Consider the following 56,605-nt stretch of genomic DNA (forward strand, 5'->3'; position numbering starts at 1 on the left):
TGTAGCCCCGACCGGATTCGAACCGGCGCTACCGCCTTGAGAGGGCGGCGTCCTGGGCCACTAGACGACGGGGCCAGAACTTTTCCGTTCACCACCCTCGCGGGCGGTACGAATGTAGTCTAGCGGCACCGTACCCGGGCACGAGCGCGGGGTGCGGGCTTGCCCGCAGGCCCGGCAGAGGACACAAAACAGCCCGCCTCACCAGGTGAGACGGGCTGTACACAATGTAGCCCCGACCGGATTCGAACCGGCGCTACCGCCTTGAGAGGGCGGCGTCCTGGGCCACTAGACGACGGGGCCAGAACTAGCTTTTGCTCCCCCACCTTAGCGGCGGAGGAGCTGCACTCTACCGAAGACCACTCTCCGCCCCCGGAGGGGCGGAGTCGAACTCCGTCAGAATCCAGCGTCTGGAAATTCTCGCGAACTCCAGCAGCGCTGGGGTACCAGGACTCGAACCTAGACTAACTGAACCAGAATCAGTCGGGCTGCCAATTACCCCATACCCCATTGGCCCCTTGCGGCGCCGGGAGTGAACTTTACCCTCCCGGTGCCGACAGGCCAAATCCGATCCCCCCGAACCACCCATGAGCTGCGGAAACAGGGGCATCAGACGGATCAGGCGACGGGAACCACCGGGTTGGTGAGCTCGCCGATGCCGTCGATCCGCACGGTGACCGTATCCCCCTCGACGAGCGGGCTAACCCCGGCCGGAGTGCCGGTGAGAACGACGTCGCCGGGCAGCAGGGTCATCACGTGCGAGATGTACGACACCAGGCCCGGCACGTCGAAGACCATGTCCTTCGTCCGGCCGAGTTGGCGTACCTCCATCTCCTCCGGGTTGCGACCCACCTCGCACCGGATCTCCAGGTCGGAGACGTCCAGCCCGGTGGTGATCCACGGGCCGATCGGGCAGAACGAGTCGAAGCCCTTGGCCCGGGTCCACTGCCCGTCCGAACGTTGGAGGTCCCGAGCGGTGACGTCGTTGGCGCAGGTGTAGCCGAAGATGGCACGCTCGGCGGCGGCCCGGTCGGCGCGACGGGCACCCGGCGCCCCGATCACGACCGCCAACTCGGCCTCGTGCTCGACCTGCTTGGAGAAGATCGGCAGGCGGATGGCGTCCCGGGGGCCGATCACCGAGGTGGACGGCTTGAGGAAGAGCAGCGGCTCCTTGGGCACGTCGTTGCCGAGCTCGGCGGCGTGGTCGGCGTAGTTACGACCGACGCAGACGACCTTGCTGGGCAGGATCGGCGAGAGTAGCCGAACGTCGGAAAGGGCCCACCGGGCCCCACTGAAGGAGAGTTTGCCGAACGGGTGGCCCTCGATCTCGGCGATGGTCAGGCCCTGCGGCCCGGCCTCCGGTTCGCCTTCGACGGCACCGAACGACATTCCCTTGGCATGGGCGAAACGAGCGATACGCACCCGGCCAATCTAGCCCCGCTGGCGCCCCAACCGGCCAGGACCGGCGCTTGGGTGTGCTCAACCCGTCAGCGCGCGGGCACCCTACCGGAGCTGGAGGTGACCGGGGCGGGCTTCCGGACTTCGTACCCGCACGGAGGCGGCTCGCCCCTAGCGTCGGCTCCGGAGGTTCGTTCGTATGCCTGCATCGACACGACACCACAGAGCCCTCGCAGTGTTCGTGCACTGCCTCGGCATCCTCGCCGCCGTGCCGGCCCTGCCGACCGCGGCTCCGGAGGCGACGGCCGCGCCACGGCCAGCAGCGGCCACGCCACGACCAACGACCGCCGCACCACCACCAGCAGCCGCCACACCGGCACCGATGGCCAGCCGGTCACCGGTGGCGATGGTCGCGCGGGTGACCGAGCCCACCCCGCCGTCGGCGCCACCGGCACTGGCGCCACCCACCCGGGCCCCGGCGTCGGCGCCCCCGCAACAGGTCACCGTGGCGGTCGCGACGGAGAGCAGCCCGGCACCGAGGTACCGGATCCAGGTGCGCAACGTCAGCAACTCGCCGCTGGAGACCACCGTGCGTCAGGAACTGCCGCCCGGCTCGTCGACGACAGCGATCAGCGGTGGTGGCCGGTCCACGCCGGCCGGCGGATCGACCACCGAGGTGACCTGGCGGTTGCGGCTGCCCGCGCACAGCACGACCACGCTGGGCACCGCGCTCGCCGCGACCGCGCCGGGCCGGCCGTTGACCGCGCCGACCTGTGCCTTCACCAGTGACGGCACTCGGCCGTACGACTGCGCCACGGCCACCTGGCAGGCGGCAGCCGCACCGGCGGCCGAGGTGACCGAGGCACCGCCGTGGCGCCGCTACCCGGTGCTGCTCGCCGGACTGGCGGTCCTGCTGCTGATCAGTGCCGCCCTGGTGTGGGTGTGGCGACGTCGGCGCGGGCGTCGGGTGACGGCCGCCGCGCTGTCCACCGGCGGCGGCGCCGGGGGTGACCGCGGGACGGTCTACCCGCGACCGGCAGCCCCGAGCCCGGTGCGCCGTCGGCGTACCCCGCCGGTCTGGATGTTGGTGGGTGCCGCCGTCGTGGTGCTGGCCGGCGTGGTCGGCACCGCGGGTTGGACGGCGACCCGGCAGGTCTCGGCGATCGACACGCAGAAGCAGCCCACCAGCGGCGCGTGGAGGGGCACCGGGGTCAACGGGTCGCTGGGCGTGCCGCTGCGCGAGTCGGCGTTCGAGTTCACCGTGTACCGGATGACCTGCGGCGCGCCCGGCACCGCCGGGAAGGCCGCCGGCGGTGGCGCCGCACCGGTCAACGGTCGACGCTGCGAGGCCACCGTGGGTGTGCGCAACGTCACCGGTGACCACCAGCCCTGGCACAGCGAGCTGCAGCGGGCGTACCTGCCCGGCGGGCGTTGGGTGAGCACCGACGAGTCGGCCACCCGGACGGCGAACCTGGGTCGGGACGTCTTCGCCGACCCGATGGCGGCGGGTACCCGGATGGTGCTCCCGCTGGTCTTCACCGTCGACGGGCGGGACCCGCCCCAGCAGTTGGAGCTGCGCAGCGGGGTGTTCTCCGCCGGCGTGCGGGTGCAGATGCCCTGACCGGTGTTTCGGGCGGCGGTCGTACCCTGGGGTGCGTGACCGCCGCCCTCGCCCCCGCCGTGCTCGACGTGGCGCAGTGGCAGGCCCGCCGGCGGGCCCACGAGGAGCGGGTGGACGTCTGGCTGACGCCACACCTGGCCCGGCGGCGACGCGGTGAGCGGCATCCGGTGGCCGACTTCCTGTTCACCTACTACTCGCACCGCCCGGCCCAGCTGCGTCGCTGGCATCCCGGGCCCGGGGTCGAGCTGCGCGACGCCGATCCGGCCGACTTCGGCCGCGACTACCGCGCCAGCACCGCCGGGGTCACCCTCGACACCGATGGGGTACGCGCGCGGCGCGCCGAGTCGATCGCCTGGATCCGTTCCCTGTTGACGGCGACGCGTGGACGGGCGCCGCACTTCGGCTGCTTCGGGATGCACGAGTGGGCGATGGTCTACCGGCAGACCCGGGAGGAGTTGCGGCACAACGCCTGGCCGCTACGGCTCAGCGCGGAGCGCACCGCCGGGGTCGTCGAGGAGCGGGGCGTGCGGTGCAGCCACTTCGACGCGTTCCGGTTCTTCACACCGCCGGCCCGCCCGTTGAACCTGCTCACCCCGACCCGGGAGACGCAGCACGCGCACGAGCAGCCGGGCTGCCTGCACGCCAACATGGATCTGTACAAGTGGGCGTACAAGCTGTCGCCGTTGGTCTCCTCGGAGCTGGTGGCCGACGCGTTCGACCTGGCCCGGGACATCCGCACGCTGGACATGCGAGCCAGCCCGTACGACCTGGCGGCACTCGGCTACCCGCCGGTGCGGGTGGAGACTCCGGACGGCCGGGCGGAGTACGCGGCGGCGCAGCGCGGGTTCGCCGACCGGGCCGCGGTGCTGCGCGACCGGCTGCTCGCCGCCGTCCCCGCCTAGGGCCTAGTCGTCGTCTGCGCGGCGGTCGCGTTTGCGCTGGGACTGGCGCTTCTTCTCGGCCAGCCGGCGTTCCTTGGCCCCGCGGGACGGGCGGGTCGCTCGGCGGGTCGGAGGTGGTGGCGCGGCGGCCTCCCGCAGCAGGGCGGTCATCCGTGCCCGGGCCGCCTCCCGGTTGGCCAACTGGGCCCGGTGCTCGCTGGCGGCGATCGTCAGCACCCCGTCGACGAGGCGGTTGGCCAGTCGAGCCAACGCCCGCGACCGCAGCCACTCGGGCACGGCCGGCGAATTGGCCAGGTCGTAGCTCAGCTCGACGCGGGAGTCCGCGGTGTTCACACCCTGCCCGCCCGGCCCCGACGAACGGGAGAAACGCTCCCGCAGCTCTCCGGCGGGGACGACCCACCGGTCGGTCACCCGCAGTCCGTCGTCCACGCCCCGAGGCTAACCCGCGACGACCCGCCTCGGGCTATCGGTGCGGAGGCTCACTCTGGGTCGGTGACTGGCTGGGCGCCGGCCCGGCGGTCTCCTCGTCGGAGCCGACCGCCGCGTACGCCACCGCGCCGAAGAGCAGCAACCCGATCACCGCGGCCTTCACGGTGACCCCACGGATCAGCGACCAGGCGCCTCGGCGGGCGCCTGGCACCGACTTCTTGACGGTCTGGTAATCGTTCCACCCGCGTCGTGCCCGGGCGTACGCCGACCCCACTGCACATCCGATGACCAGGCCCACCAGCAGGAGGACCGTAAGAAGAGGACGCTCCACCTCCGCCAGTATCCATACCGAGCGTAATATTTCCATGGCCCGATGCCGTCTGGCCGGATATCTGACAGTGGCAGCCCTCCACGAGGGCGTTCAGGCAGCTCAGCCGCCCTTGCCGATGATCGTGTCGGCGGTCTGCTGCACCTGGTCGATCGGTATGGCAAAGCCGATGCCGATCGATCCGCTCCCGTCGATCGTGGCGATGGCGGTGTTCACCCCGACCACCTCCCCGCGCGCGTTGACGAGTGGTCCACCGGAGTTGCCGGGGTTGATGGACGCGTCGGTCTGCACCGCGCTGTGCCGGTTGTTGCCGAGCCGCACCTCGCGGTCCAGCGCGCTGACGATGCCGGCGGTGACCGTCCCCGCCAGACCGAGTGGCGAACCCACCGCGAGCACCGGCTCACCGACCCGGGTCGCGCCCGGCTTGGACAGGGGCAGCGGGGTGAGACCGGCCGACGCCGGCACCTTCAGCACCGCGAGGTCGCTGCGTGGCTCCCGTCCGACCACCTCGGCGGCGAACCGGCGGCCGTCGGGCAGTTCCACGGTCACCGGCCCGCCACCGCCCTTGGCGAGGATGTGGTCGTTGGTGATCAGGTGCTGCTGGTCGTCCACGGCGAAGCCGGAGCCGGTCGCTGACCCACCGGTCGAACCGCCGGCCAGCACCGACACCACCCCGGGTACGGTCCGCTCGGCCGCGGTGACCAACTCGGCCGGCACCGGGGCGGCGGACGCCGCGGCCGGACCCCCGGCCCCGTCCCGGCCGGCCACCACGCCACCGGCGATGGCGCCGGAGACGGCGGAGAGCGCCACCACGGCCAGCGCGGCGAGCAGCCGTCGGGGCCGCCGCTCGCCCGGGTCGCGCTCGGGCGCGTCCCACCACCCGCGCCCGTCCGGGTCTAGTTCCGGCGAGATGAACCAGGGACCGCGCGGTTCGCCCAGTCCGGTCTGCACTGCCATCCGTACTCCTCACGGTCGACGTCGGTTGTGCGCGGCGGTCAGGGCAGCCGGGAGAACCAGCGCATCGAGCCGGCGGCGGCACCCATCGCGAACACCAGTCCGAGGCCGATGAACCGGGCCGAGACGTCCTGCCGCTCGGTGCGGTAGCCGACCGAGCTGCCGATGTCGTCGTAGACGGCGCGCAGCTCGTCGGTGGTGCTGGCCTCGTGGAACATGCCGCCGGTCTCCTCGGCGACCGCCTTGAGGGTCTGCCCGTCCACCGGCACCTGGATGGGCCGGCCACCTCGGTCGACGAACCCGGACGGTGTGCCGAACGAGATCGAGTGCACCGGCACCTCCGCCTTCACCGCTTCCGCCGCCGCCTCCATGGGGTCCATCCCGGAGGTGTTGGCGCCGTCGGAGAGCAGGATGATCCGGGCCGGTGGGGTTTCCTTCGCGGCTTCGCTGTCCAGGCTCTTGACCGCGCCGAGTGAGGTGTTGATGGCCTCACCAATCGCGGTGCCCTGCACGCCGGTGATCCCCTCGGCGAGCCGACCGATCCCCTCGTCGAGGGCGTCCCGGTCGGTGCCCGGGGGCACCAGCACTGCGGCGCTGCCGGCGAACGCGACGAGACCCACGTTGAACTCGTCGGGCAGGCCCTCGACGAAGCGCCGGGCAGCCTCCTTGGCCGCGGCCAGCCGGTCCGGTTCGACGTCGGTGGCGAGCATCGACGTGGAGACGTCCACCGCCACCATCACCGTGGCCCGTTCCCGGGGCACCCGGACCTCGGCGCTCGGGCGGGCGAAGCCGACCACGAGCAGCGCCAGCATGGCCAGGAAGAGCCCGGCCGGTACGTGTCGACGCCAGGCCGGCCGCTGCGGCGCCACCCGGTCCAGCAGCCGCAGGTTGGTGAAGCGCACCGCGTACCGGCTGCGTCGCCGCTGTAGCACCAGGTACGCGACGACAAGGGCGAGCACGCCGAGCAACAGCCAGAGTCGCAGCGGCGACTGCCAGATCACGAGGCACCTCCCCGGGGCTGGCCGGCCGGCGCGGCGGCCAGCCGACGCTGGGCGTGCACGTGCCGGACGATGTCCGCGCTCCAGTCCCCGTCGGTGCGCAGCGGCAGGTGGGTGGCCCCACTGCGGCGCAACGCCTGGTGGACCTGTTCGCGCTGGGCGGCGGCGGCCTCGGCGTACCGCTCGCGCAGCCCACGGTCCGATGTGCACACCTCGCGGTGCCGGCCGGTCTCCGGGTCGACGAGCGTGATCAGGCCGACGTCCGGTAGTTCCAGCTCACGCGGGTCGGTCACCTCGATCGCCAACACCTGGTGCCGGACGGCCAGCCGGCGCATGGTCCGCTCCCAGGGCGCTGCCTGGCGGGGATCGTCGGGCAGACCGTCGAGGAAGTCGGAGACCACCACGACCAGCCCACGCCGGTTGGCGATCCGGTGCAGCGCGTCGAGCCCGTCCGCCAGATCAGGCGGCCGGGCCGTCGGCCCGCGCCCCGGCCGGTGGTCCGGCGCGGTGGCACGCGGGGCCGCGAGCAGGGCGCGCAGCAGAGCAAGCAGATGGGTACGTCCGCTGCGAGCCGGGAAGCGGCGTACCCCGTCGGTGCGCAGCACCTGGGCGCCGAGGCGGTTGCCGACGCCCGCGGTCAGGAAACCGACAGCCGCTACGGCGGCCACCGCCAGTTCCCGTTTGTCCAGCTCGGCGGTGCCGAACTCCATGCTGGCGCTGCCGTCGACGAGCAACCAGGTGGTCAGTTCCCGGTCGGCGTCGACCTGCCGGACGTGCGGCACGCCGGTCCGGGCGGTCACCGCCCAGTCCATCCGCCGGACCTCGTCCTCGCCCGGCCGGTACTCGCGGCTGCCGGACGGTTCGCTGCCCGGGCCGGGCAGCAGGCCGCGGTACTGGCCGTGCAGCAGACCGTTCAGTCGGCGCGTGACGGTCAACTCCAGGCGGCGCAGGCGTTGGTCCGGGGCCAGCTCGGCCAGGCCGGGGTCGGCTGGAGTGCTGGCCGACGCGACGTTCGCGCGTCTCATGCCGCCGCCAGATCCGGTGTCTGCTGCGGGTGTCCGGTGGCCAGCCGGGGCGGCGGCACCGCCTCGACGAGCCGTCGCACCACACTCTCGGCCGACACCCCGTCGGCCACCGCGTCGAAGGAGAGCACCAGCCGGTGGGCGAGGACGTCGACGGCCAGCTCACGGATGTCCTCGGGCAGCACGTACTCCCGTCCCCGCAACAGGGCCTGTGCCCGGGCGGCCGCGACCAGGCCCAGGGTGGCCCGCGGGCTGGCCCCGTACGCCAACAGCGGTGCGATCTCCGGCAACCCGAACCGGCCCGGATCGCGGGTGGCGAGGATCAGCCGCACCACGTACTCGGCCAACGCGTGGTGCACGAAGACCCGCTCGGCGTGAATCTGGAGGTCCCGCAGCCGTTGCGCGTCGAGCACCCGGCGCGGGGTCGGCCGGTCGGTGCTCATCCGATAGAGGATGGCCAGCTCGTCGGCGTCGCTGGGGTAGTCGACCACCACCTTCATCAGGAACCGGTCACGCTGCGCCTCCGGGAGCTGGTAGACCCCCTCGGACTCGATCGGGTTCTGGGTGGCCAGCACCAGGAACGGCTCCGGGACCGGCCAGCTGCGCCCGCCGATCGAGACCTGCCGTTCGGCCATCGCCTCCAGCAGCGCCGACTGGACCTTGGCCGGAGCCCGGTTGATCTCGTCGGCCAGCACCAGGTTGGCCATGATCGGGCCCAACTCGATGTCGAAGGTCTCCTTGGACGCCCGGTAGATCCGGGTGCCGACGATGTCGGAGGGCACCAGGTCCGGGGTGAACTGGATCCGGGAGAAGGTGCCGCCGACCACTGTCGCGAGGGTCTGCGCGGCCAGTGTCTTGGCCACGCCGGGTACCCCCTCCAGGAGGCAGTGTCCGTTGGCGACCAGGGCGGTGAGCAGGCGTTCGACGAGGCGATCCTGCCCGACGATCACGCGTTTGACCTCGAAGAGGGTCTGTTCCAGCTCGATGCCGGTCGGCTCCGGATCGACCGGGCTGGGCATGCTGGCCAGGGTGTCCGAGATGTCCGTCACGGTGCTTGCTTCCCTGGCACACGCTCGGCAAACGTGGGATTGTGCGGCCCGGACCGGCCCGAAGTGACCGGAATGGGGATGAGCCGCGCGGAAGGGTGACGATCGGCGCGAGGTGCCGGGGAACGGCCGATCGACTCGGTTTTTCCGGAAATCGGGGTGTCCGCCTACCCGGGACACCGCGACTTCCCGGAAGTCGAGTTGATCAGGCCCGAGCGCGGCGGCGAGTCGCCCAATGCAGCCGGGCTGGACGGCGGGGCCAGGGCCGGACGGCAAGCCGAGCGGTGGGCGCGAGTGAGCAGCGCGCGGCCCCCGCGCACAGGAGCGCGGGGGCCGGGCGTCGATTCGGTCAGGGCGTGTGGGTGAGCAGGGTGAAGCCCCGGTCGGTCGGCACTCCCGCCGAGTTGCGGGTCTCGATGTAGACCGCGTTGGGCGTGCTCAGTCGCGGGGCTACCCCGATCTCACCAGCCGGCGGGATGCAGCAGGCGTCGTGTCGGGAGATGGTGGCCAGGAAGGCGCCCGCCGACACGTTGTAGCCGAACTGCACCTCGTACTGGCCGGGGCCGTACTTGATCACCGTGCCGGTGCCGCGCGCCTTGGTGCCGTTGGCGTTGACGACTGTGAACCAGGTGGCGGCGGCCATCGTGGTGACCCCGCCGGCCTTCAGCGCGGCCTTCGCCGAGCGTGCGGACTCGGCGGTGACCGGCGGCTGGCTGCTCGTGCCCCGGTCCACCGGCTTGGCGGCGGCCTGCGGCGCCTTCGCCGACGGCTGGGCGATAGCGATGCCCCCGCCCGCGAGACTGAGCGCCAGGACAGCGAACGTGACCGCTGCCACCTTACGTCGGAAGGATGTGCTCATGACAGGTCCCCCTTGTGTGACCGTGCGAATTCGGCCGACCCGCGGGGCGGGACGGATGACTGCCAACAAATAGGCAGACGACGACAGTTGGGTCGGGGAAAGTCGACTCACTCACACCCGAGAGATTGATTTCTCAGCAATCTACATCCCGCCTGAGCTGGGGTTACTACTCAGAGTTGCGTCGTTTAAGCCAGATGGAACGTAGCACCGGAAAAAGCCGCCAGTCAATAGTTGATCTCGCTTTTCCGGGTTGTCAATCAGCCGTCAGATAATTGTGAAATGTGAGTGCGTCACCATTCATGAAATGGCTCGCCCGGCCCGGCTACGATCATCACCGTGATCGTCGACGCACCACCCGCGCACCGAAACGTCCGGCTCGGCACGGTGCTCTGCTGGCTTGCCGTCGTACCCACCGCCCTGTGGGCGGCCGTCCGGCTACTCGGCCTGGACCGGGGGCCGTTGGTGCAGGCGCTCGCCTTCACGCCGTACGTCGCGGGCGTCAGCGTGCTGGTCCTGGCCCTCACGCTTGCCCTACGGCGCTGGTGGCCGGCGGCGCTCGCGGCCCTGGCGGCGGTGGCGTTGCTCGGCGCCGTCGCACCTCGGGCGCTGGCCGAGTCGCAGCCGACGGCGGCCGGGCCGACCGTGCGGCTGCTCACCGCCAACCTGCTCGCCGGTGGCGCCGACGCGCGGACGCTTGTGGAACTGGTCCGGCGACACGAGGTGGACGTGCTCGTCGTGCAAGAGTTCACACCGGACGCGCAGGCCGCTCTGGATCAACTCGGCCTCGCCCCACTGCTGCCGCACCGGCAGCTCAACCCGGAGGTGGGCACCACCGGCTCCGGGCTCTACTCGCGGTGGCCGATCAACGACGTCGGCGTCCGGCGCAACCTCGACGGTTGGGGCTTCACCCAGGCGTACGCGACGGTGTCCGTCCCCGGCGGGCCCCCGGTCCGCGTCGAGTCGGCCCACCCCTCGGCGCCGTACGCGCTGGACCAGGTGGGCGCCTGGCGTGCCGACCTGACCGCCCAACCACCGGCCACCCCGGATGGCGCCCTGCGGATCCTCGCCGGCGACTTCAACGCGACCCTCGACCACGGTCCGCTGCGGGCCCTGCTGCGCACCGGTTACGTCGACGCCGCCGACGCCGCCGGGCAGGGCTTGACCGGCACCTGGGGTCCGTACGACGGTGACCTCATCCCACCGGTCACCATCGACCACGTCCTGGTCGACCACCGCATAGCGGTCCGCTCGGTAAAGGTGCTGAACCTCCCCAACACCGACCACCGCCCCGTCCAAGCCACCCTCACCCTCCCCCTCCCCTAACCCCGCCCCCGCCCCCCGCTCCCCGCCCGCCGCCCCGGGTCGATCATGGAGTTGTGGTGGGCGCTTTGGGCACCGAAGCCCGGTACGTACACCACCACAACTCCATGATCGACGCGGACGGGGGGTGGACGGGGGTGGGGTGGGGGTTAGACGGGGGTGGGGGCTAGGCCGTAGGTGAGGGCGTCTACCAGGGCGTGCCAGCTGGCTTCTACGACGTTGGGGTGGACGCCTACCGTGGTCCAGTCCCGGCCGCTGCTGTCGGAGGTTTCCAGCAGGACCCGGGTGACCGCGCCGGTGCCGTGGCTGCCCTCCAGGATGCGCACCTTGTAGTCGGCCAGATCGAAGTCGCGCAGCTGCGGGTAGTGCCGCGCCAGCCCCACCCGCAGCGCCTCGTCGAGCGCGTTGACGGGGCCGTTGCCCTCGGCGGTGGCGATCACCCGCTCACCGCGAACCCGGATCTTGACGGTCGCCTCGGAGACCACCGCGCCGTCCTCGCGGTGCTCGACCATCACCCGGTACGACTCCAGGCTGAACGGTCGGGCCGGGCTGCCCTCCGGCAGCTCGGAGCGGACCAGCAACTCGAAGGAGGCGTCGGCCGCCTCGAAGGACCAGCCTCCCGCCTCCAGCTCCTTGACCCGCTTGGTGACCCGGGTCAGGGCGTCCGGGCTGCCGGCCAGGTCCAGGCCGAGCTCGCGACTCTTGAGCTCGACGCTGGCCCGACCGGCCATCTCGGTGACCAGGATCCGCATGTCGTTGCCCACCACCGACGGGTCCACGTGGTTGTAGAGCAACGGGTCGACCTTGATCGCGCTCGCGTGCAACCCCGCCTTGTGGGCGAAGGCAGCGGCCCCGGCGTACGCCTGGTGGGTGTCGGGGGCGATGTTGGCGATCTCGGCGATGGCGTGCGAGACCCGCACCATCTGCGCCAGGCAGCCCTCCGGTAGGACGGGCATGCCGAGCTTGAGTTGGAGGTTGGCGACGACGGCGAAGATGTCGGCGTTGCCTGGGCGTTCGCCGTACCCGTTGGCGGTGCCCTGCACGTGGCGGACTCCGGCCTCCACGGCGGCGATCGTGTTGGCCACCGCGCAGGCGGTGTCGTTCTGGGCGTGGATACCGAGCAGCTCGCCGTCGATCCCCAGCTTGTCGGTCAGGTCGAGGATCACGGCGGTCACCTGGGACGGCAGCATGCCGCCGTTGGTGTCGCAGAGCACCATCCGCTCGGCGCCGGCGGCGAGCGCGGTCTGCACCACCGCCGCGCTGTACGCGGGGTCGTGCCGGTAGCCGTCGAAGAAGTGTTCGCCGTCGACGAAGACCCGTCGGCCCTCGCGGACGAGGTGGCTGACGGTGTCGTGGATCATCGCGAGGTTCTCCGCGCCGGTGGTGCGCAACGCGCGCTCGACGTGCCGGGTGTGGGCCTTGGCGACCAGGGCCACCGCCGGGGTCTGCGCGTCCAGCAGGGCGCGTACCTGGGGGTCGTCCGCGACCGGAACACCGGCCTTGCGGGTGGCGCCGAACGCGACGAGTACGGCGTGCCGCAGGTCGAGCTCGGTGCGGGCGCGGCGGAAGAACTCGGTGTCCTTGGGTACCGCGCCCGGCCAGCCGCCCTCGATGAAGCCGACGCCGAACTCGTCGAGCAGCCGGGCCACGGCCAGCTTGTCGACCACCGAGTAGGTGAGCCCCTCGCGCTGGGCGCCGTCGCGCAACGTGGTGTCGAAGACCTGGAACGTCATCAGGATCCTTTCTCGGAGCAACAAAAAGACCTCCCGCGGATGCGGGAGGTCTGCGCGCTCGGCAGAGGGGAGGGCCGGCGCGCTAGGTCGCAATAATCAGGACGGTGCTGGTCACGCACGTCACTCTGCCACCCCTCCCCCGAATATGGGAGGAGCAATCCACATAGCGGGATGGTGACTGAGGGTTCGTTCACCCCGAACCGCTGCTCGTGATCGGCTTCACAAGCCCAGCAGGCCACTCACCGGCGGGAACGACCATGCGGAAGCATCGGGAACGGATCCGATGATGGCCACCGCGCCGTCTGCAAGGAGGACCTGTGCTCACCGTCAGTGACCGCTTACCTGAGCACGGACTCTTCGCCTGCGTATCGCTGGGCGCCACCAACGCGTCCAAGACGATCAGCCACACGTCCCACGAGGGCACGTGGCGTGTGGTCTTCGTCGGGCCGACGGACTTCGTGTCCATCAGCCCGACGGAGATCGCCGGGGTCTGACCATGGGTCTGAACGCGATCGAGGCGGCCCTGCCCGAGTACGCCGCGGACATCAGGCTCAACCTGGGCGCCACCATCGGCACCTCGGCGTTGACCCCGGCGCAGGCCTGGGGCACCGCCTTGGCCTGTGCGGTGACCGCCCGTAACCCGGTGGTGCTGCGGGAGATCGCGGCCGACGCGCTCGGGCACCTCGGGCCGGAGGGTGTCGAGGCGGCCAAGGGCGCCGCGGCGATCATGGCGATGAACAACATCTACTACCGGGCCAAGCACCTCATCGGCGACGAGCGGTACGCCGCGATGCCAGCCCGACTGCGCATGCGGATCATCGCGCGGCCGGGGGTGGACAAGGGCGACTTCGAGCTCTGGTGTTTCGCCGTGTCGGCCATCGCCGGCTGCGGGGTGTGCCTGGAGTTGCACGACAAGAAGCTGCGTGCCAGCGGTTTCACCCGGGAGCAGCTGCACGAGGCCCTGCGGATCTCCGCCGTGGTGCACGCCGCGGCGGTCACCCTGGACGCCGAGGCCGCGCTGGCCTGAGCCTCTCGCCGTTTCCGGTCCCCGACAGCCGGGTAGCTCCTGCGGAGACATGAGGTGATCGGTGACAGTCAGGAGTGAACGGCATGGACAGGATCGATCCGCACGCCACCCACGCCGGACCGGACCCGCTGCGCGGCGGCGACCAGGGCTCGGTGCCCGGCGGCGCGCCGGCCGGCTCGTTCGACCCCTGGCGCTACCGCGACCAGGCCGGCGTGGCCGACGCCGACCTGGTCGGCTACAAGGTCGAGGCCACCGACGGTGGAATCGGCAAGATCGACAGCGCCAGCCACGAGGTGGACGGCAGCTACCTGGTCGTGGACACCGGGCCATGGATCTTCGGTAAGAAGGTGATGCTGCCGGCCGGCACCGTCAACCAGGTCGACCACGACCAGCGCACCGTCTCCGTCGACCGGACCCGGGACCAGATCAAGGCCGCCCCGGAGTACGACGAGACCACCCACAGCGACCCGAGCTACCGGGATCAGCTGGGTGGCTACTACGACGAGACGTACGGAGCGCTCCCGCCCGGCACCGCACGCTGACCTTTCGACCCGACGGCCGGTGGGGGCACTGCCCCACCGGCCGTTACCGTGTGAACGTGGACGCCACCGAGGACAACCCCCCGCTCTCGCTCCCCGCCACCTTCAACTTCCGCGACGTCGGTGGCTACCTCGGCCACGACGACCGGTCCGTACGCCGGGGCCGCCTCTACCGCTCCGACTCGCTGCACCGCCTCACCGAGCAGGACCGGGACGCGTTCGCCGCGATCGGGATCCGTACCGTCATCGACCTGCGCCGCCCCACCGAGGTGGAGCGGAACGGCCGGGTGCCGGCGTACCAGGGGCTGACCTACCGACACATCCACCCGGAGCACGAGGACTGGGCGGCTACCCCGCACGAGGAGGGCGCGAGCCTGGCCCGGTACCTCGCGGACCGGTACGCCGACCTGGCCCAGACCGGCACCGCCGGGCTGGCGGAGGCGGTCGGGCTGATCGCCGACTCCGCCAACGCCCCGGTGGTGGTGCACTGCGTTGCCGGGAAGGACCGCACCGGCATCGTCTGCGCGCTGACCCTCGCCGTGCTCGGCGTCGACGACGCGGACATCACCGCGGACTACGCGTTGAGCAGTGCGGCGTCGGCCCGGTACAGCGCCTGGCTGGCCTCCGTCACGCCGGGCGGTGTGGACGTGCCGGCGCCGTTCCTGAGCTCACCCGCCGAGGCGATGCAGATCTTCCTGAACGAGCTACGCGAGGGGCACGGCTCGGTCGATGCGTACCTGCGCCACGCCGGGGTGACCGACGAGCAGCTCGCGGCGCTCCGCGACCACCTGCTCGACGAGCCCACCACGGCGAAGCCAAACGACGCGTAGCCCACCGGCGCGTAGGTCGACTGTGCCGGCCCGTCCGGGTGGACGGGCCGGCACCGCGACGGAGGTCAGAAGACCCGCTGCACCCAGCCGTGCGGGTCGGCCGCGTTGCCACGCTGGATGTCGACCAACTGCTGACGCAGGGCCATGGTGACCCGGCCGGGCTCGCCACCACCGACCAGGAACTCGCCGTCCGGGAAGCGGACCCCACCGATCGGGGTGATCACCGCGGCGGTGCCGCAGGCGAACACCTCCCGGAGGTGACCGCTGGCGGCGTCGGCCTGCCAGTCGGCGAAGCTGACCGGCCGCTCCTCGACCCGGTGGCCGGCCGCGCCGGCCAGCGTGAGGATGGCGTCGCGGGTGATGCCCGGCAGGATCGTGCCGGTCAACGGTGGGGTGACCACCGTGCCGTCGTCGTAGACGAAGAAGACGTTCATGCCGCCCAGTTCGTCGACGAACCGACGCTCCACCGCGTCCAGGAAGACGACCTGGTCACAGCCGGCCTCGATGGCCTCCGCCTGGGCCGCCAACGACGTGGCGTAGTTACCCCCGCACTTGGCCGCGCCGGTGCCACCGGGCGCGGCCCGGGTGTAGTCCGGAGAGACCCAGACGGTGACCGGCTTCACGCCACCTGTGAAGTACGCCCCGACCGGTGAGGCGATCACCAGGTAGAGGTATTCGTTGGCCGGACGGACGCCGAGGAAGACCTCGCTGGCGAACATGAACGGCCGCAGGTAGAGGCTGCCGTCCTCGCCGGTGGGGATCCACTCCCGGTCGATCTCGATGAGCTTGTGCAGCGAGTCGACGAACGCCTCCGGCGGCAGCACCGGCATCGCCATCCGCTGCGCGGAGGCGCCGAAGCGGGCCGCGTTGGCATCCGGCCGGAACATCGTCACGCCGCCGTCGGCCGTCCGGTACGCCTTCAACCCCTCGAAGATCTCCTGCGCGTAGTGCAGCACCGCGCTGGCCGGGTCCATCGGGATCGGGCCACGGGCCTCCACCCGGGCGTCGTACCAGCCCTTGCCGTCGGCGTAACGGACGGTGACCATGTGGTCGGTGAAGACGCGGCCGAAACCCGGGTTGGCCAGCAGGGCGGCCCGGTCGGCGGCGGATACCGGCGCGGGATTCGGACGGATCTCGAAGTCGAGCTTGTCACCACCGCTCATCGCGCTGACCTCCCTGCGGAACTACGGCGTGCGGGACCGCACACCGACATGGCTGTGCCAGAAACTTACCCCGAACGGTCGTTCAGACCGTAGCGCCGGTCGAGCGGGGCAGACTGCCCAGGGCAGACCGACGCCGGGCCGGTCGCCCCTCGGGCCGGGACGGTCAGGCTACGGCGTGGGCGGCGAGCCGGTCGCCGACCTCTTCGGTACGCAGCGTCACACCCGGGACCCGGCTGGCCAGCTCGACGGCGACCGCCGCGTTGACCCGGGCGGCGGACTCGCTGTGCCCGAGCTGCTCCAGCAGCAACGCGGCGGAGAGCACCGCGGCGACCGGGTCGGCGATGCCCTGCCCGGCGATGTCCGGGGCCGAGCCGTGCACCGGCTCGAACATCGAGGGGTAGGCCCCTTCGGGGTTGATGCAGCCGCTGGCGGCCAGCCCGATGCCGCCGGTGACGGCTGCGGCGATGTCGGTGAGGATGTCGCCGAAGAGGTTGTCGGTGACCACCACGTCGTAGCGCTGTGGCTGGGTGACCAGGAACATGGCCGCCGCGTCGACGTGCTGGTACTCGGTGGAGATGTCCGGGTGCTCGGCGGCGACCGCGTCGAACGTGCGGGCCCAGAGCGAGCCGGCGTGGGTGAGCACGTTGGTCTTGTGCACGAGGGTGACCTTGCGCCGCTCCCGGCGGCCGGCGCGGGCGAACGCGTCGCGGATCACCCGCTCCACGCCGTGCCGGGTGTTCAGGCTCTCCTCGGTGGCGACCTCGGCCGGGGTGTCGCGGTGCAGGGAACCACCGGCGCCGGCGTAGAGCCCCTCGGTGCCCTCGCGCACCACCACGAGGTCGACCTCGCCCGGCTTCACGTTGCCCAGCGGGCCGGCGACCCCGGGCCAGAGCCGGGACGGGCGCAGGTTGACGTACTGGTCGAAGGCGAAGCGGAGCTTGAGCAGCAGCCCCCGCTCCAGCACGCCCGGCGGAACCGTCGGGTCACCGACCGCACCGAGCAGGATCGCGTCGTGCCCGGCCAGCTCGGCCAGCACCGAGTCGGGCAGCACCTCTCCGGTACGGTGCCAGCGGGCGGCACCGAGGTCGTATTCGGTGGCCTGCACGTTTGGCAACACCGCGTCGAGGACCTTGCGGGCCTGCGCGACCACCTCGGGCCCGATGCCGTCTCCGGCCACCACCGCGATCCGCGCCACGACCGCACTCCTCTGCTCAACGGTTCCGTTCGGGCAACGGTACGTCGCCGTCCCGCCTCCCGGTACGGCGTGTCCACCATTTGGGAGCTGGGAATGCACAGCACCCTCTCAGCTGGGACTCATGGGGCGGTCATCTCCGCTGCATACCGTAGTGCTCAGTGGGTCGCGGGGGCCCGCTGACCAACGGAGTCGCGGTGACGCGGCACCACGCGCGAGGGGGCAGATGCGATGCGCATCGACGAGCAGCCACGGACCCGCTGGCCGGACCCGTCCGCGTTCCGCAACCGCCGGCCGGACCTTCGACTCGGCAGCCGCCGGCACCGGATCGACCCGGCCGCCGCCACCGAGGGCCGGATCGCGGTACAGCACACCGTACGCACCGCGACCGCCGAGTACACCCTGCTGCTCAACGCCCCCGAGTGGCTCGGCCGCCGGGGCGTGGGCGAGGCGCTGCGGGACAGCGTCGCCGAGCTGCGTGCCATCGACCTCACCTACGGTCCCAACCGACCGGAGAGCCTGGTCTCCCGGCTGCGTCGGGGCGAGATCAGCCCGGAATCGTACCCTCCGCTCGCCGATCTGGTGGACCGCTGCGCGGCGATGCGCGCGGCCACCGACGGGTGGTTCGACGCGTGGGCGGTGCCCGGCGGCTTCGACCCGGGCGGGCTGCTCGGCGGTTGGGCGGTGGAACGCGCCGCCGAGCGGCTGCGCGCCGCCGGCATCCACGACTACGCCGTACTCGTCGGCGCCGACCTCGTCGTCCGGGGCCGCGCGCCACACGGTGGGCCCTGGCGGGTCGCGGTGCACCACCCGACCGCACCCGAGCGCGCGCCGCTGGTGCTGGAGATGACCGCCGGCGCGGTCGGCACCTCCGGGGTGACCGGGCGGCAGGGGCACGTGGTGGACCCGCACACCGGTGAGCCGGCCGACCACCTCGTCGCCGCCACCGTGGTGGGCCCCGACCTGACGATCGCCGACGCCTACGCCACCGCGCTCTACGCCGCCGGCACGACCGGCCTGGCGTGGTTCCGGGGCAACTCCGACTATCGCGCGCTCTTCGCACACCGTCGCTGAGCTGGTCGGGCCCGCGATCGGCCCTCACGGTCTCGGCAACGACCGTGAGGGCCGGTCAGCGACGAGTGCGCGTGGCTCGCACAACCGAGGGGTGCGGACCGGTCGGGCCGGACGTCGACCGCGCCACCCGAAGACGGGCCGGCGCCTCGAACTCGGCCAGTGACCGCAGTGCGTACGCTAGCGAATCGACGCAACTCGACGCAAGAGTCTCCACACCGGACCATCGTGACCGGAGACCGCGGTAATCGATGGTTGACCGGCGGCGAGGCAGTTTCGACATGGTGAACGGCGGATGGCACGCTATCCGCCGTGAGTTTCGATCTGAGCGTGTGGGCCCTGGAGGACGGGGCGACGCCCGAGGACGTGCGGACAGCGGTTGACGGTTGCCGGCAGGGGCGGCACGTGGACCGCTACCCCGACCCGCGGGTGGTCAGCTTCTACCGGGCGATCACCGCCTCCTATCCGGACCGTCACCCCGGCCCGAACAGCCCGTGGGCGGTGGCGCCGCTGCACGCGGCCCACGACCACGTCGAGCTGAACCTGCACCCGACCTGCCCGGACCAGGTGCTGCTCGACATCGAGCGGCTGGCCGGCGAGCACGGGTTGATGCTGTTCGACCCGCAGGACGGCTCGGTCTACCCGCCCCCGGCGCGGCTGCCCGGCTGACCCGACCGGCGGCACGGACGGGAAACGACGGGGGGCCCGGCGAATCGCCAGGCCCCCCACGGTGCTTGTCGTCTACTACTCGTCGCGCAGGTCGGCGGCGCTGGCCGCCGTGGCGCCGATCGACTCGGCGGCCGAGGTGAGCAGGTCGGCGCCGAGCGCCTGGTCGACGGTGAGCGTCATCAGCGTCTCGCCGCCCGCCTCCCGACGAGCCACCTGCATGGCGGCGATGTTGATGCCCGACTCGCCGAGCAGGGTGCCGACGGTGCCGACCACACCGGGTCGGTCGGCGTAACGCAGGAAGAGCAGGATGCCCTCCGCGCCGATCTCCACGTCGAAGCCGTCCACCTCGGTCAGCTTCAGGACGTCCCGAGCGCCCGAGTGGGTGACCGTGCCGGACACGCTTACCGTCCGGCCGTCCGGCAGCGCGCCGCGCACCGTGACCAGGGTCGGCTGCTCGGCCGTCTCGGCCAGGGTGGCCAGGGTGACCTCGACGCCACGCTCGGCGGCCAGGTGCGGGGCGTTGACGTAGGTGACCTGCTCCTCGACCACGGAGCTGAACAGGCCCTTGGTGGCGGCGAGCTTGAGCACCGACACGTCGTGGCTGACGATCTCACCGCGGACCTCGACCGTGACGCTGGCGGCGACCCCGCCGGCGACCGCGGTGAACGCCCGGCCGAGCTTCTCCGCCAGCGGCAGCAGCGGCCGAACGTCCTCGGCGACCACACCGCCGGCCTGCACGTTTACCGCGTCCGGAACGAACTCGCCCTGCAACGCCAGCTTGACGCTCTTGGCCACGGCGAGACCGGCCTTGTCCTGTGCCTCGTGGGTGGAGGCGCCCAGGTGCGGGGTGGCCACCACGTTGTCGAAGGCGAACAGCGGCGACGAGGTGCACGGCTCCTTGCTGTACACGTCGACGCCGGCGCCGGCGACCCGGCCCTCGGCGATCGCGTCCGCGAGCGCCTGCTCGTCGACCAGCCCACCGCGGGCGGCGTTGACGATGCGAACGCCGGGCTTGACGATCGCCAACTCCTTCTCACCGATCAGGCCCACCGTCTCCGGCGTCTTCGGCAGGTGGATGGAGATGAAGTCGCTCTCCCGCAGCAGCTCCTCCAGGCCGACCAGGCGAACGCCGAGCTGCGCCGCGCGGGCCGGCTGGATGTACGGGTCGTACGCGATCAGCCGGGTGCCGAATGCGGCGATGCGCTGTGCGAAGAGCACCCCGATACGACCGAGCCCGACCACGCCGACGGTCTTGCCCTGCACCTCGACGCCTGTGTACTTCGACCGCTTCCACTCCCCCGCCTTGAGCGCCGAACTGGCGCTCGCGGTGTTGCGGGCGACGGCGAGCAGCAGCGCGACGGCCTGCTCGGCGGCGGAGACGATGTTGGAGGTGGGCGCGTTGACGACCATGACGCCCCGCGCGGTGGCGGCCGGCACCTCGACGTTGTCCAGCCCGACACCCGCCCGGGCGACCACCTTGAGTCGCGGCGCGGCGGCGACCGCTTCGGCGTCGATCTGGGTCGCGCTGCGCACGATGACGGCGTCGGCCTCGGAGAGCGCCGAGAGCAGGGCCGGACGGTCGGTGCCGTCGACGTGACGGACGTCGAAGTCGTGGGCGAGCACCTCGATGGCGGCGGGGGCGAGTTCTTCGGCGATCAGTACGACAGGATTCATCGGTCCTCGTAGAGGTCGTGTTTGCGATCGGCCCGGGCGGCCGGGCGCCGCACTGCGCCCTGCGCTGATCCGTGCCGTGGCCGTCAGGTGCCGGCTGCTGCACCTACAGGCGATCGTAGGGGCCCCGCTCGTCGGCGTGTTCCGGTCTTCGGGGTGAGTGCCCTCACACGCCCGGTCGAGCGACGGACATCGGCCGTTCACCGGACCGACACGGTTGCTCGCGCCCACTACAACCGGAGGCACACCCCTGCGGGAGGGATCCGCCGTTGTTGCTCGCCGTACGCGTCACGCTGCTCCGACAGCTGAGCCGCATCGATCTCCCGCGGTTCGGTCCGCGGCTGGCCGAGGTGTTGGTCACCCGGTCCCAACAGGTGAAAATCCGACGCAGCTTCGTGTCCCGGCGCACCGCAGCCGCGGACGAGGCGGTCGCGCTCTATCGGCGGCTGGTTCAGGAGCGGCCGGGCCGGCACGAGGTGGGGCTCGCGCGGGCGCTCGTCGCGCAGGGTTCGGTCCCCGACGACCGCACCGTCGAATCCGCGCTCGCACAGGGCAGGGAGGCGATCGGGTACGTCGAGAACGCGACCGAGCGGGACGGCCTCGTCGTCCTGGCCGCAGCTCAGCTGATGATGGCCAGCCAGCTCCACGCCGACGCTCCCCACGACGCGCTGCCACTTGCCGAGCAGGCCCGAAAGACCTGGCTTCGGTGCGCGCCGCTCGGTGCCCGTGAGCGGACGGCGCTGGCCCGGTCCCTCATCGTGCTGGGTCACTGCCGGGCGGTGCTGGGCGAGCCGGCCGAGGCGCTCGCTGTTCGGGAGGAGGCGGTCGAGTTGTTCCGGCGGCTTCCCGCCCGGACACGGCTGAAGTATCTTCCCGCCCGACTCGATGCGGTGACCGGGCTCGTGGACTCCCTCGCCGCCCATCGTCGGTGGGCCGAAGCGCTGGCATTGAGCACGGGCGCCCGCGGGGATCTGACCTTCGCGAGCCGTTTCGAGCCACTGCGGTTCCGACCCGCGCTCGGCACTCTCCTGTTCGTGATCGCCAGGTGCCATGCCGGGCTCGGCGAGTCGGAGACAGCCGTGACGGCGGCCGAGGAGGCGGTCGGGCACTACCGCTGGCTGGCCGAGCACGACCCCGCTCGATACCAGCGTCGGTTGGTCGTCGCGCTGCGCACGTTCGCCGGCATTCTCAAGGACCTCGGCCGGTACGAGAAGGCCGCCTGGGCGGTCGGTGAGGCCGAGGCGATCGAAGGCCGCTGACGCGGCAGCAGCCGGCGACCCGCGCTGGGGAGAGCGCGGGATCGCCGGCCGCTGGTGGACCGTTCTTTGTCGAACAGGTCAGGCGGTCTCGGTGATCGGGCGGTCGACCCAGCTCATCATGCCGCGCAGCTTCTTGCCGGTCTCTTCGATCGGGTGCGCCGCACCCTCGGCCTGCCACTTGGTGAAGTTGGGCCGGCCGGCCTCGTCCTCGGCGACCCACTCGCGGGCGAACTCGCCGGACTGGATCTCACCCAGGATCTTGCGCATCTCGTCCTTGACGCGGGAGTCGATGATGCGCGAACCGCGGGAGAGGTCGCCGTACTCGGCAGTGTCGGAGATGCTGTAGCGCATCTTCGCGATGCCGCCCTCGTACATCAGGTCGACGATCAGCTTCAGCTCGTGCAGGCACTCGAAGTAGGCGATCTCCGGGGCGTAGCCGGCCTCGGTGAGCACCTCGAACCCGGTCTGCACAAGCGCCGAGGCACCGCCGCAGAGCACCGCCTGCTCGCCGAAGAGGTCGGTCTCGGTCTCCTCGGTGAAGGTGGTCTTGATCGCGCCGGCCCGGGTGCCGCCGATCCCCTTGGCGTACGCGAGGGCGAGCGCGAGCGCGTTGCCGCTGGCGTCCTGCTCGACGGCGACGAGGCAGGGCACGCCCTTGCCGTCGCTGTACTGCCGGCGGACCAGGTGGCCGGGGCCCTTGGGCGCGACCATCGCCACGTCCACCTCGGCCGGCGGCTTGATGAGGCCGTACCGGATGTTGAAGCCGTGGCCGAAGAAGATCGCCTTGCCCGGGGCGAGGTGCGGGGCGATCGACTCCGCGTAGATCCCGCGCTGGGCGGTGTCCGGTGCGAGCACCATGATCACATCGGCCTCGGCGGCGGCCTGCGCCGGCGTGACCACCCGCAGGCCCTGCTCCTCAGCCTTGGGACGGCTCTTCGAGCCCTCCGGCAGACCGATCACCACGTCGACGCCGGAGTCACGCAGCGACAGCGCGTGGGCGTGGCCCTGGCTGCCGTAACCGATCACCGCGACCTTCTTGGCCTGGATCAGGCCGAGGTCGGCATCGTCGTCGTAGTACACCTCAACGCTCATGAGAACTTCCCTTTCGTACGACGGCCGGAGCGGCCCGTCGTGGTCTGTGCGGATGGATTCCGGTGCGGCCCGCCGGGGCCGACCGGCGGCGGGTCAGGCGGCTCGCAGTGCGGGGCCGGCGGTGATCGAACGCGAGCCGCGCCCGATGGCCACCAGCCCGGACTGGACCATTTCCTTGATGCCGAAGGACTCGAGGTCACGCAGGAGCGCGTCGAGCTTGTCCGGGGTGCCGGTGGCCTCGATGGTCAGCGTGTCAGGTGCGACGTCGACCACCCGGGCGCGGAACAGGTTGACGGTCTCCAGCACCTGCGACCGCGCGGACCGGTCGGCGCGAACCTTCACCAGCAGCAGCTCGCGGGCAACCGAGACCTGCGGGTCCAGCTCAACGATCTTGAGCACGTTGACCAGCTTGTTCAGCTGCTTGGTGACCTGCTCCAGCGGGGACGACTCCGCGTTGACAACGATGGTGATCCGGGAGACGTCCGGGTTCTCGGTCTCGCCGACGGCGAGACTGTCGATGTTGAACCCGCGCCGGGAGAACAGGCCGGAGACCCGGGCGAGCACGCCGGGCTTGTTCTCCACCAGCACGGACAGGGTGTGCATGGTCATGCCACGCCCTCGCTTCGCTCGGTCATGGCATGGCCATGCGCATCACTGAGCTTGATGATTCGTTCGCTTCGCTCACTCATTAAATGTCATCCTCGTCGAAGACCGGGCGGACGCCACGGGCGAACATGATCTCGTCGTTGCTGGTGCCGGCGGCGACCATCGGCCAGACCATCGCGTCCTTGCCGACCACGAAGTCGATCACCACGGGCGCGTCGTTGATCTCCATTGCGGCGGCGATGGTCTTGTCCACGTCATCCGCGCTCTCGCACCGCAGCCCGACGCAGCCCAGCGCCTCGGCGAGCTTCACGAAGTCGGGGATGCGGTGCTTGTGGGTGCCGAGCTCGGTGTTGGAGTAGCGCTCGTTGTAGAAGAGCGTCTGCCACTGTCGAACCATGCCGAGATTGCCGTTGTTGATGACGGCGATCTTGACCGGGATGCCCTCCAACGCGCAGGTGGCCAGCTCCTGGTTGGTCATCTGGAAGCAGCCGTCACCGTCCACCGCCCAGACCACCGTGTCCGGCTTGCCGACCTTGGCGCCCATCGCCGCCGGCACCGCGTAACCCATCGTGCCGAGGCCGCCGGAATTCAACCAGGTGTACGGCTTCTCGTAGGAGATGAACTGCGACGCCCACATCTGGTGCTGGCCCACCCCGGCCACGAAGATCGCGTCGGGGCCGACGATCTCGCCCAGCCGCTTGATCACGTACTGCGGGGACAGGGTTCCGTCGACCGCCTCGTCGTAGCCCAGCGGGTAACGGTCGCGCAGGTCGTTCAGCTGCGTCCACCAGTCGCCGAGGTCGGTGGTGTGCCCCGCCGACCGCTCGGCGGTGACCGCGACGATCAGCTCGTCGATGACGTGCTTGGCGTCGCCGACGATCGGCACGTCCACGTGGCGGTTCTTGCCGATCTCCGCGGGGTCGATGTCCGCGTGCACAATCGCCGCGTCCGGGGCGAACGAGTCCAGTTTGCCGGTGACCCGGTCATCGAAACGTGCGCCCAGCGCGATGATCAGGTCCGCCTTCTGCAGGCCGTAGACCGCGGCGACCGTGCCGTGCATGCCGGGCATCCCCAGGTGCTGCTGATGCGAGTCGGGGAACGCCCCGAGCGCCATCAACGTGGTGACGACCGGGATGCCGGTCAGCTCGGCCAGCCGGCGCAGCCCGTCGGCGGCACCGGCCTTGAGCACCCCGCCGCCGACGTAGAGCACCGGCCGTCGGGCTGCGGCCATCAGCCGCGCCGCCTCCCGGATCTGCTTGCCGTGCGGGTGCAGGGTGGGTCGGTAGCCGGGCAGGTCCAGTGTGGGCGGCCAGGCGAAGGTGGTCGGGGCCTGGAGCACGTCCTTGGGGATGTCGACGAGCACCGGGCCGGGTCGTCCGCTGCTGGCCAGGTGGAACGCCTCGGCCAGCACCCGGGGGATCTCCTCGGCGGTCTGCACGAGGAAGTTGTGCTTGGTGATCGGCAGGGTGATGCCCTGGATGTCGGCCTCCTGGAAGCCGTCGGTGCCGATCAACGGGCTGGCCACCTGCCCGGTGATCGCCACCATCGCCACCGAGTCCATGTACGCGTCGGCGATCGGGGTGACCAGGTTCGTCGCGCCCGGGCCGGAGGTCGCGATGCAGACACCGACCTTGCCGGTGGCCTGTGCGTAGCCGGTCGCCGCGTGCCCCGCGCCCTGCTCGTGCCGCACCAGGATGTGCCGGACCGTCGAGTCGTAGAGCGGGTCGTACGCCGGCAGGATCGCGCCGCCCGGAATGCCGAAGACGACGTCGACGTCGAGCGCCTCGAGGGACCGCACGAGCGAGCTGGCACCGGAGATCTGGGTCGCGGCGGCGGGCCGTACCGCCGGGGCGGCCGGGGTGGCCGTGCGCGTGGCGGCCTGGTCGACGTCGACGCTCGGGTCGGCGGCCGCGCGGGCCCGGCGGGCGGTGTGGGCGAGGGTCTCGGGCGTGGGTCTCGTCATGGCGGTTCTGGCCTTCGGCTGGAGTGGCTGGTGGCTAGTCAAGCGATGCGACGCGGGCGCGGCCCGCCTCGCCAGGTTCCGACGGCAATAAAAACGGCCCTCGTGCAGATGCACGGGGCCAGCGCACTCTCGGTGAGGGAGAGTGCGCTCAGGTAAGTACTCGCAGCGACCGGTACGACGACATGCGGCTAAGCCTGACGCATCTCACGCGATGAGTCAACTGATCCCACATGTTGGTTAACGGAGGATGGCGCGTCGCCCGACGACGCGCTATCGGCAGGCGGGGTGAGCTGCCCGGACCCGCCCGCGGTGCGACGTGGCGCGGGCACCGGAGCGGGACGCGCGCCCGGGGACGTGGCCGCCTCCAGCATCGCCTCCAGGTGCTCGGCCGGCACCCCCCAGCCGAAGAGCGCGCCCTGACCGAACCGGCAACCGGCGGCCACCACCGCGGCCAACTCGGTCGGGGTGGTCACCCCCTCGGCGATCACCTCCAGCCCCAACTGGTGGCCCAGTCGCATGACGATGTCGACCATCGGGGCGAACGCCGGGCCGTCCTGGCCGACCGGGCGGACCGGCTCGTGCTCGGCGACCAGACTGTGGTCGATCTTGAGGATGTCGATCGGCAGCCGGCGCAGCTGCCCCAACGACGAGTAGCCGGCGCCGAAGTCGTCGAGCGCGATCCGGACACCTGTCAACCGCAGCGCGGTGAGCCGCCGGATCAGCTCGTCCAGGTCGGTGGCGACCGCGTGCTCGGTGACCTCCAACACCAGCCGCTGCGGCGGCACGTGGTGGGCGCGCAGCGCCTCGGCGACCTGGACCACGTACGCCGGGGCGTGCAGCTCGCGCGGAGAGACGTTTACCGACACCCAGACGTCGTGCCCGTCCGCCAGCCATCGGGAGAGCTGGTAGCAGGCCTGGTGCAGCACCCAGGCGCCGAGTGGGGCGATCATGCCGCACTCCTCGGCCAGGGGGATGAACTCGTCCGGACGGACGTTGCCCAGCTCGGGATGGTGCCAGCGGAGCAGCGCCTCGGCGCCGACCGGCCGCACCGACGGCAGCGACGCCACCGGCTGGAACGCCAACCGCAGCTCGTCGCGGTCGATGGCCCCGCGCAGCTCGTGCTCCACGGTCGTACGGCGGCGCAGCAGCTGGTCGTACTCGGCGTCGTACCGCTCGATCCGGTTCTTGCCCCGCTGCTTGGCGTAACGCAGCGCCAGGTCGGCGTGCCGCAGCAGCAACTCCACGTCCGGCTCGTCCGCCCAGTCGGCCACCCCGATGCTCACCGACAGGAAGACCGGCCCCTCCGGCTGGTCGTACGGCCGGTTCAGCACCCCGAGGAGCCGCTCGGCGACCCGGTCCGCCTCGACCGGCCGGCCCTGCATGAGGACGGCGAACTCGTCGCCACCCAGCCGGGCGGCCACGTCACCGGGGCGCAGGTTGCCGCGCAACCGCCGGCCCACCTCGGCCAGCACGGCGTCACCCACGTCGTGGCCCCGCATGTCGTTGACGTTCTTGAAGCCGTCCAGGTCGAGGCCGAGCAGGACACACGGATTACGGTCGGCCGCGTTGCGGTGCAGCGCCCGGAGCAGCCCGCGCCGGTTGGCCAACGACGTCAGCGGATCGGTGTGCGCCAGCTCACGGAAGTGCGCCTCCCGCTCGGCCAGACGGCCCGCGTACCCCCGGACGTCGCGAAGGGTGAGGTACTGCCGTGCCACCAGGGCGAAGCCCTCCACACTGCCGGCCACGATGCCCGCCGCGGTGAACCGGCCGTCCTGGGCGAGGTGGTACATCGCCGAGGCGGCCATCGCCAGCATCGGGGCGATGGCGTACTCGCCGTCGCTGCCGACCAGGTCCAGGTCGACCTGCCCCGGCCGGTCGGCCCGGTACACCGTGAGCGCGACGGTCAGCAGGCCGACGGCGAGAATCGCCGCGCCGGTCAGCGCCATGGTCGGCCCGGCCTGGCACAGCCCGGCACTGAGGCCCAGCCCGCCGCAGGTCACCGCGCTGATACCGGCCCCGAGCGCGGCGAGCCGTCGACGAGGCGCGGCGGCCCGGAAGAAGACGATCACGACGAGCCCGGCGCCGAGCGCGGCGCTCACCGTGGCCACCAGGATCGCCGGGCAGGCCATCGGGGTGGCGGCACCGAGCAACCGGGTGGGCTCGGAGAAGAGCACCCAACCGACGAACCACAGCGCCGCGGCCATGACCAACCCGTCCAGGGCGAGCCGGGCCGTTCCCGCAGCGGTGGCGGCCACCCCGGGCAACCGGAGCAGACCGGCGGCGAAGGCCAGGCCGCTCACCGCCGTGCCGATCGCCACCACTGTCGCCCAACCGGTGCGCTGCCCCTGCTCGTGAGCCCAGTGGTCATTCGCGCTGAGCGCGGCCACCACGCCGATCAGGAGGCTGAGCAGAGCACCCCCGGCAGCCGCCGCGAGCAGCACGTGTGCCGGTCGACGCGGCCCCGTCCGCCGCCGGGCGACAACGGTCAGCAGCACGGCGGCCACCGCGGCGACGAGCCCGCTGAGCGCCGCGACAGCGACCAGGCCCGGTGGAAGATGCACGCCCCCAAGAGTGCCGGATGGGCGCACGCCGTGGGGGGTTGAGTGTGCATCTGTTGGGACACGGCAGATACCCGGGTGGACCGGCGCGCCGACGGTGTCATGCTGGTACGCATGCCTGAGCTGCGGTCGAGGACTTCCACACACGGTCGGACGATGGCCGGCGCCCGGGCCCTCTGGCGGGCCACCGGGATGACCGACGACGATTTCGGCAAGCCGATCGTCGCCATCGCCAACAGTTTCACCCAGTTCGTGCCTGGTCACGTACACCTCAAGGACATGGGTGGCCTGGTCGCCGACGCGGTCGCCGAGGCCGGTGGGGTGGGCCGGGAGTTCAACACCATCGCGGTCGACGACGGCATCGCGATGGGTCACGGCGGCATGCTCTACTCGCTGCCCAGCCGTGAGCTGATCGCCGACGCGGTCGAATACATGGTCAACGCGCACTGCGCGGACGCCCTGATCTGCATCTCCAACTGCGACAAGATCACGCCCGGGATGCTGCTGGCCGCGTTGCGGCTCAACATCCCGACCGTCTTCGTCTCCGGCGGCCCGATGGAGGCCGGCAAGACGATGGCGATCGAGGGCGTCGTGCACAGCAAGATCGACCTGATCGACGCGATGATCGCCTCCTCGAACGAGGCGGTCACCGACGAGCAGCTCGGTGAGATCGAGCGCTCCGCCTGCCCGACCTGCGGCTCCTGCTCCGGCATGTTCACCGCCAACTCGATGAACTGCCTCACCGAGGCGATCGGCCTCGCGCTGCCCGGCAACGGTTCGACGCTGGCCACCCACGCCGCCCGCCGGTCGCTCTTCGTCGAGGCCGGCCGGACCGTCGTGGAGATCTCCAAGCGGTGGTACGACGGCGACGACGACTCGGTGCTGCCGCGTACCGTCGCCTCCAAGGCCGCCTTCGAGAACGCCGTCGCCCTGGACGTGGCGATGGGCGGCTCCACCAACACGGTGCTGCACCTGCTCGCCGCCGCCCGCGAGGCCGAGATGGACTTCGGCGTCGCCGACATCGACGCGATCTCCCGTCGGGTGCCGTGCCTGGCCAAGGTCGCGCCGAACTCGCCGAACTACCACATGGAGGACGTGCACCGGGCCGGCGGCATCCCGGCGATCCTCGGTGAACTGGACCGGGCCGGGCAGCTCAACCGGGACGTGCACGCCGTGCACTCCCCCTCGCTGGCGCAGTGGCTGACCGACTGGGACGTGCGCGGCGGTTCCCCCACCCCGACGGCGGTGGAACTGTTCCACGCCGCCCCCGGTGGGGTGCGTACCGTCGAGCCGTTCTCCACCACCAACCGGTGGTCGTCGCTGGACACCGACGCGGCCGGCGGCTGCATCCGGGACGGCGAGCACGCCTACTCCGCCGACGGTGGGCTGGCCATCCTGCACGGCAACCTGGCCCCCGAGGGCAGCGTGGTGAAGACCGCCGGTGTGCCGGACGACTGCCTGACCTTCCGCGGCCCGGCGAAGGTCTACGAGTCGCAGGACGACGCCGTGACCGCGATCCTCGCCAAGCAGGTGGTCGCCGGGGACGTCGTGGTGATCCGGTACGAGGGGCCCAAGGGCGGCCCCGGCATGCAGGAGATGCTCTACCCCACCTCGTTCCTCAAGGGACGTGGGCTGGGCCGCTCCTGCGCGCTGCTCACCGACGGCCGTTTCTCCGGCGGCACCTCCGGGCTCTCCATCGGGCACGTCTCCCCCGAGGCGGCGTCCGGCGGGATGATCGCCCTGGTCCGCGACGGCGACGAGGTCGTCATCGACATCCCGAACCGGTCGATCGAGCTGAACGTGCCCGCCGAGGAGCTGGAGGCGCGACGGGTGGCCGAGGAGAAGCGCGACAAACCGTACACCCCGACCGATCGGCAGCGCCCGGTGTCGGCGGCGCTGCGCGCGTACGCCTCAATGGCCACCTCGGCCAGCGACGGCGCCTACCGCCGCGTCCCGGAGTAACCACCCGGCCCTGCCCGTACCGCCGACGTCCGCGATGTCGGGGTATCCCGTCGAACCGGATACCCCGACATCGGCGAAAACGCGGTGCCCCCGGATCGATCAGGTGGGCTAGCGTGTCGTCGGTCCACTGGGGATCACCCCAGATTCCTACGGGGGAAGGCGTGTGCGTGTCATTTTGGAAGAAGCCTGCTCTGGTGGCGGTCTCGGCGCTCACCGCGCTCGCCGTCTCCGCCTGCGGCGTGACGTCCGGAGCCTCCGAGGCGCCGGCGCAGCCGAAGCAGCCCAGCGTCCTGGAGTTGCTCGCCAGTGATCTCAAGGGTTCGCTGCTGAAGACGGCCGAGACCACCGACAAGACCGACTCGGTGACCGTGACGATGACGGGCACGATGGTCGGCGAGAAGATCTCGATGCATGGTTTCCTGGACCTGGGTGACCCGCTCAAGGCCGAGATGAAGATGACCAACAGCAAGGGCGCCACGACCGTCCGGATGATCGGTGCCGTGATCTTCACCGAGGTGCCAGCGGAGGGCCGCACGGCTACGGGCGGAAAGCGCTGGATGAAGATGGACCTGACCGGTCTGAGCGAGATGACCGGCACGGACTTCAGCAAGCAGTTCGAGGACGCCGACCCGGTCAAGCAGGTCAAGACCCAGCTCGCCATCGAGGGCACGACGGTGGTGGGGCAGGAGACGGTGAACGGGGTGCCAACGGTCCACTACACCGTCACCACTCCGGTGGCGACCTACCTCAAGCAGGTCGACTCCATGCGGCGGGCAGCCAACGAGGAGGCGCTTGCCGGGCAAGGCGTGAAGGAGATCAAGCTCGACCTGTGGGTCGACGAGCAGTACCGGCCGCGTCGGGCGGGCATGGTCATGGGCAAGATGGGCGACATGGTGATCGACTACACCGACTACGGCAAGGCCGTGACCGTCGAGACGCCGCCGCCAGCGGAAACCGCCGACTTCGCCGAGATGCTCAAGGGCCTGACCGCCGACAGCTGATCAGAAGTGGAGTGCTGCCCGGCTGGCGAGGAGACTCTCCTGGCCGGGCAGTACCGTCCCGGGACCGAGCGGACAGCCCTCCAGCTCGGCCGCAGCCGGTGAACGGTCGAGAATGGCGTCGACCGCCTCCACCAGGTCCATGGTCCCGTGCGCGACGTGGACGCCGGGCCGCTCAGCGAAGGCGCGTGCCCAGTCGTGCCGCATCACCTGACTGGTGAGCACCACGGGCCGACCGTGCTGAAGAGCGAGCCGCGCCTGGATCCGGGCTCCACTGCGTTCGCCGGCTTCGATGACCACGGTGGCAGCGGCGTAGCCGCTCATCACCGCGTTTCGCATTGGGAAGCTCTGCTTTGTCGGGGCGGCATCGGGCCAGAACTGGCTGAGCACCAATCCGACCTCTGTGATGTGCTCCTGGAGCGCGCGGTTGACCGCCGGGTAGTGGTGGCGAATTCCGGTGCCGATGACCGCCACGGTGCGGCCTCCCGCCGCGAGTGCCGCCTGGTGGGCCGCGGTGTCGATCCCTTTCGCCAGACCGCTGACCACCGTCACACCACGGCGGGCCAGCGACTCTGATACCGAGCTGGCGATCTCGACGCCTCGATCGCTCGCTTCGCGGCTGCCGACCACGGCGATGGCCCGAGCGTCGGGGCGCGACTCACCTCGGGCGAAGAGCACTGGCGGCATCTCGCGGATGTCACGCAGCTGGGCGGGGTAGTCGTCGTCGAAGAAGGCCCGCACTGTGATGCCCTCGGCCCGCCAGCCCGCGAGGTCGCCGGCCGCGGCCTCGATCAGCGAGTCGACGGAGCGGGTGTCGGGAAAGAGCGTGTCGGTCTGCCCGACGACCCGGCGCAGGACTGCCAGCGCGGTGCCGACCTCTTGAATGTCGTGCACGGCATCAGACCAGCCGAGGTCTGGCTGCCGCAGCAGCGCGATCAGCGCAGCCCGCTCCGCCGTCACCCGGTCCATGCCCCTGATCGTAGAGGCAACTCCCGGCCGCCCGGCCCACCGGCCACGCGGAGCCGGCAGAGAAGCCCGGCGCACCTCAGATCGCCCCACGTGATCGAACATATGTTCCCTCAGCCCTCAGGTCAACCGAAGATCGCGCAGGTCGGGGGCTTCGGCGAGGAGGCGTACGGCGTCGTCGTCGTGTCGGTGCACGGCGCAGCCGGCGCGGGTGAAGCGGACGGTGACCGCCTGCCCCGCGTGTCGGGAGGCGAGCCGCAGCAGATCCGGCTCGGGGTCGGCGACGAGATCGCGCGGCCCCGACCACGGCACCGGGATCGGTGTCGCCGGGTTGGTCGGGGCGGCACTGGCGACGGCGTCGGTCAGGCACTCCCGGCACCAGGCGAGGGCGGCAGCCAGGCTCGGCCGGTAGGGGAGGTCGTCGGGGCTCACGGCTGCGTCGCGCGGCTTTGTCTCGACGGACCAGCGCAGTCCGTCGGCCAGCAGCGGGTCGCCGGCGTTGTGCCGCAGGTCGCAGACGGCCACCACGAGGGCCAGGTCGAGGCCGAGGGCGAGCCGCAGCAGCTCGACCAGCGGCGGCGCGTCGGGAGGTGCCGCCACCACGATCAGCCGGCCGGCGGCGGTGCCTCGCCCGGCAGCGCGTACGTGCTCCCGCACCGGGTCGGCCCCGGCCCAGGGCACTGTGACGTAACCGTCGCGTAGGTCCCGGTCGAGGTCGTGCCCGCCGTCGGCGTCGCGGAGGTCCTCGGGCCGCGCGCCGAGGACAGCCGCCCAGGAGCCGAGCCGGTAGCGGTCCGGGAGCTGCACGACGGGCCGGCCGTTGGGTTGGGTGGCGACCAGCGGCGCGACCTCGGGTGTGCCGGCCTGCCAGGCCAGGTGCACCACCCGGTGCCGCAGGTCGGTGACGGTGACCGACACGGTCCGAAGCAGACGGTCAGTGTCGCCGCAGGTGAAGCAGTGCAGCGCGGATGGGCGCAGGCCGGCGCCGCAGCAGTGCGGGCAGTCGGGGTCGGCCGCGCGACCGCCGAGCCGGCAGTCGCAGGCGCGCAGCCGGTTGTGTGGTCGGCAGTCGGGGCAGGGCCGCCAGTCGACGAGTTCACCCAGCCAGGCCGGGTCGGGTGGTTCGTAGCCGCGGGTCACCGGCACCCGCACACGGCGGACGACCTGGCCGGTGGGCTGCTCCGCGAGGGTCTCCACTGGCTCGCCAGCGCGCAGAGTCGTGTGCCACCAACGGCCGTCGCGCCAGAGGGCCTGCGCGCCGGGCAACTCGTCGCCACCGGTCGGATCGACGCAGTCGGCGAGGACGCGTCGTTCGAGCTGGTCAACATCCACGGCCGGACCGGCGGGTGGGCGCGGCGAGTCGGGGCGCAGCAGCCGGGCGGGAGCGGCCAGGCCGCGCTCGGCAAGGCCGGTGAGCGCCTTGGCCACGTCGGTGCAGGCCAACACCTCCGGCAGGTCCCGGCACCAGCCGGGCGACCCGAGCGGTACCGGGGAGCCGGGCACCTCGTACCGAATGGCCCAGCAAAACCCCTCGCCCTGCCGGCGGGCCTCGACGACCAGGTCGAGCAGCAGCAGGTCAGCGAGCGCGCAGAGCCGGGCCAGCCGTGCGGCCGGGTCGACGGTCGCCGGGGCGGTGGATCGGCCCAGCACCAGCCGCCAGGGGGCGTGATCGGCCCGCAGGATGGCCTGCGCCTCCAACTCGTGCCGCAGCGCTGCGGGCAGGTCGGGTCGCCACTGCCGGTCCAGCCACAGGGACGGCGCGTCGGTCTCGTCCAGGACCGCGCCGACGGCGGCGGCGAGTTCGCGTACCCGGAAAGAAAGGTCGACCACCCAGTGGCCCGCCGGGTCGCGGTGGGGGTCGAGGCCGCCGGGCACGACCTGGTGGGACGCGACAGCGCCGGTGTCCAGGTTGGCGACGGTGACCACGAGCTGTGCCCGCCGCCGGCCGCGCCGCCCGCAGCGATAACAGGGGTACGCGATGCTGCCCGCGCCGCGACACTGCTCGCAGCTCCGGTACGCCTCCCGGCGCGGCCCGAGCGCGTCGGCGTCGGCGAGGAACCGGTCGCCGTAGGTGGTGCACCGGCACGGCTCCAGCGTGAAGGCCATCCCGTCGCAGTCCGGGCAGACGACGACGGGCGCGGCGGTCACCGACACCGCCGGGCCGCGCAGTCACCGTCGTGTTCCACCCGCCGCACGCACCGCCGACCGCCGTCGAGCGGCAGGTCGCAGAACACCCGATGGCGTACGACCTGCGCGTCCTCGGCGGACACGGTGGTCTCACCCGCGTCCACCTCGGACAGGAAGGTCAGGGAGCGGGCCAGGGTGCCAGCGAAGTGTTGGGCGGCCGGCAGGTCGGCGGCGGTGAACGGCAGGTGCGCCACCCAGCGGGCGCTCATCGGCGGGCCGCCAGGTCCTCGCGGGCCCGCTGGGACTGCCAGCACTTCAACGCGTCCTTGATCCGCTCGGTCTCCCGCCGGCTGCTGCCCAGCGCCGCGTACACCTCGGCGAGATCGTGGGCGACGCGGTCGAGGAACTCGGCGACCTCCACGGCGTCCACGCCGCGCCGGCCACGGCGGGTGAACCGGCGCCCGCGGACCTGCCAGGGCTTCAGGGGTACGTAGTTGGCCGCCCGATAGGGCACCGGCCGGGGTGGCTCGGCCCGGAGATGACGGAGAAACGCGCGCACGAAGCAGCACCACCCTTCCTCATATCTGATCGACGTACACCGGCGCGGGAATTGCGCGTCCATCGCTGTTGTCGGACCAATCTTGTAAGGTCGGAAGCACCATCGCAATGAATGTCGACTCACACTGTTCCGCTATTTGTGGGCAACATTCCCCTGTTGCAGAACGGCTGTCGGGATGTTGCAAAATTCAACAGGAAGGAGAGCCGGGTGGCCGACGACATGGGCTCGACGGTGCCCCGACGCCAGCTCGGCAGGGCGCTGCGTGACCTGCGCACCGAGGCGGGGGCGACCCTCGACGCGGTCGCCGAAGCGCTGGAGTGCAGCCGCCAGAAGGTGTGGCGGATCGAGAGCGGGCTCGGCTCGGTACGCGGCGTCGACGTCCGAGCGATGTGCGAGCTGTACGGCGCGACGGGCGACCTGACCCGGGCACTGACCTCCCTGGCCGGCGAGACGAGAGCGAAGGGCTGGTGGCACGCGTACGGCGACGCCGTCCCCGAATGGTTCGAGCTGTACGTCGGCCTCGAATCCGCCGCGTCGAAGCTCCGCTTTTACAAGAACAGTCTCGTGCCCGGCATCCTTCAGAGTCGCGACTATGCCCGGGGCATCTACCGCATCGACCAGCCCGACATGGGCGACGACGACCGGGAGCGCGCGGTCGAGCTTCGGCTACAGCGGCAGTCACTGCTGACCCGTCGCCTGCCAAAGGCTCCGCAGGTGCAGGTGGTGCTCTGCGAGTCGGTGCTCCTCCGACCGGTAGGCGGCCCCGAGACCATGGCGGATCAACTCCACAACCTGCTACGGCTGACCCGCCTACCGAACATCTCGATTCGCGTGTTACCCCTGATCGCGGGGCCCCACCACGGGACCGTTGCTGGCGAGTTCGTGCTCCTTGATTTTCCGCTCGGCAACCGAAGCACGCCTGAGCCGCCGTTGGTCTACAGCGAGGCGATCACTGGCGCTCTCTACCTCGACCGTCCCAACGAGTTCGCGACCTATGAGAAGGTCTGGTCGGGTCTGCTGTCGCTCGCTCTTGATGAGGGACAATCGTTCCAACTGATCAACAAGATCATCGGGGAGGTTCACCATGGTTGACCTGACGGGCGCTTCCTGGCGCAAGAGCACCCGCAGCGCGGGCAATGGCGGCGAGTGCGTCGAGGTTGCCGACAACCTGCCCGGCGTCGTCGCCGTACGCGACAGCAAGGATCCGCAGGGCTCGACCCTCACCTTCACCTTCACTGCTTGGGCAAGTTTCGTGCGAGGAACCCGCACCTCCCGCTGAGGCTTCGGTGGGTGTCTCGAGGGCTCCTGGGACACCCACCCGGTGCGGGGCTGCGCTCGCAGGTGGCGCGCATCGCCGACCACCGACCTGTTCAGTCGATCCGATCCGTAAGGAAGCAGCGGGGTTACGAGATCGTGAGCGTACGGACCGAGTTCAGCGACCTGGTCCGCGCGATGGCACGGCGTGACACGCGTACCCAGTTTCCGGGTGCGGAGTCGCTGCCCGCCCAGGAGATGGAAGCGCTCGTCCGCGCGGGCCTCGGCGAGGTCCGGCTGATCGACCACCTCAGCCCCGAGACGGCCCTCCAGATGCAGATCGTGTTCCTCGGCAAGCTGCTCCAGGACCATGATCCCGCCGAGGCGCAGCTTGAAGAGTTCATCACCGACGTGGAGCGCACGGCTGCCGAATACCTGTAACCAGCGGGGCTGCGTGCCACCTTCATCTCCGATAGTGTCCGTCCGACCACGCAGACGTGAACTCGTTGCGCGATCGTCAGACGGGGGGCGGCATGGCCAGCATTGAGGAAGTCAAGGCAGCGCTGATGCAGGCCGCCGAGCAGGGCAACGCCACCATCAACCAGATCCGGGCCGCCGCCGACAACACCGAACAGATGCTGGCCCGGCTACGCGCAATCTCTGCCGGCACCGGGCACCCGACCATCGCCGAGGCCATCGCCCGAGGCGAGCAGAGCAAGCAGCGCCTGGCCGAAGCCATGGCCCTGGTGCAGGGCAGCTCGGAGGCGGCACGCCGCTACATCAGCGTCCTCGGCTGAGCATCGGCCACAGCGATGAGCGTTGGCGAGGTCAAGGCGTCCCTTCGTGCGGCCATCGAAGCTGCCCGTCAGGGACGGCGGGTTTTCGACCAGGCGGCCTCTGACACGGAGGCAGCCACCCGAATGGCGGACGCCGTGTTGCGGGGCAGCCGGAACGACGACGTGAAAGCGGTACATCAGGCGCTTGCCGCCGCCACCGCAGAGGTCGAACCGACGCGCCGCCGCTTCGACAACGCCGCCAAACACGCAAACACCTACCTCACCCGCCTCGGATGAGCGGCAGCATCGCCGAGGTCGTCGCGCAGCTTCTCGCCGTACGCGGAAAGCTCGACACCGCAGCCGTTACGGCGCTTCGCGCTCGGACGGATGCGGAACAGGCCCTGGCACACCTGGCCGGGGTTCAGCAGGGCAGCACTGACCGGGGGTTGAGCGCGGCAGTCGCGGACGCCGAGGTGGCCCGCGACAAAGCCGGCCGCTACGCCCGCCTCCTGACCGAGGCTGCCCGACACATCACCGGGTATGTCAACACCATTGCCCCCGGTGCCGCATCCTCCGGCCCAGATGATGCGGCATCACCCTCTGGCGAGCGCCTGGTGGAGGAAGCAGAGGGTCGCAGTCGGAAGGCCGAGGCATTCCTCCGCCGGCACATCAGGAAGGCGGACGATTCCGAGGACACCCTCAAACAAACCGAACAGTCGATCACCACTGGCCTTCGCGAGCTGCAAAAGAGCTTCAAGGGCTCGGGATCGAGTGGCAGCACGACATCCACCTCCGCCAGCCCCGGCACGCCGGCTGACCGCCCTCAGTTGGAGCACCCGGTCACATCAGTCATCATGGCTGCTGGCGCAGTCGTGGTGGGCCTCCGAGGTGTCTGGAAAATGGCCAAGAAGCGCCGCGAGAGGAAGCAATCTGATGAGCAGCCCTGAGATGGTCGACTACATCCGGACGATGGTCAGAGGCGACCACGAGGCCAACGACCGAGTCGAGGCCCGCCTTGACCAGCTCGGCTGGGACGGCTTCCCAACCCTCCTCGGTGCCGTTTTCTACTTTGCGGTCAACCGACGCTTCAACGAACGGACGCCCCCCGGAGAAATCATGCGGTTCGTGGCCGACATACGAGCTGCAGCTCCGGCCGGTGCGCCAGAAATCGACGCCAATGCTAGCGAGACGCTGATCCGGGCGGCCGTGGATCCCGATGTCGAGACAGCCATCGATCCGCAGATGGCTGGCCGCATCCAAGGGCTGGTGATCCTAGCCATCCTGGGCGATGAGGCCATTACCGACGACGACCTGGACGTGCTGCTCGCCGATGCCGTAGCGCTGGCCAACCGAGTGTGAGCCGACACTGGACCACTGCGACCGAGGCGGCGACAAGATTGGGAGCGCTGACCCGTCTAGGGGACGTCTCGCAACCCGATTTCCTTTCCTGAGGTCGACCGTCGAGCACCTGGCCGGGGTTGGACGAGGGCTTGGCAGGTCGTCGAGGACCAGGTGTCGGTGGGGTGGAATCCGTAAGCTGTCTCGCAGGCAGGTCCCCGTCCGACATGGGCACCGCCGTGGGGTCATCTGTTGGACGGGATCTGGCCTACAGTCGACGGCACGGTCGACGGGAGGAACCTCATGGACGAGAACGAGACGGTGTTCCTTACGTCCGCCCGCCGCACCTTCGTGTTCATGCTGCTGATGGGCTTGTTGGCTTGGGTTGTCGTCCAGGCCGTGTTAGCACTCATCGCCGGGCGGCCGCCGGCCGACTTGACGAGCATCGCCGCTTCAGGCGTCCTTTACGCCGTCGTTTTCAGCGCTCTCTCGCTTGTGCTGCACCGGAAGAACTGGCCATCGGTCCAAGTCACCGACCCAGCGCTGGGGCTCGTCGAGAAGGGACGGACGGCCGTCCTGCCGTGGCAGGCGATCCAATCGGCGACGGTCCGCCGTCCTGGCCCGTTCGCCCTCCTCCAGGTCACCTTGCGCCCAGGGGCGGTCCCGCCGTCAGGCACGACGCTTCGTCCACGGATCCGCGCCGGTCAGCCTGCCTACACGGTCAACGTCGGACTGCTTCGGCCTGCGACGGGCGTCCTGCGTACCGAACTTGCCCGCCACCTGCCACAGGTCACCTCCCACTCCTGATCTTCGCTCGCGAAGTCAATCGGACGACGGCACCGCCAGCACCGGCTCAGGTCCGCCTCGCAACCCACCGTTTGTCCCGAAGGACGATCGCTGAATATGGCATGGTGCAGGTCATATCCTCAGCCCAGCCGGAGTGGATCTTCCCGTTCACCGGTATGCAGCCCTCCCAGTTTCGCCGGCTGGTCCGCCTGGTTGCCGAACGTGGTGGGCACGGCATCAATGACGGCCGGCCGGGCCGGCAGTGGGCGCTCGACCTTGCCGATCGGGTGCTGCTGGTGGCCGCCTACTGGCGCACCAACCTGACCATGCGCCAGATCGGGCCGCTGTTCGGCGTCTCGCACTCTGCCGCCCACCGGGTCATCGACACGATCGGACCTTTGCTTGCCCTGGCTCCGGTGAGCCGGCGGCCGGTTGACCAAATCGCCATCGTCGACGGCACTCTGATCCCCACCAGGGACCACCGCCTCGCGGCGCCGAGCAAGAACTACCGCTACTCCACCAATCTGCAGGTCGCCATCGATGCCGGCACCAAATCGGTCATCGCGGTTGGCGATCCGCAGCCGGGCAACCGCAGCGATACGATCGTCTACCGCACCTCCGGCATGGACCAGAAGCTGGCGGGACGGCCGGTCATGGCGGACGGCGCATACCGCGGCAACCCCGAGGTGATCATCCCGTACCGCAAGAACCACGACGGCAGCCCGCTGCCGGCCTGGAAGGAAGAACTCAACGCGCAGCACCGCACCATCCGAGCACAGGTCGAACACACTCTGGCCAGGCTCAAGTGCTGGAAGATCCTGCGCGACTACCGCCGCGCTGCCCGCACATTGACCGACACCGCCTCCGCGATCGCCCACCTCCACAACATCGCCCTTACCGGGTGAGCGCCAACCCGTCCCGCGAACAAGCTTCACGGAGTTACGAGACGTCCCTTAGGCGCCGCCACCTCCGGCTGCTGGCCCGACCCCGGCGCCTTGATCCCCTGATCGCGCCACAAACCCACCCGCAGTCAGTTACCGGACAGAATCGCAGACAGAGACCAAACTGCTGACGCCTACGTCTCCGACCGTCAAGCGGAATCGGCCAGGCGGATCCCCCGACATCCAGTTGGACAACTCTTTCCGTTCGTACGCGCCGACCGTCCCGCCGCTTTCCGTGCCGGATCGCGAGTAACTTCTCGTACCACCGCCTTCACGAGGAGTCACTTGCATGTCTGAGGAGACCTGGCTCGCTGCCCGCCTGATCCCTACGTCGGGCATAAACGGGGCGGAGGAACAAGAGCGTCGAGCGACCTCCGCCCTGCTGGCGGTGATGAGCGCGGTCCGGGAGTTCGGGCGTGCGCTCACCCAGTCCCTCGGCGCACCGGCCGGATCGGTGCAGACCTTCATCGAAGTCCCGTTCAAGCTCGGAAACCAGCAGCTCTTTCCGGACGGTCTTATCCGTGTCGCGCGGGGACAGCGGCAGTGGACGGCGCTGGTGGAGGTAAAGACCGGCAGTAACGCGCTGAAGACCGAGCAGTTGGAGGCATACCTGGATATTGCCCGGGAGCAAGGCTTCGACGCTCTTATCACGATCTCCAATGAAATCGCCCCCGTCCCGGGTCAACATCCGACCGCGATCGATCGCCGAAAGTTGCGCAAGGTCGCCCTGTACCACCTGCCCTGGACGGAGATCCTGACCCAGGCGGTGATCCAGAAGGAATACCGCGGCGTCGCTGATCCGGACCAGGCGTGGATCCTGGGCGAGCTGATCAGGTATCTCGAGCATCCCCGTTCAGGCGCGCTGGAGTTCAGCGACATGGGTCCGGCCTGGGTACAGGTGCGCGACGGAGTGTCAGCCGGAACGCTGCGGGCCAGCGATAGCGGAGCGGCGGACGTGGTCGGGCGTTTCGACGCTCTGATCCGTTACGCCTGCCTGCGTCTCGGACGACAGTTGGGTACTGATATCACCCCTGCGCTGAGCCGTCGCGATCTTAGCGATCCGGCCGCACGTTCTCACGCGCTGGTCAACCAACTCTCCACTACCGGGACGCTGACCGGCAGCATCAGGATTCCAGGCGCGGTCGGCCCTCTCCAGGTCATCGCCGATCTGCGGGCCGGGCAGATCGTCTGCCATGTCGATGTGGACGCCCCTCGCACCGGCAGACCGACCACGAGGGTGAACTGGTTGATTCGCCAGCTGAAGGACGCGCCGGAGACGGTTCGCATCGAGGCGTTCGCCATGCATGCCCGAGGCGGTGGTGCAACGGATCTCCTGCGCCAGGTCCGCACCGAACCTACGGCGCTGATCGTCGACCCCACCCGCGAGCTTCGGGCGTTCCGGGTCGCCCAGAGCACGGTGGCGGGAACGAAGCGTGGCAGCGGACGGGGCGCCTTCATCGATTCTGTATTACAGGCGATCGACGACTTCTACGAGCAGATCATCCAGAACTTGAAGCCGTGGATGCCCGCGCCGCCGCGCCTGCGTACGCCCGAAGACGTCGCGCCCGTGCAGCCGGTCGCGGCCAGCCTCGTCTCCACCGCCATCTCGTCCCAGGACAGCCCGGAGTTCGATATGCCGACGGCGAGGGAAAGCAGCTTCACAGTTAGCAGGCAGTTGGAGGAGTGATCCGAAGCTGGTGTGCCGTGAGCGTGATGCCTCAGAGTCATCAAGATGACTGTGAGGCATCACGCTCACCGCAGTCTCCGCCGCGTTGGGTCCGCCACCTAGTTAGCCTGACGAGGTTGATGGCCATGCGAGCGGGATCGATGCCGCCAGACCCGACTGCCAGGCGTCCGAGCGCCGGGAACGACGCCGCAGTTAAGGCGGTCCCCGCATGCCTGTCATTGAACTGGTCATACTGTCTCCGCGAAGTCCCCCGGCTATCCCGGAAGCCGACAGCGGGCGGCCGTACCGCTCAATCGGCGGGTACGACCGTCGGGTGGCCCGCCGCGGGGAGCGCGACGGTGCGGGCCTACCGGATGGCGGCGGGGGTGTCCGGGAAGAGCAATTTCTCTCGACGCAGGTCGTCGGCCACGCCGTCCCCCCGGGTGGTCGTCGTGGCAGAGCACGGCTCGTAGGTCAACGGGGTACGAGGTACGGCGCGGCGGCGGCAGCGCGACGACTTCGACGAAGCATGGGCCGTCTGCGACGTCGCTGATCCCCACATCACCGGTAGAGCGTCGATCAGCGTTGCGGCCGGGGCGGGGATCAGCAGGTCAGGACGGTGCCCACGGTCCGCTGACGAACTGGCCGCCGACGAACGGGCTGACGTTCGGCACGCACCCGCCCAGGCCCATCGTCTGGGTCATCATGACCGGGGCGGGCTTCCCACGACCGCCGCACTTCATGTGGGCGAAGCCGAGGAAGTGACCGAACTCGTGATTGATCACGCCGGCGTGGTACTCGTCGATGCTGACCGGGTATCCCGGTGAGCCCTGGAGCCATCGCCGTAGATTGATCATGATGGTCTTGCCGTACTTGCAGGAGTAGACGCCCTCGGTGTCGACGCCGCTCGCGCCGCACAGTCTGTCCACTGTCCTCGGTGTCGCGAGCCGCACGTCGACGTCGACAGTCGAGCTGCCGACCCGCTGGAAGGACCACGACGCCCGGGTCAGGCCCACCGCCGCGTTGGTGACCGGGTGCTGGGCCGAGGCGGCCCACCCGTTCGGTGCCGCCAACACCTGCTCGATGCTCGCGGCGAACCGGTCCGGCTTCCAGGCCGGGACGTCACCCCAGGCGATGCCCTTTTCCACCGAGACGCTGTAGCGCACCCGCTTCTTGCCCTTGCCGATCACACGACCGTTGCCGGCGGCGGTGGTGAAGGTGCCGGCGGCCCTGGTGGGGATCTGCTTGTCGGTCGGGATCTCCGGAGTCGGGCTGGAGGTCGGCGTATCGCTGGGGCTCGGATCTGAGAGCGGTGCGTTCTGCCCGGAGAGGGGGACGTCGGCCTGCCCGGAAGCCGGCGCCGACGCGCTACACCCGGCGGTCGCCAGCACCACCGCCAACGAGATCGGCACGAGCAGCCGTCCGTTGATCCGCACGTCGAAACCTCCAGGAGTGATCACGGGTCAGTGCAGGACACCCGGGAGGCTACGTGACTGCGGGTAAGGAAATCGTCAGGATGATCGGTGCACGTTGACGCGCAAAAGCACATGAATCCGGCACACGACCACGGAAGCCGGGGCACCCTGAGTGACGACCGCAGTTGGTTTGAGCGAGGTCAGGCGGCCGCGACGACGTGGTCGATCACCAGGTGGGCGGCACCGGTGATGCCGACGTCCTGCCCGGCGGCGACCCGTTCGATGAGCAGGGTCTGGGTGGCCAGCGGGAGGCACCGCTCGTAGAGGGTGGCCCGCATGCTGGCCAGCAACGGCTCGCAGTCGGCCAGCCGACCGCCGATGGCCACCACCTGCGGGTTGAAGAAGTTGACCACCACGGCCAGGATCTCGCCGACGGCGCGGCCGGCCTGCCGGGCGAGGGCGGTGGCCTGTCGGTCGCCGTCGTCGATCAGGCGGATCACACCGGTCAGGTCGGAGACCGGTACGCCCTGCTCCCGGAGCGCGGTGACAAGTGCGGCGCCGCTGGCCACGGCCTCCAGGCAACCGGCGTTTCCACAGGTGCACGGTGGCGCGGGATCGGCCACCACCCGGCAGTGGCTGATGTCCCCGGCCGAGCCCTGCGCACCCCGGTGCAGCCGTCCACTGGAGATCACACCGGAGCCGATCCCGGTGCCAGCCTTGATGTAGACGGCGTGGTCCAACTCGGAATGAGCGGTGCGGTGCGCGCCGAGCGCCATCAGGTTGGCGTCGTTGTCCACGATGACCGGCACGTCGATCCGGCCGGCGCAGAACGAGGCGACGTCGAAGCCGTTCCAGCCGGGCATCCGCGACGGGCTGACGATCCGCCCGGTGGAGTGCTGAACCGGGCCGGGAATCCCGATGCCGACGCCGCGGAGCGCGTCTGCCGGCGAACCGCTGGCCGAGGCCGCCGGATCGCCGCCCACCAGTGTGGTGACCTCGGCCAGCAGCGCGCCGAGCACCGCCTCCGGGCCGTCCTCGATGCGGACCGGCAGGGTGCGGGCCTGGACCACCCGCCCGGAGAGATCCAGCGTGCCGACGCGGGCGTGATGTGCGCCGAGGTCGATGGCACCGACCACGGCACCGCCGGTGGGCACGGCCAGCTGGCGGGGCCGTCGCCCACCCCGGGACCGGCCGGCGCCGGTCTCCTCCAGCAATCCCTGGCTGATCAACGCCTCGACCCGCTGGGAGACCGTCGAGGGGGACAGCCCGGACAGGCGGGACAGGTCGGCCCGACTGACGGCCGCACCGGTGGCCACCCAGCGCAGTAGCTCCCGGGGGCCGCCCCGGAGGACATCGCGTGGCGCCTCGTCAATCGTCACGTCAGCTTCTTAGCACCCGGAGTTTGTTCAAGCAACTGGTTGACTTAGTTTGCCGGCTACCTTTAGATGGCGCTGTTGGTTCGATATGAAGCTGACTTAGTTTTGTAGTCGAAGAAAGTGAGGCCGCCTGGTGGCACCGGAGACGACGGGTGCGGACCGACCCATGGTGTCGGTACGCGGCCTGCACAAGTGGTTCGGTCCGCTGCACGTGCTGAAGGACATCGACGTCACGGTGGCCGCCGGCGAGGTGGTCGTCGTGGTGGGGCCCTCCGGCTCCGGCAAGTCGACCCTGTGCCGCTGCCTCAACCGGCTGGAGACGGCCGGGCAGGGCACCATCGAGATCGACGGCGAGACACTGCCCGCCGAGGGTCGCGCGCTGGCCCGGTTGCGCGCCGACGTCGGCATGGTCTTCCAGTCCTTCAACCTCTTCGGCCACAAGACGGTGCTGGACAACATCACCCTCGGCCCCACCCGGGTCCGCCGGATCGCTCGACCCGAGGCGCGGCAGCAGGCGATGGCCCTGCTGGAGCGCGTCGGCATCGCCGACAAGGCGAACCACCACCCGGCCCAACTCTCCGGCGGGCAGCAGCAGCGGGCCGCGATCGCCCGGGCCCTGGCGATGCAGCCGAAGGTGCTGCTCTTCGACGAGCCGACCTCGGCCCTCGACCCGGAAATGGTCAACGAGGTGCTCGACGTGATGGTCTCCCTGGCCGCCGAGGGGATGACCATGATCGTGGTGACCCACGAGATGGGTTTCGCCCGTCGCGCCGCCGACCGGGTGGTCTTCATGGACGACGGCCGGATCGTCGAATCCGGCGCTCCCGACGACTTCTTCGCAGCTCCGCGCACCGAGCGGGCCCGCGACTTCCTATCCAAGATCCTCCAGCACTAGCCCCCAACGGGAGGGTGTCATGTCAATCCTCAAGATGAGCTTCACCGGGCGGCGGTCGCTCGCCCTCACCGCGACCGCGGTGGCGGTGGCCCTCGCGGCCACCGGCTGCGGCGGTGACAGCGGCGGCAGCACTCCGGCTCTGCCCGGCAACCCCGGGCTGGGCGGCGACGGCGTCATCGCCCAGTCGGTGTACGACGCCGCACCGGTCGCCACCGAAGCGGACATCCCGGCCGGTTCGACGATGGAGGCGATCCGCAAGCGCGGCTACCTCAACATCGGCGGATCCCTGGACGCGCCGCTGCTCGCCCAGCAGAACCCGGTCAGCGGCACCATCGAGGGCTTCGACGCCGACATGGCGAAGTTGCTGGCGAAGTACATCATCGGCAAGCCCGAGGTGAAGACGACGACCATCGGCACCCAGACCCGCGAGGCCATGCTCCAGGCCAAGTCGGTGGACGCGGTCTTCCAGACGTACACGATCACCCCGCAGCGGGCCACCCAGGTCGCCTTCGCCGGGCCCTACCTCACCTCCGGCCTCGCCGTCGGGGTCCGCAAGGACGACACCTCGATCAAGAGCGTCAAGGACCTCGCCGGCAAGACCGTGATCGTCGGGGCGAACACCCCCGCCGTCACCGCGCTGCCCTCCGCCGCGCCCGGCTCGAAGCAGATCGCCTTCGGCACCGACCCGCAGGCGTTGCAGGCGCTGCTGCAGAAGCGAGGCGACGCGTACGTGCAGGACTTCACGCTGCTCGCCTCGGGCGCCAAGGCCAACCCGGGGATGAAGGTGGTGGGCGAGCCGTTCACCACCGAGGCGTACGGCATCGGCCTCAACAAGGCGGACGCGCAGTTCAAGGAGTTCGTCAACAACTGGCTGAAGAAGATCCAGGCCGACGGCACGTGGGCGAAGGTCTGGGAGGGCACCCTCGGCTCGGTGGTGGAGGGTGGGGCGCCCACCCCGCCCGCCCTCGGTTCCGCCGACGGCTCCTGAGCAGTCTCTCGTACCGATGGAAGCCCTCACCGCCCACCTGAGCGAGCTTGGCCACGGCCTGGTCACGACTGTCGAACTGACAGTCGTGACCACCGTCGGCGCGATGCTGCTGGGCATCGTCGTGGCCACCCTGCGCATCGCCCCCGTCCCGCTGCTGCGCGCCATCGGGACCGCGTACGTCGAGGTGTTCCAGAACCTTCCGCTGCTGGCGCTCCTGGTGCTCTTCGTGTTCGCGCTGCCGACCATCGGCATCACGTTCCCGCTGTTCACCTCCGCCGCGATCGTCATCGCGGTGTACGAGGGGGCGTACCTGGCCGAGGCGATCCGCGCCGGGATCAACACGGTAGGTGTGGGCCAGGCCGAGGCGGCCCGGGCCATCGGGCTGACCTTCGGCCAGTCCCTGCGGCACGTGATCCTGCCGCAGGGACTGCGGGCGGTGATCCAGCCGATCGGCAACATCTGCATCGCGCTGCTGATGAACACCTCACTGGCCGCCGCCGTCGGCGTTGTCGAGCTGACCCAGGCGGCCAACAACGTGAACCTGGTCGAGGCCCAACCGATCGCCGTCTTCACCGGCGCGGGCCTCGCCTACATGCTGCTGGCGCTGATCATCGGTCAGGTCACCGGCCTGCTCGAACGAAGGCTGGCGATCGTCCGATGAACAAGACGCAACAGATCCTCTTCGACGAGCCCGGCCCCCGCGCCCAACGGCGGATCCGGATCGCCACCGTGCTGGGCGCCGTTCTCCTGGCCGGCGCCCTGGCCGCGGCCGTCTACCAGTTCGCCAGCCACGGCGAGTTGGCCGCCGCCCGGTGGGAACCGTTCACCACCTGGCCGATCTGGCGCTACCTGCTCAACGGCCTGTGGGCCACGCTGCGCGCCGCCGCCGCGACCGCCGTGCTCAGCGCCGCGCTCGGGCTGCTCCTGGCTCTGGGCCGGCTGTCGACGCATCGACCGCTGCGCTGGCTGGCCGGCGCGTACGTGGAGATCTTCCGGACCGTACCCACCCTGCTGCTGATCTACGTGACGCTGTTCGCCCTGCCGCAGTACGGGCTGAACTTCCCGCTGTTCTGGAAGCTCGTGGTGCCGCTTGTGGTTTCCAACTCGGCGGCGTTCGCGGAGATCTTCCGGTCCGGCATCCTGGCGCTGGACCGTGGGCAGACCGAGGCGGGCCTCGCGATCGGGCTGCGCCGCGGGCAGGTGATGGCGCTGGTGGTCCTGCCGCAGGCGCTGCTCCAACTCGCCCCGTCCCTGGTCAGCCAACTGGTCGGGCTGCTCAAGGACACCTCGCTCGGCTTCGTGGTCAGCTACACCGAGCTGCTCTACAGCGGGCAGGTGCTCGCCTCGTACACCCACCTGCTGATCCAGACGTTCCTGGTGGTGGCGCTGATCTACCTGGTGGTCAACGCCTCGCTGTCGAAGTTCGCCCGCGTACTCCAGGCCCGCAACGGACGCTTCGGCGGCCGGCGCGGACGGCGGACCGCCGAACTGCCCCCGCCGCTCCTCGAAGGGAACAACCCCCGGTGACCATCTTCCGCTACGCCGAACTGGCCCGGGTCGTGCGCAACGGCTTCGTCGAGAGCCGGCACTACGGCAGCGTCGTGGTGCTGGCCCCGGACGGAACTGTCGCCCTCGCCGCCGGCGTACCCGACGAGCCGGTGCTCCCCCGCTCCACCCTCAAGCCGGTGCAGGCACTGGCCTGCCGCACCGCGGCGGGCGACGAGCTGACCGGTCCGGCGCTGGCTCTCGCCGCCGGCAGCCACACCGGCGACGACCGGCACGTCGAGGTCGTTCGGGCGATGCTGGCCGGGGCCGGCCTGACCGAGGACGCGCTCGGCTGCCCGGTGGACTGGCCGGAGGACGAAACGACCCGCGACCGGCTGATCCGCGCCGGCGGACAGCGCGACCGGATCCGGATGAACTGCTCCGGCAAGCACGCCGCGATGCTCGTCGCGTGCGTCGCCAGGTCCTGGAGCACCCACGACTATCTCGACCCGGACCACCCGCTGCAGCGGGAAACCGCCGCCGCCGTCGCCCGGCTGGCCGGCACGCCGGTCGCGCACCACGCGGTCGACGGCTGCGGCGCACCGCTGTTCGGTCTGCCGCTGACCGGCCTGGCCCGCACGTTCCAGGCGTTGGTCACCGCGCCCGCCGGCAGTGACGAGGCGCTTGTCGCGCAGGCCATGCGTCAACACCCGGAGTACGTCGGCGGGTGGCACGGGCACCCGAACACCGACCTGATGCGGGCGCTACCCGGCGTCCTCGCCAAGGGCGGTGCCGAGGGCGTGCTCGCGGTCGCCGCACCGGACGGTCACGCGGTGGCGGTGAAGGCGATCGACGGTTCACCCCGCGCCACCACCGCCATCGCTCTCGCCGCCCTCGACGCCGTCGGCGTACCGGTCGACGCGGCCGACGCGCTGCGCCAGGTGCCGGTGCTCGGCGGCGGCGTACCCGTCGGCGCCGTCACGGCCGTCATCGACTGGACCACAGCATCGCCTCGCACGTCTCGCACGGAAAAGGAAGAATCATGAACACATTCGAGATCTGCATCGACAGCGTCGAAGGGGCGGTCGCCGCCGAGGAGGCCGGCGCCGACCGGGTGGAGCTGTGCTCGGCGCTCTTCGACGGCGGCCTGACCCCCAGCCTGGGCACCATCGAAACGACCCTGGGCGCGGTCAGCCGGATCCGGGTACACGTGATCGTCCGTCCCCGGGCCGGCGACTTCATCTACTCACCGTTCGAGATCGAGGCCATGGAACGGGACGTTCGGGCGGCGGTGGCGGCCGGCGCGCACGGCATCGTGATCGGCGCGCTGACCGCCGAGGGTGACGTCGACGTGCCGACCACCCGCCGGCTCATCGCCGCAGCGGGCGACGCCAGCATCACCTTCCACCGGGCGTTCGACATGACCCGCGACCCGCACGCGGCATTGGAGCAGCTGATCGAGCTGGGCGTGCAGCGGGTGCTCACCTCGGGTCAGGAGGTCAGCGTGCTGGAGGGTGCTCCGCTCATCGCCGACCTGGTGCGCCGGGCCGCCGGCCGGATCATCATCATGCCGGGCGGTGGCATCACCCCGCGCAACATCGCCCGGATCGTCGAGGCGACCGGTGCCGACGAGTACCACTTCGCGGCCCTGGTCAGCTCGGACAGCCCGGCCGTGCACCGCAACCCGGCGCCGCTCATGGGCGGCAGCCTGAACCGACCCGAGTACGAGCGCTCGGGCACCTCGGGCGCCCTGGTCGGCCAGGTGCTCGCCGCCGCCCACGCCTGACCGTCACGCCTGTGCAGCCGGCGACAGAAGCCCTGAGGTCGGCAGCCCAGCCTGAGGAGTAGCTCGGGCAGCGCGCCGCTCGGATGGCATTGAGCGTGATGCCCGACAGTCATCAAGATGACTGTCGGGCATCACGCTCTCGACCGCGTCAGCGGTCGGACGCGGCGGCCGGCAGCGGCCTAGCTTCGCTGAATGTCGTTGACGCAGCGCAGCACCGGCCGAGCGGTCAGCCCAGCGGTGTCCAGCGGAACAAAAGCCCGCACCGTGAACGTTTTCGACTCGCCGGGCAGCAGGGTGACCAGGGCAGTGTCCACAGTGGCGGAGGCGTCGAGGCGGTCCGGGAAGAGAGTCAGGTCGCGCAGCACCGTTCGGGCCGTGACGCGGACCCGCTGCCCGCCGTCGAACGGCTCGACCGTCGCGTCCCAGGCCGCCGCCGGCCAGTCCACGTCCCGGTCCTCGGCGAAGAACCACAGGGCACGCTCGGCGGTGCCCCCGGCCTCCGCGACCAGCAACTCGCGGCGCTCCTCGTCCGGCCGGGCCAGGTCCGCCGGCAGCGCCAGCGTCACCGAGGAGTACGCCGGGACGTCGAGGTCGACCGAGGTCTTCGCCCTCGGCTCCCCGGTGAGCGTGAGTCGGGTGACCGCGGCCGGCGCGGCCCACACCTCAGCCGTCTCGTTGACAGCGACCAGGGCCAGGCCGCCGTTGCGGGGTTGCACGGTGAGGAGCCGGTCGGCGTACGCGTGGCGCAGCGCGTACCACAGGGGTTTGCGACGGCCGTCGCCGTCGATGGCCGACCAGGAGGTCACCGGCCAGCAGTCGTTGAGCTGCCAGACGATGGTGCCCGAGCAGACGCCCCGGTGGGAGCGGAAGTGTTCCACCCCGAGCTGGATCGCGCGGGCCTGGTTGAGTTGCGTCAGGTAGTGCCAGTCGTCGAAGTCCGCCGGGACGGGCAGGTGCGCGTCGAGGCCGCGCTGGAGTTTGGCGTCGCCGCCGGCGGCCTTCTGGTGGTGCGCCATGCCCGGTGAGTCGTGCGCGAGGGGTTCGTCGCGCAACGCGCGGCGCAACGTGGCGTACGTCGGTGGGGCCTGGTAGCCGAACTCGGCGACGAAGCGCGGGACGTACTCCCGGTATTTGGTGTAGTCGTCGGTGTTCCACACGTCCCAGATGTGGGTGGTGCCGTGCGCCGGGTCGTTGGGGTGGATCGCCTCGTTGCCCGACCAGGGGCTGCCCGGCCAGTACGGGCGGGTCGGGTCCAACTCGCCGACGATCCGGGGCAGCACGTCGAGGTAGTAGCCGCGCCCCCAGGTGCGCCCGGCGAGGGCCTGCTGCCAGTCCCAGTCGTGCCAGCCCCAGATGTTCTCGTTGTTGCCGGTCCAGAGCACCAGAGACGGGTACGGCGCGAGCCGGGTCACCTGCTCGGCGGCCTCGGCGGCCACCTCGGTGCCGAACGGCTCCTCCTCCGGGTACGCGGCGCAGGCGAAGAGGAAGTCCTGCTGGACCAGGAGCCCGCGCTCGTCGGCGAGGTCGTAGAAGTCCGCCGACTCGTACCGGCCGCCGCCCCAGACCCGCAGCAGGTTGACGTTTGCGGCGATCGCCTGGTCGAACCGCTCGGCCAGCCGGGCCCGGGTGATCCGGGTGGGGAACGCGTCGTCCGGGATCCAGTTGACGCCACGGACGAAGACCGGGACGTCGTTTACCGACAACGAGAACGGGGTGCCGTGCTCATCGGGTGTGGTGTCCAGTCGGACCGAGCGGAAGCCGATCCGGTGCGACCAGTTGTCGAGGGTGTCGCCGTCCGGCGCGTGCAGGGTCACCTCGATCGGGTGGCGCGTCTGGTCGCCGTACCCCCGGGGCCACCAGCGGGCGGGCTCGCGGACGGTGAGGGTCAGCACGGCCGCGCGCTGGCCGGCCGGGACGACCACCTCGGCGCGGACGCCGGCCACGGCGGCGCGGACGGTCAGCGGGACGTCCGCGACCCGCTCGACCTCGACGTGCACCTCGACCCGACCGTCGGATCCGTCCATGGTGACGAGTGGTCGGACGGTGGCCAGCCGGGCGGTCGACCAGGCGTGCAGGCCGATCTCCTGCCAGATGCCGGCGGTGACAAGTGTCGGCCCCCAGTCCCAGCCGAAGTTGCAGGCCATCTTGCGGATGAAGTGGAACGGCTCGGGGTAGGCGTTGGGCCGGTCCCCGAGCCGCTCCTGCTGCGCCTCGGCGTAGCGGTACGCGGAGTCGAACGTGACGACCAGGTCGTTGTTCCCGTCCCGCAGCAGCGGTCGGACGTCGAACCGGTAGCCGCGGTGCATGTTCGCGGTGCGGCCGACCTCGACGCCGTTGACTGTGAGCGTGGCGACGGTGTCCAGGCCGGCGCAGACCAGGTCGACGCGCTCGTCGTCGCCCGTCCGATGGACGAATGTGGTCTGGTAGACCCAGTCGGTGCGCCCGATCCAGGCCAGCGCCCGCTCGTTGTCGTCGAGGTAGGGATCGGGGATCAGCCCGGCGTCCAGCAGATCGGTGTGCACGCAGCCGGGCACGGTCGCCGGCACGGACCGGCCGGCGACCCCCTCGGGCACCTGTGCTCCGGGGGCCGCTCGCAGGGTCCAACCGTCGTAGAGTGCCTGTCGGCGCAAGACCTCACCGCACCTTTCCGTATCGAAAGACGCTTACTGAACCGGATAAGCTGAGCCACCGTACGGTTCGGAATTCCGGGCTGTCAACGGCCAGGGGAGCAAAGGAGTACGCCGCTGAAGCGGCCGACAATCGCCGACGTCGCCCAACGCGCCGGAGTGTCCAAGGGCGCCGTGTCCTACGCGTTGAACGGGCAGCCCGGCGTCTCCGAGGCCACCCGGCAGCGCATCCTGGCCATCGCCACCGAGATCGGGTTCAGCCGCAGCAGCGCCGCCCGCGCCCTCTCGGCCGCCACCGCCGGGGCGATCGGCCTGGCCCTGTGCCGACCGGCCCGGACCCTCGGCGTCGAGCCGTTCTTCATGGCGCTGATCAGTGGTGTCGAGGCCGAACTCTCCGCCCGCTCCTACGCGTTGACCCTCCAGGTGGTGGCCGACCACGACGCCGAGATCGCCGTCTACCGGCGCTGGTGGGGGGAACGACGGGTGGACGGGGTGCTCGTCTGCGACCTGCGCACCGACGACAGTCGCATCCCCGCACTCGAGCAGCTGCAACTGCCGGCGGTGGTGATCGGCGGCCCCGGCGGCACCGGTGAGCTGGCGAGTCTCTGGTCCGACGACGCCGCCGCGCTGACCGAGACGGTGGAGTACCTGGTCGCGCTCGGGCACCGACGGATCGCCCGGGTCGCCGGCCTGCCCGATCTGCGGCACACCGAGATCCGCACCGACGCCTTCGCGGCCGTCCGCCAGCGGCTCGGCCTGGTCGACGCGGTAACCGTCTGGTCCGACTACACGGGCGAGGAGGGCGGCCGGGCCACCCGCCGGTTGCTCAGCTCGGCCGACCGGCCCACCGCTGTCATCTACGACAACGACGTGATGGCCATCGCCGGGCTCTCCGTCGCCCAGGAGATGGGTCTGACCGTGCCCGGCGATCTGTCCATCGTGGCCTGGGACGACTCACCGCTGTGCCGCCTGGTGCACCCGCCGCTGACCGCGCTGGGCCGGGACATCCCGGCGTACGGCGCGCACGCCGCCCGGCAACTGCTCGCCGTCGTCGCCGGGCAGCCGGCCGGCCGGGTGCAGGATGAGACGCCCCACCTCACACCGCGCGGCAGCACGGCACCGCCCCGCACCAGATGAACCGGTTCAGCGCGACGCTGAGGGAAACTCCTCGAAGTACGCCTCGACCCGCTCGGCCGTCGCCGGGCGGGCCAGCGCGAAGCCCTGCCCGTACCGGCAACCACCCCGGCGCGCCACCTCGACCTGGGTCGACGACTCCAACTCCTCGGCGACGAGCTCGACGCCCAGCCGCTCGCCCACGTTGACCACCACGTCGATAAGCGGTGGCTGCCCGTCCGGCCGTGCGCCCACCAACTCCGGGCCCACCTTGAGCAGGTCGATCGGCAGTCGGCGCAGCTGGGCCAGTGAGGCGTGCTCGGCCCGGAAGTCGTCAAGCGCGGTGCGTACGCCCAGCGACCGGAGCCCCGCCAACCGAGCCACCACTGTCGGCAGGTCACCGGCGACCCTCGGCTCGCTCACCTCCACCACCAGTCGCTCCGGCGGCACCCCGTACGCGGCCAGCACGGCTGCGAGCCGCTGGACGAAGTCGGGGGTGGTCAGCTCCCGGGTCGTGACGTTGACCGCCATCCACAGCTCCCGGACGCCCACCGACCAGTTGGACAACTGCCGGCAGGCCCGGTCCAGCACCCACCACTCCAACTCGCCGACCAGGTCCAGGTCCTCGGCGACCGGCAGCAGCTCGGCCGGGAGCACCGTGCCGAGCACCGGGCTGCGCCACCGCAGCAGTGCCTCCGCGCCCACCGGTTGCCCGTCGGCCAGATCGACCACCGGCTGGTACACGAGATCCAGCTCGCCGCGCGCCACCGCACCGGGTAGTTCGCGCTCCAGGTCGAGCCGGCGCACCAGCTGTTCCTCCAGGAAGGCGTCGTACCACTCCACCCGGTCCCGGCCCAACTGCACGGCCCGTCGCCGGGCCAGCTCGGCCTGCCGGAGCACGTCCGCCGGCCCGGCGCCGCTCACCTCGGCCAAGCCGATGCTCGTCTGCACGCGCAGCATCGCGCCGGTCAGCCGGTACGGCGGGCTGAGCGCGCTCAACAGCCGGGTGCCCAGCGCGTACGCCAGCACCGGGCCGACGGCGGTGACCACCGCGAAGCCGGTACCCGTGCACCCGGTGACCAGATCGTCGGCGGCGATGACCGCGCGAACCCGGTGCACCGCCTCGGCCAACACGTCCTCCCGGGCCGTCGGGCCGATCCCCTCGGTGCCGTGCAGGTCCACCAGCAGCAGCGCGCCGGCCGGCACCGGGACGTCGCCGATCGCGGCCAGGGCGTCCAGCAGGGCGGCCCGGTCGCCGGGGGTGCCGCTCGTCGCCGGGGGCCGCCGGTCGAGCCCCGACCACGCGGATCCGTGATCAGGCGACCAGGTCGAGCCGGCGGCGATCGCGGTGGCCGCGCCCACCGGGGCACCGGGGCCTCGCTCGGGCGGCGGTCCCGGTGTGGCCGGCCAGCGCGCCGGGGTCGCACGGCGGTGTCGCAGCGACCGGCCGGTCGGTCGACGATGAGCGGCCCGCCGACCGGACGTGGGCGCGTCACCCGCGCGCAGCAGCTCACGCAGCACCAGGGGCGGCACCGCCGCCAGGGCCAACAGCACGCTCGTCCGGTCCGGTGCGCGGCCGGCGCCCAGGTGCAGACCCGACGCCAGCAGCAGCACCGCCGCGGGAAGCACCGTCCGGGGCCAGGCCGCGGCGACCGGCTCCGCCGGCTCCGCCGGCTCTGCCGGCCGGGCAGGCTCCGCCGGCTCTGCGTCGTTGACCGCATCCGCCGCGCCGACCGCGACGAGCAACATCCCGAACACCAACGGGGGTACGGCCAGCAGGGCCACCCGGCCGGCCGGTGCGGACGGCAACGTGGCCAGCAGCACCAGCCCGCCCAGGGTGAGCAGGACCCCGCCCCGGCAGACCGCCGCGCCAGAGCGCCGCCGCGGCCCCGCGAACGCGTTCAGCGCGGCCATGCCCAACCCGCCGAGCGTCAACGCGGCGCCCAGCCGAACCGGGACCCGCAGGCCGTCGGTGGGCAGCAGCAGCCAGCCGGCGAGGGCCAGACCGACGGCCGGGCCTGTCGACTCGACCAGCCGGCGCAGCCGGACCGACGCCGCCGGCCGGGAGTGGCCGGGGAGCCGGTGCAGACCGGCCGTCGAGAGGGCCGCCACGACGAGCGTCCCGATCAGCATGGCGAGTGTGTGCCAGATGTCGGTAAGGGGCAGCACGACGGCGGTGAGACCGGCCGCCACCACCGCCGCGTCCAGCAGCACGCCCGCCGCACGCGGTGTCGGGTCGGTGTCGCGGCGGCTGGCCAGCAGGGAGAGTCGCAGCCCGGCGAGCGTGGCGCCGGCGCCGGCGGCCAGCGCGATCACCACCGACGTCGGGACCAGGTCGGCGGCACCGGCGAGGAGGAGCAGCGCCACCGCCATGGACGTGGCGGCCTCCGGTGCCGCACGGCGGGGGACGAGGACGCGGAACGGGTACGCGAGGAGCACGGCGGTCGCCTTCGTGAGGGGGCACGGGGGCGGTGCGGCGGTGCGGGACACCGGACGTTGCGAGTCCGCTACCCACGATTGGCAACGATGGACGGCCGAATTGGTTACTTGCCGGTCACTCAGGGGAGACAACGACAGAGGTCACTGTACGGCGTGCCGCACGCTGCTGGCACCGCCCGCCGCGAGCCGAAACGACCGGGAGTGGGATCATCGGAGGGTGAGTAAGCCCGCCACGGTCCGCTTCCGGTACAACCAAGCCATCCTGGTGGCCGCGATCATCGCCTTCTTCGGCGCCCTGCCGCTGGCCAACGCCCGGACCTACCTGCTGCCGGTGCTGCTCGTCCCGCTCGCCGTCGCGGTGTGGGCCTGGCGGGCCGGCACCGACGCCGACGCGCGGGAGCTGCGCGTACGGGCGTTGGCCGGGCAGCGTCGGATCGACTGGGACCAGGTGCTCGAGCTGACCACCGACCAGCGCGGACGCGCGGTCGCCCGGCTCGACGACGGCCGCCAGGTCACGCTGCCGGCCGTCCGTGGGGCGGATCTGCCACGGCTGGTCGCGGCAACCGGCCAGGCACTGCCGGGCGCTCCGGCGGACGCGCCCGGTCAGTAGCCGTCGACCACCGTGTTGATCAGCGGTTGCCCGGCGGCGAAGCGGCGTACCTGATCGCCCACCAGCCGGTAGGCCCGTGGCAACAACCCGCGCACCGACCCGCCCACGTGCGGCGTGAGCAGCACGTTCGGCATGACCCAGAGCGGGGAGTCGGCGGGCAGCGGCTCCGGGTCGGTGACGTCCAACGCCGCCGAGATCCGACCGGTGCCCAGCTCGGCGACGAGCGCCTCGGTGTGCGCCACCGGGCCCCG

At 71.0% G+C, this 56,605-nt stretch carries 55 protein-coding genes and 3 tRNA genes (1 of these 58 cut by a window edge); 30 read left to right on the forward strand and 28 right to left on the reverse strand.

Annotated elements, in window-relative coordinates; genetic code table 11:
• Positions 1-2: 2 nt before the first annotated feature.
• From ACLQ3B_RS17500 to ACLQ3B_RS17515, 4 genes are all read right to left on the reverse strand, one after another.
• Positions 3-75, reverse strand: a tRNA-Glu gene (locus ACLQ3B_RS17500).
• Between the two features lie 152 nt (positions 76-227).
• Positions 228-300: transfer RNA gene (locus tag ACLQ3B_RS17505), tRNA-Glu, on the reverse strand.
• A 135-nt stretch (positions 301-435) separates the two neighbouring features.
• Positions 436-507, reverse strand: a tRNA-Gln gene (locus ACLQ3B_RS17510).
• 108 nt (positions 508-615) lie between these two features.
• Entirely contained in the window at positions 616-1,419 is an 804-nt protein-coding gene (locus ACLQ3B_RS17515) for a fumarylacetoacetate hydrolase family protein (protein ID WP_282262034.1), read from the reverse strand.
• 175 nt (positions 1,420-1,594) lie between these two features.
• Here ACLQ3B_RS17515 and ACLQ3B_RS17520 point away from each other — a divergent pair, with 175 nt between their 5' ends.
• Together ACLQ3B_RS17520 and ACLQ3B_RS17525 are read left to right on the forward strand one after the other, a co-directional pair.
• The gene (locus tag ACLQ3B_RS17520; protein ID WP_425781802.1) at positions 1,595-3,016 is read left to right on the forward strand and encodes a hypothetical protein; all 1,422 of its coding nucleotides are present in this window, start codon (positions 1,595-1,597) and stop codon (positions 3,014-3,016) included.
• Positions 3,017-3,051: 35 nt separating this feature from the next.
• Positions 3,052-3,918, forward strand: coding sequence for a 3-methyladenine DNA glycosylase (locus ACLQ3B_RS17525; protein ID WP_425781803.1), 867 nt, complete (start codon positions 3,052-3,054; stop codon positions 3,916-3,918).
• A gap of 3 nt (positions 3,919-3,921) precedes the next feature.
• Here ACLQ3B_RS17525 and arfB read toward each other — a convergent pair whose 3' ends face one another.
• The 7 genes from arfB to ACLQ3B_RS17560 all read right to left on the reverse strand — a co-directional run bounded on the left by arfB (position 3,922) and on the right by ACLQ3B_RS17560 (position 9,554).
• Positions 3,922-4,347 (reverse strand): alternative ribosome rescue aminoacyl-tRNA hydrolase ArfB, encoded by a 426-nt coding sequence (arfB, locus tag ACLQ3B_RS17530; protein ID WP_425781804.1) that lies wholly within the window; start codon positions 4,345-4,347, stop codon positions 3,922-3,924.
• A 34-nt stretch (positions 4,348-4,381) separates the two neighbouring features.
• Positions 4,382-4,678, reverse strand: coding sequence for a hypothetical protein (locus ACLQ3B_RS17535; protein WP_425781805.1), 297 nt, complete (start codon positions 4,676-4,678; stop codon positions 4,382-4,384).
• Between the two features lie 99 nt (positions 4,679-4,777).
• Positions 4,778-5,632, reverse strand: a complete 855-nt coding sequence (locus tag ACLQ3B_RS17540) for a S1C family serine protease (RefSeq protein WP_425781806.1) — start codon at positions 5,630-5,632, stop codon at positions 4,778-4,780.
• 38 nt (positions 5,633-5,670) lie between these two features.
• Positions 5,671-6,630 (reverse strand): VWA domain-containing protein, encoded by a 960-nt coding sequence (locus ACLQ3B_RS17545; RefSeq protein ID WP_425781807.1) that lies wholly within the window; start codon positions 6,628-6,630, stop codon positions 5,671-5,673.
• A complete protein-coding gene (locus tag ACLQ3B_RS17550) occupies positions 6,627-7,652 on the reverse strand; it encodes a DUF58 domain-containing protein (RefSeq protein ID WP_425781808.1) in 1,026 nt (341 codons plus the stop codon). Before ACLQ3B_RS17550 ends, ACLQ3B_RS17545 begins: the two co-directional genes overlap by 4 nt.
• On the reverse strand, positions 7,649-8,698 hold the full coding sequence (locus ACLQ3B_RS17555; RefSeq protein WP_357190710.1) for an AAA family ATPase: 1,050 nt from the start codon (positions 8,696-8,698) through the stop codon (positions 7,649-7,651). Before ACLQ3B_RS17555 ends, ACLQ3B_RS17550 begins: the two co-directional genes overlap by 4 nt.
• 346 nt (positions 8,699-9,044) lie before the next feature.
• Complete coding sequence (locus tag ACLQ3B_RS17560) at positions 9,045-9,554, reverse strand: hypothetical protein (RefSeq protein WP_425781809.1); 510 nt, start codon at positions 9,552-9,554, stop codon at positions 9,045-9,047.
• 339 nt (positions 9,555-9,893) lie between these two features.
• On the opposite strand from ACLQ3B_RS17560, the gene ACLQ3B_RS17565 reads away from it, so the two are divergent.
• Positions 9,894-10,877 carry an endonuclease/exonuclease/phosphatase family protein gene (locus tag ACLQ3B_RS17565; protein WP_425782136.1) on the forward strand — a complete coding sequence of 328 codons (984 nt, stop codon included), beginning with the start codon at positions 9,894-9,896 and terminating at the stop codon, positions 10,875-10,877.
• 146 nt (positions 10,878-11,023) lie between these two features.
• Here ACLQ3B_RS17565 and cimA read toward each other — a convergent pair whose 3' ends face one another.
• Positions 11,024-12,607, reverse strand: coding sequence for a citramalate synthase (gene cimA, locus ACLQ3B_RS17570; protein WP_425781810.1), 1,584 nt, complete (start codon positions 12,605-12,607; stop codon positions 11,024-11,026).
• Positions 12,608-12,924: 317 nt separating this feature from the next.
• Here cimA and ACLQ3B_RS17575 point away from each other — a divergent pair, with 317 nt between their 5' ends.
• The 4 genes from ACLQ3B_RS17575 (at position 12,925) to ACLQ3B_RS17590 (ending at position 15,003) form a co-directional block, all read left to right on the forward strand.
• Positions 12,925-13,101 carry a hypothetical protein gene (locus ACLQ3B_RS17575; RefSeq protein ID WP_425781811.1) on the forward strand — a complete coding sequence of 59 codons (177 nt, stop codon included), beginning with the start codon at positions 12,925-12,927 and terminating at the stop codon, positions 13,099-13,101.
• A gap of 2 nt (positions 13,102-13,103) precedes the next feature.
• Positions 13,104-13,634 carry a carboxymuconolactone decarboxylase family protein gene (locus tag ACLQ3B_RS17580; protein ID WP_425781812.1) on the forward strand — a complete coding sequence of 177 codons (531 nt, stop codon included), beginning with the start codon at positions 13,104-13,106 and terminating at the stop codon, positions 13,632-13,634.
• A gap of 83 nt (positions 13,635-13,717) precedes the next feature.
• A complete protein-coding gene (locus ACLQ3B_RS17585; RefSeq protein WP_425781813.1) occupies positions 13,718-14,176 on the forward strand; it encodes a PRC-barrel domain containing protein in 459 nt (152 codons plus the stop codon).
• Positions 14,177-14,232: 56 nt separating this feature from the next.
• Complete coding sequence (locus ACLQ3B_RS17590) at positions 14,233-15,003, forward strand: tyrosine-protein phosphatase (protein WP_425781814.1); 771 nt, start codon at positions 14,233-14,235, stop codon at positions 15,001-15,003.
• A gap of 65 nt (positions 15,004-15,068) precedes the next feature.
• On the opposite strand, the gene ACLQ3B_RS17595 is transcribed toward ACLQ3B_RS17590, so the two are convergent.
• On the reverse strand, positions 15,069-16,166 hold the full coding sequence (locus ACLQ3B_RS17595; RefSeq protein WP_425781815.1) for a branched-chain amino acid aminotransferase: 1,098 nt from the start codon (positions 16,164-16,166) through the stop codon (positions 15,069-15,071).
• 163 nt (positions 16,167-16,329) lie between these two features.
• Complete coding sequence (locus tag ACLQ3B_RS17600) at positions 16,330-17,361, reverse strand: 3-isopropylmalate dehydrogenase (RefSeq protein WP_425781816.1); 1,032 nt, start codon at positions 17,359-17,361, stop codon at positions 16,330-16,332.
• A gap of 228 nt (positions 17,362-17,589) precedes the next feature.
• Between ACLQ3B_RS17600 and ACLQ3B_RS17605 the strand changes: the two genes are divergently transcribed.
• Both ACLQ3B_RS17605 and ACLQ3B_RS17610 read left to right on the forward strand, forming a co-directional pair.
• Entirely contained in the window at positions 17,590-18,432 is an 843-nt protein-coding gene (locus ACLQ3B_RS17605; protein ID WP_425781817.1) for an FAD:protein FMN transferase, read from the forward strand.
• Between the two features lie 309 nt (positions 18,433-18,741).
• The gene (locus tag ACLQ3B_RS17610; RefSeq protein WP_396679036.1) at positions 18,742-19,098 is read left to right on the forward strand and encodes a hypothetical protein; all 357 of its coding nucleotides are present in this window, start codon (positions 18,742-18,744) and stop codon (positions 19,096-19,098) included.
• Between the two features lie 75 nt (positions 19,099-19,173).
• On the opposite strand, the gene serA is transcribed toward ACLQ3B_RS17610, so the two are convergent.
• Positions 19,174-20,772 carry a phosphoglycerate dehydrogenase gene (serA, locus tag ACLQ3B_RS17615; protein WP_238661574.1) on the reverse strand — a complete coding sequence of 533 codons (1,599 nt, stop codon included), beginning with the start codon at positions 20,770-20,772 and terminating at the stop codon, positions 19,174-19,176.
• A 266-nt stretch (positions 20,773-21,038) separates the two neighbouring features.
• Here serA and ACLQ3B_RS17620 point away from each other — a divergent pair, with 266 nt between their 5' ends.
• Entirely contained in the window at positions 21,039-22,028 is a 990-nt protein-coding gene (locus ACLQ3B_RS17620) for a hypothetical protein (RefSeq protein ID WP_425781818.1), read from the forward strand.
• 78 nt (positions 22,029-22,106) lie between these two features.
• On the opposite strand, the gene ilvC is transcribed toward ACLQ3B_RS17620, so the two are convergent.
• The 4 genes from ilvC to ACLQ3B_RS17640 all read right to left on the reverse strand — a co-directional run bounded on the left by ilvC (position 22,107) and on the right by ACLQ3B_RS17640 (position 28,250).
• On the reverse strand, positions 22,107-23,120 hold the full coding sequence (gene ilvC, locus ACLQ3B_RS17625) for a ketol-acid reductoisomerase (RefSeq protein ID WP_238684655.1): 1,014 nt from the start codon (positions 23,118-23,120) through the stop codon (positions 22,107-22,109).
• 93 nt (positions 23,121-23,213) lie between these two features.
• Positions 23,214-23,729, reverse strand: a complete 516-nt coding sequence (gene ilvN, locus ACLQ3B_RS17630; protein ID WP_124815780.1) for an acetolactate synthase small subunit — start codon at positions 23,727-23,729, stop codon at positions 23,214-23,216.
• A 79-nt stretch (positions 23,730-23,808) separates the two neighbouring features.
• Positions 23,809-25,689 (reverse strand): acetolactate synthase large subunit, encoded by a 1,881-nt coding sequence (locus ACLQ3B_RS17635; RefSeq protein ID WP_425781819.1) that lies wholly within the window; start codon positions 25,687-25,689, stop codon positions 23,809-23,811.
• Between the two features lie 188 nt (positions 25,690-25,877).
• Positions 25,878-28,250, reverse strand: coding sequence for a putative bifunctional diguanylate cyclase/phosphodiesterase (locus ACLQ3B_RS17640; protein ID WP_425781820.1), 2,373 nt, complete (start codon positions 28,248-28,250; stop codon positions 25,878-25,880).
• A gap of 111 nt (positions 28,251-28,361) precedes the next feature.
• Between ACLQ3B_RS17640 and ilvD the strand changes: the two genes are divergently transcribed.
• Positions 28,362-30,209 (forward strand): dihydroxy-acid dehydratase, encoded by a 1,848-nt coding sequence (ilvD, locus tag ACLQ3B_RS17645; RefSeq protein WP_425781821.1) that lies wholly within the window; start codon positions 28,362-28,364, stop codon positions 30,207-30,209.
• Between the two features lie 167 nt (positions 30,210-30,376).
• Positions 30,377-31,210 (forward strand): hypothetical protein, encoded by an 834-nt coding sequence (locus ACLQ3B_RS17650; RefSeq protein ID WP_425781822.1) that lies wholly within the window; start codon positions 30,377-30,379, stop codon positions 31,208-31,210.
• Here the strand turns inward: ACLQ3B_RS17650 and ACLQ3B_RS17655 are convergent, their stop codons facing one another.
• The 4 genes from ACLQ3B_RS17655 to ACLQ3B_RS17670 all read right to left on the reverse strand — a co-directional run bounded on the left by ACLQ3B_RS17655 (position 31,211) and on the right by ACLQ3B_RS17670 (position 34,859).
• Entirely contained in the window at positions 31,211-32,176 is a 966-nt protein-coding gene (locus tag ACLQ3B_RS17655) for a DNA-processing protein DprA (RefSeq protein ID WP_425781823.1), read from the reverse strand. It lies immediately after the preceding gene.
• A 117-nt stretch (positions 32,177-32,293) separates the two neighbouring features.
• The gene (locus ACLQ3B_RS17660; RefSeq protein WP_425781824.1) at positions 32,294-34,321 is read right to left on the reverse strand and encodes a hypothetical protein; all 2,028 of its coding nucleotides are present in this window, start codon (positions 34,319-34,321) and stop codon (positions 32,294-32,296) included.
• A complete protein-coding gene (locus ACLQ3B_RS17665; protein ID WP_425781825.1) occupies positions 34,318-34,569 on the reverse strand; it encodes a hypothetical protein in 252 nt (83 codons plus the stop codon). The genes ACLQ3B_RS17660 and ACLQ3B_RS17665 overlap by 4 nt, the downstream gene beginning before the upstream one ends.
• Positions 34,566-34,859 (reverse strand): DivIVA domain-containing protein, encoded by a 294-nt coding sequence (locus tag ACLQ3B_RS17670; RefSeq protein WP_425781826.1) that lies wholly within the window; start codon positions 34,857-34,859, stop codon positions 34,566-34,568. Before ACLQ3B_RS17670 ends, ACLQ3B_RS17665 begins: the two co-directional genes overlap by 4 nt.
• Positions 34,860-34,997: 138 nt before the next feature.
• Between ACLQ3B_RS17670 and ACLQ3B_RS17675 the strand changes: the two genes are divergently transcribed.
• The 10 genes from ACLQ3B_RS17675 (at position 34,998) to ACLQ3B_RS17720 (ending at position 41,641) form a co-directional block, all read left to right on the forward strand.
• Complete coding sequence (locus ACLQ3B_RS17675; RefSeq protein ID WP_425781827.1) at positions 34,998-35,951, forward strand: helix-turn-helix domain-containing protein; 954 nt, start codon at positions 34,998-35,000, stop codon at positions 35,949-35,951.
• A complete protein-coding gene (locus ACLQ3B_RS17680; RefSeq protein WP_425781828.1) occupies positions 35,944-36,138 on the forward strand; it encodes a DUF397 domain-containing protein in 195 nt (64 codons plus the stop codon). Before ACLQ3B_RS17675 ends, ACLQ3B_RS17680 begins: the two co-directional genes overlap by 8 nt.
• Before the next feature lie 134 nt (positions 36,139-36,272).
• Entirely contained in the window at positions 36,273-36,554 is a 282-nt protein-coding gene (locus ACLQ3B_RS17685; RefSeq protein ID WP_425781829.1) for a hypothetical protein, read from the forward strand.
• 92 nt (positions 36,555-36,646) lie between these two features.
• Positions 36,647-36,910, forward strand: a complete 264-nt coding sequence (locus ACLQ3B_RS17690; RefSeq protein ID WP_141908162.1) for a hypothetical protein — start codon at positions 36,647-36,649, stop codon at positions 36,908-36,910.
• A gap of 15 nt (positions 36,911-36,925) precedes the next feature.
• A complete protein-coding gene (locus ACLQ3B_RS17695) occupies positions 36,926-37,186 on the forward strand; it encodes a hypothetical protein (RefSeq protein ID WP_425781830.1) in 261 nt (86 codons plus the stop codon).
• Entirely contained in the window at positions 37,183-37,836 is a 654-nt protein-coding gene (locus ACLQ3B_RS17700; RefSeq protein WP_425781831.1) for a hypothetical protein, read from the forward strand. The genes ACLQ3B_RS17695 and ACLQ3B_RS17700 overlap by 4 nt, the downstream gene beginning before the upstream one ends.
• 1 nt (position 37,837) lies before the next feature.
• The gene (locus ACLQ3B_RS17705; RefSeq protein ID WP_425781832.1) at positions 37,838-38,248 is read left to right on the forward strand and encodes a hypothetical protein; all 411 of its coding nucleotides are present in this window, start codon (positions 37,838-37,840) and stop codon (positions 38,246-38,248) included.
• A gap of 282 nt (positions 38,249-38,530) precedes the next feature.
• Entirely contained in the window at positions 38,531-39,034 is a 504-nt protein-coding gene (locus ACLQ3B_RS17710; RefSeq protein WP_425781833.1) for a hypothetical protein, read from the forward strand.
• A 101-nt stretch (positions 39,035-39,135) separates the two neighbouring features.
• The gene (locus ACLQ3B_RS17715) at positions 39,136-39,918 is read left to right on the forward strand and encodes a transposase family protein (protein ID WP_425781834.1); all 783 of its coding nucleotides are present in this window, start codon (positions 39,136-39,138) and stop codon (positions 39,916-39,918) included.
• Between the two features lie 325 nt (positions 39,919-40,243).
• Positions 40,244-41,641: a stress response protein gene (locus tag ACLQ3B_RS17720; protein ID WP_425781835.1), complete on the forward strand. Its 1,398-nt coding sequence runs from the start codon at positions 40,244-40,246 to the stop codon at positions 41,639-41,641.
• Between the two features lie 590 nt (positions 41,642-42,231).
• Here ACLQ3B_RS17720 and ACLQ3B_RS17725 read toward each other — a convergent pair.
• Positions 42,232-43,056: a DUF3152 domain-containing protein gene (locus tag ACLQ3B_RS17725; RefSeq protein WP_425781836.1), complete on the reverse strand. Its 825-nt coding sequence runs from the start codon at positions 43,054-43,056 to the stop codon at positions 42,232-42,234.
• A gap of 179 nt (positions 43,057-43,235) precedes the next feature.
• Complete coding sequence (locus ACLQ3B_RS17730; protein ID WP_425781837.1) at positions 43,236-44,414, reverse strand: ROK family transcriptional regulator; 1,179 nt, start codon at positions 44,412-44,414, stop codon at positions 43,236-43,238.
• Between the two features lie 163 nt (positions 44,415-44,577).
• Between ACLQ3B_RS17730 and ACLQ3B_RS17735 the strand changes: the two genes are divergently transcribed.
• From ACLQ3B_RS17735 to ACLQ3B_RS17760, 6 genes are read left to right on the forward strand one after another with little or no spacing between them, the layout of a single operon-like run.
• Complete coding sequence (locus ACLQ3B_RS17735) at positions 44,578-45,306, forward strand: amino acid ABC transporter ATP-binding protein (RefSeq protein ID WP_425781838.1); 729 nt, start codon at positions 44,578-44,580, stop codon at positions 45,304-45,306.
• A gap of 19 nt (positions 45,307-45,325) precedes the next feature.
• A complete protein-coding gene (locus ACLQ3B_RS17740; RefSeq protein WP_425781839.1) occupies positions 45,326-46,294 on the forward strand; it encodes a glutamate ABC transporter substrate-binding protein in 969 nt (322 codons plus the stop codon).
• Between the two features lie 16 nt (positions 46,295-46,310).
• Positions 46,311-46,955, forward strand: coding sequence for an amino acid ABC transporter permease (locus tag ACLQ3B_RS17745; protein WP_357710966.1), 645 nt, complete (start codon positions 46,311-46,313; stop codon positions 46,953-46,955).
• On the forward strand, positions 46,952-47,821 hold the full coding sequence (locus tag ACLQ3B_RS17750) for an amino acid ABC transporter permease (RefSeq protein WP_425781840.1): 870 nt from the start codon (positions 46,952-46,954) through the stop codon (positions 47,819-47,821). Before ACLQ3B_RS17745 ends, ACLQ3B_RS17750 begins: the two co-directional genes overlap by 4 nt.
• Positions 47,818-48,825, forward strand: a complete 1,008-nt coding sequence (locus ACLQ3B_RS17755; RefSeq protein ID WP_425781841.1) for an asparaginase — start codon at positions 47,818-47,820, stop codon at positions 48,823-48,825. Before ACLQ3B_RS17750 ends, ACLQ3B_RS17755 begins: the two co-directional genes overlap by 4 nt.
• Positions 48,822-49,565, forward strand: a complete 744-nt coding sequence (locus ACLQ3B_RS17760) for a copper homeostasis protein CutC (RefSeq protein ID WP_425781842.1) — start codon at positions 48,822-48,824, stop codon at positions 49,563-49,565. Before ACLQ3B_RS17755 ends, ACLQ3B_RS17760 begins: the two co-directional genes overlap by 4 nt.
• Before the next feature lie 179 nt (positions 49,566-49,744).
• Here the strand turns inward: ACLQ3B_RS17760 and ACLQ3B_RS17765 are convergent, their stop codons facing one another.
• Positions 49,745-52,195, reverse strand: coding sequence for a glycoside hydrolase family 2 protein (locus ACLQ3B_RS17765; protein WP_425781843.1), 2,451 nt, complete (start codon positions 52,193-52,195; stop codon positions 49,745-49,747).
• 114 nt (positions 52,196-52,309) lie between these two features.
• On the opposite strand from ACLQ3B_RS17765, the gene ACLQ3B_RS17770 reads away from it, so the two are divergent.
• Positions 52,310-53,329 carry a LacI family DNA-binding transcriptional regulator gene (locus ACLQ3B_RS17770; RefSeq protein ID WP_425782137.1) on the forward strand — a complete coding sequence of 340 codons (1,020 nt, stop codon included), beginning with the start codon at positions 52,310-52,312 and terminating at the stop codon, positions 53,327-53,329.
• A 6-nt stretch (positions 53,330-53,335) separates the two neighbouring features.
• Here ACLQ3B_RS17770 and ACLQ3B_RS17775 read toward each other — a convergent pair whose 3' ends face one another.
• On the reverse strand, positions 53,336-55,744 hold the full coding sequence (locus ACLQ3B_RS17775) for an EAL domain-containing protein (protein ID WP_425781844.1): 2,409 nt from the start codon (positions 55,742-55,744) through the stop codon (positions 53,336-53,338).
• A 217-nt stretch (positions 55,745-55,961) separates the two neighbouring features.
• Here ACLQ3B_RS17775 and ACLQ3B_RS17780 point away from each other — a divergent pair, with 217 nt between their 5' ends.
• The gene (locus ACLQ3B_RS17780) at positions 55,962-56,354 is read left to right on the forward strand and encodes a PH domain-containing protein (RefSeq protein ID WP_425781845.1); all 393 of its coding nucleotides are present in this window, start codon (positions 55,962-55,964) and stop codon (positions 56,352-56,354) included.
• Here ACLQ3B_RS17780 and ACLQ3B_RS17785 read toward each other — a convergent pair.
• On the reverse strand, positions 56,348-56,605 hold the 3' portion of the coding sequence (locus ACLQ3B_RS17785) for a 2-hydroxyacid dehydrogenase (protein WP_425781846.1). Its footprint extends 669 nt past the window's final position; only the last 258 of its 927 coding nucleotides appear in the window; the start codon falls outside the window, past its right edge; its stop codon occupies positions 56,348-56,350. The genes ACLQ3B_RS17780 and ACLQ3B_RS17785 overlap by 7 nt on opposite strands.

Origin of the sequence: Micromonospora sp. DT53 (assembly GCF_049841535.1) — a bacterium.
In the GTDB taxonomy this organism is placed as follows: Bacteria; Actinomycetota; Actinomycetes; order Mycobacteriales; family Micromonosporaceae; genus Micromonospora.

Coding starts and splice junctions, on each gene's coding strand:
- ACLQ3B_RS17520 (WP_425781802.1), top strand. CDS start 1,595: ATGCCTGCATCGACACGACACCACAGAGCCCTCGCAGTGTTCGTGCAC.
- ACLQ3B_RS17540 (WP_425781806.1), bottom strand. CDS start 5,632: ATGGCAGTGCAGACCGGACTGGGCGAACCGCGCGGTCCCTGGTTCATC.
- ACLQ3B_RS17550 (WP_425781808.1), bottom strand. CDS start 7,652: ATGAGACGCGCGAACGTCGCGTCGGCCAGCACTCCAGCCGACCCCGGC.
- ACLQ3B_RS17560 (WP_425781809.1), bottom strand. CDS start 9,554: ATGAGCACATCCTTCCGACGTAAGGTGGCAGCGGTCACGTTCGCTGTC.
- cimA (WP_425781810.1), bottom strand. CDS start 12,607: ATGACGTTCCAGGTCTTCGACACCACGTTGCGCGACGGCGCCCAGCGC.
- ACLQ3B_RS17580 (WP_425781812.1), top strand. CDS start 13,104: ATGGGTCTGAACGCGATCGAGGCGGCCCTGCCCGAGTACGCCGCGGAC.
- ACLQ3B_RS17585 (WP_425781813.1), top strand. CDS start 13,718: ATGGACAGGATCGATCCGCACGCCACCCACGCCGGACCGGACCCGCTG.
- ACLQ3B_RS17595 (WP_425781815.1), bottom strand. CDS start 16,166: ATGAGCGGTGGTGACAAGCTCGACTTCGAGATCCGTCCGAATCCCGCG.
- ACLQ3B_RS17605 (WP_425781817.1), top strand. CDS start 17,590: ATGCGCATCGACGAGCAGCCACGGACCCGCTGGCCGGACCCGTCCGCG.
- serA (WP_238661574.1), bottom strand. CDS start 20,772: ATGAATCCTGTCGTACTGATCGCCGAAGAACTCGCCCCCGCCGCCATC.
- ilvC (WP_238684655.1), bottom strand. CDS start 23,120: ATGAGCGTTGAGGTGTACTACGACGACGATGCCGACCTCGGCCTGATC.
- ilvN (WP_124815780.1), bottom strand. CDS start 23,729: ATGACCATGCACACCCTGTCCGTGCTGGTGGAGAACAAGCCCGGCGTG.
- ACLQ3B_RS17635 (WP_425781819.1), bottom strand. CDS start 25,689: ATGACGAGACCCACGCCCGAGACCCTCGCCCACACCGCCCGCCGGGCC.
- ilvD (WP_425781821.1), top strand. CDS start 28,362: ATGCCTGAGCTGCGGTCGAGGACTTCCACACACGGTCGGACGATGGCC.
- ACLQ3B_RS17655 (WP_425781823.1), bottom strand. CDS start 32,176: ATGGACCGGGTGACGGCGGAGCGGGCTGCGCTGATCGCGCTGCTGCGG.
- ACLQ3B_RS17665 (WP_425781825.1), bottom strand. CDS start 34,569: ATGAGCGCCCGCTGGGTGGCGCACCTGCCGTTCACCGCCGCCGACCTG.
- ACLQ3B_RS17680 (WP_425781828.1), top strand. CDS start 35,944: ATGGTTGACCTGACGGGCGCTTCCTGGCGCAAGAGCACCCGCAGCGCG.
- ACLQ3B_RS17690 (WP_141908162.1), top strand. CDS start 36,647: ATGGCCAGCATTGAGGAAGTCAAGGCAGCGCTGATGCAGGCCGCCGAG.
- ACLQ3B_RS17695 (WP_425781830.1), top strand. CDS start 36,926: ATGAGCGTTGGCGAGGTCAAGGCGTCCCTTCGTGCGGCCATCGAAGCT.
- ACLQ3B_RS17700 (WP_425781831.1), top strand. CDS start 37,183: ATGAGCGGCAGCATCGCCGAGGTCGTCGCGCAGCTTCTCGCCGTACGC.
- ACLQ3B_RS17705 (WP_425781832.1), top strand. CDS start 37,838: ATGGTCGACTACATCCGGACGATGGTCAGAGGCGACCACGAGGCCAAC.
- ACLQ3B_RS17710 (WP_425781833.1), top strand. CDS start 38,531: ATGGACGAGAACGAGACGGTGTTCCTTACGTCCGCCCGCCGCACCTTC.
- ACLQ3B_RS17715 (WP_425781834.1), top strand. CDS start 39,136: ATGGTGCAGGTCATATCCTCAGCCCAGCCGGAGTGGATCTTCCCGTTC.
- ACLQ3B_RS17720 (WP_425781835.1), top strand. CDS start 40,244: ATGTCTGAGGAGACCTGGCTCGCTGCCCGCCTGATCCCTACGTCGGGC.
- ACLQ3B_RS17735 (WP_425781838.1), top strand. CDS start 44,578: ATGGTGTCGGTACGCGGCCTGCACAAGTGGTTCGGTCCGCTGCACGTG.
- ACLQ3B_RS17740 (WP_425781839.1), top strand. CDS start 45,326: ATGTCAATCCTCAAGATGAGCTTCACCGGGCGGCGGTCGCTCGCCCTC.
- ACLQ3B_RS17745 (WP_357710966.1), top strand. CDS start 46,311: ATGGAAGCCCTCACCGCCCACCTGAGCGAGCTTGGCCACGGCCTGGTC.
- ACLQ3B_RS17750 (WP_425781840.1), top strand. CDS start 46,952: ATGAACAAGACGCAACAGATCCTCTTCGACGAGCCCGGCCCCCGCGCC.
- ACLQ3B_RS17760 (WP_425781842.1), top strand. CDS start 48,822: ATGAACACATTCGAGATCTGCATCGACAGCGTCGAAGGGGCGGTCGCC.